Raw genomic sequence first — 55,397 nt, 5'->3', positions numbered from 1 at the left:
CGGGATGGCGCCGAGGTGCTGATCCAGGCCGAGGAGCTGCTGGTCGCCGTCGGCCGCCGCCCGAACTCCGACCTGCTGGACGTCGATGCCGCCGGCATCGACACCGCAGAGGACGGCCGGGTGGAGGTGGATGAGCACCAGCGCGTGCTCGCCGGTGGGACGCCGGTGCCGGGCCTGTGGTCGTTCGGCGACCTCTCCAGCCCGTACCAGCTCAAGCACGTCGCCAACCATGAGCAGCGCATCGTGCGGCACAACATCCTGCATCCCGAGCAGCTGCGCCGCAGCGACACCATGCCGATCCCCAGCGGCGTGTTCACCCATCCCCAGGTCGCCTGGGTCGGGATGGACGAGGAACAGGCCCGGAGCAGCGGCCGGGCGGTGAAGGTCGCGGTCCAGGAGTACGCCTCGATCGCCTACGGTTGGGCGCTCGAGGACACCACCGGATTCGTGAAGATCATCGCCGATGCGGAGACGACGGAGATCCTCGGCGCGCACCTGATCGGTCCCGAAGCGACCACCCTGGTCCAGCTGCTGATCCAGGCGATGAGCACCGGGCAGACCGCCCGCGACATCGCCTCGACCCAGTACTGGATCCACCCGGCGATGCCGGAGCTGATCGAGAACGCGCTGCTGCAGCTCGTGGACTGAGTCAGCCCTGCGCGCAGCGGTGCATAGGACGCGGCCCCGCTCGCCGTGGGGTGAGCAGGGCCGCTGCCGGGTCCCGGCTCGTCACTCCTCGTAACCGGGCAGGCAGGACTTCAGCGGATCCTTCTCGATCTCGGGAGCCGGGGAGCTCTCCTCCCCGGCACCGGGGCTGGCGGACTCCTCCGAGGTCGGGGTCTCGGCGTCGCTGCTCGGCTCGTCGCTCGGAGTTTCCTCCGCGCTCGCGGAGCCCTCATCGACGCCGGGCTCCTGCTCCTCGTCCGCCGGCGCGGTGCCGGTCTCCGCAGGTGCGGTGGAGCCGGGCTCGGTCTCGCCGAGCACGGACTCCGGTGCCTCCCGGGTCATCGAATCCTCGATCGACGCGTCGACCCATTCCTCGAGGTACTCGAAGTCCGGGTTCCCGGAGAAGGTGACGTCCTGCGTGATCGGGTACGAGGTGAAGCCGCCGTCCTTGACCCGCAGGGCGAGGTCGACGAAGGCATCGAGGTTGCCCACCGGGATATCCGTGACGATGTTCTCCTCGGTGGCGTTGACCAGCCGGGGGATCGACAGGGCGAGTGTGGTCGGATCCGCCTCCTCCGTGACCGCCCGCACGATGCGCTGCTGGCGGCACATGCGGTTGAAGTCGTTGGATCCCTCGCGGGAGCGGGCGTACCACAGCGCATGGAAGCCGTCGAGCTTCTGCTGCCCGGGCTCGATGTAGCCGTCGATCTTGGCGGCGCCGCCACCGATCGGGATCCGGCGCTCGACGACCATATCCACGCCGCCCAGAGCATCCACGAGGTCTTCGAAACCTTGCAGGTTGACCATCGCGTAGTAGTCCATCTCGAGACCGAGGGTCTCCTCAACGGCCCAGCGAGTCGCGGTCAGGCCCGGCTCCGGATCATTCGGGAACAGATCGGGGCGATCCTCTGCCCAGGTCCACACGGCATTGATGAGGTTCTGGTTCTTGCCGAAGTAGTCGAAGCCGTCGGGGAACGTCTCGGCGGCCACCGTGCCTTCGGGGAACTCGACGTTCTCGAGGTTGCGGGGGATCGAGAACAGCGCCGTCTGCCCGGTCGCGGTGTCGATCGAGGCCACCATGATGGTGTCGGGGCGGGTGCCGGTGCGGTCCGCGCCCGCGTCCTGGCCCAGCAGCATGACGTTGAGCCGCCCGGTGTTGGCCCACGGGTCCTTGCCGGAGGTGAAGGGGTGATCGCCGCCGCCACCGCCGCCGAACACGGACTCGGAGCCGATCAAGCCTTGCAGCGCCCACAGCGACTGCACCCCGCGCCCGAAGGGCAGTGCGACCGCCACAACCATCAGCGCGGCCAGTGCCAGGGCGAGATATCGCTTCGCCCCCTGGAGCCGCTCCCGGGTCGAGTGCGCGAGATTCGCGAGCACGATCTGAAGCGCCCAGACCAGGCCCACGACGCCCGCCGCGAGCATGGCCCCGATCAGCACGCTGCGATTGGTCACCAGCATCATCGCGTTGCGCAGAGGATCTCCGAGCAACAGGAAGGCCGCGACCGAGACCAGCGCGAGCAGCAACACCGCCAGCAGCACCCAGCCGAGCCGGCGCAGGCGGGTGGTCACCAGGCCCGCACCGGGCAGCACCGAGGTGAGCACGGTCCAGAACGCGACTCGCGGCAGTGAGCCGGAGACGGCGCCCTCCGCATGGTCCTTGTCCTGGTCGGCGCCGTCGGCAGCGTCGGCTGACCCGCCGGTGTGCTCGGCCGAGGTGCCGGAGAGCGGTGCGGCCCGTCCGGGAACGATCCTCGGACCGCTCGCCGCGGGAGAACCGGACGCAGATCCGGAGGGGGCTGCGGGCTCGGCGTCCATCGTCGCCGGCTCGACACCGACGGGCGGAGCCAGCGGGGAGGAGGAGGCCGGCTCCCGTGCGGAGTCATCCTCCGGTGCGGAGGCCTCGTCCGTGGTGGTCGACCAGAGGTCCTGCTCGGTGACGGGCCCTGCCGTGGCATGGCGGCCATGCGCTGACTCCCCGGGGCCTGCGGCGTCAGCGCCGACTGCCCCGGCCTCGACTGCGCCGGTCCCGACTGCGCCGGTCCCGACTGCGCCGGTCCCGACTGCGCCGGTGTCCACTGAGTCGGCGGCGGCCCCGGGGGATCCGGTGCCGTCGAGCTGGTGGAGCGGGAAAGCGGCCCGACGGCCCCGTGGCCGAGCAGGTGTCTGCGCTGCCGGTTGCTCTGCCGGCTGATCTGCGGGCCGAGCCGCGGACTGCTCTTCGGACTGCTCTGCGGATCGGGATGCGGACCGAGCGGAATCGTCGGGGCGTGCCGGGGATGCTGCTGCAGATCCGGCAGCGGCGGCGGGGGAGACCGATCCTCCGGGGAACGAGGTGCGTCGCGCCGAGGGCGGGTTCTGCTCAGCCGTCGGCGTGGGCGCCGAAGGCGGGACCGGCGCGCTGGATGCCGAGGACCTCGGGTTCGCCGAACTCGCCGAGGACGCCGAGGACGCCGAGTTCGCGGAGCTCGCTGATTCCGCCGAGCTCGCGGATCCGCCGAGCCAGGTGCGTTTGGGGTTCGGGGAACCGAAGGCGGCGTCGCGATTCCTCCGCGCCTCGTCTGCGGGGAGCGGGGTCGAAGGGGCGCGTCGGGTTGGTTGCTGGTGTCTGCCGGACCGACGACGTCTGCGCCGTGAGGCCGAGGATGGGTCCGTCATGCGCTACATCCTAGGAGCTTGACGCTGGTTGGTCATGCAACAGCCTGTGAGAACTTCGTGGAGGTGGGGCACATGGGGCCACCCGTATCCTGGCCGCATGCGCCTGATCCACACTCCGTCGACCGACCTCACGTACGACGACTGCTTCTTCCTGCCGGGTCGTTCCGCGATCACCTCGCGCTTCGACGTCGACCTCAGCAGCGATGACGGGACCGGCACCACGATCCCGCTGATCGCCGCGAACATGACCGCCGTGACCGGGCGGCGCATGGCCGAGGTGATGGCCCGACGTGGAGGTCTCGCGGTGCTGCCCCAGGACCTCTCCCCGGAGCGGATCGACTCGATCGTACGCTCGGTGAAGTCACGTGACCTGCTGGTGGACCACCCGCTCACCCTCACCGCCACCGGCACCCTCGGCCAGGCGGCGGACCTGCTGCCCAAGCGGCCCCACGGCATCGTCGTGGTGGTCGATGAGGAGCGCCGCCCACTGGGCACCATCTCCGCGGAGGAGATCGCCGGCCGGGACTCCTTCTCCGAGGTGGGGGAGGTGCTCAGCGAAGATGTGCCGGTGCTGCGCCCGAGCGATCTCGAGGTGAGCCCGGCGCAGCTGCACGGCAGGATCGCCGCGACTCACCATGACGCCGCGGTCGTGGTCGACGAGGACGGGATGCTGCGCGGTGTCCTCACCGCCAACGGCGTGCTGCGCTCGACCATCTATCGCCCGGCGGCCGACGCCGAGGGCAGGCTGCGGATCGCGGTCGCCGTCGGGGTCAACGCCGATGTCGCCACGCGGGTGCGTGAGCTGGTCGCTGTCGGCGTGGACGTCATCGTGCTGGACACCGCTCACGGGCACCAGGACAAGATGATCGACGCGCTCCGTCTCGCTCGCGAGGCGCTCGGCCCCCGGGAGGGGACAGCGGTGCGCCTGGCCGCGGGCAACATCGTCACCGCCGAGGGCACCCGGGAGCTGACCGAAGCCGGCGCCGACATCGTCAAGGTCGGAGTCGGGCCGGGAGCGATGTGCACCACCCGGATGATGACGGGCGTGGGCAGGCCCCAGTTCTCCGCTGTCCTGGAGTGCGCCGCAGAGGCCCGCCGGCTCGGCGGGAGCGTCTGGGCCGACGGCGGGGTGCGTCACCCGCGCGACGTCGCGCTCGCGCTGGCCGCCGGGGCGTCCAACGTGATGATCGGCTCCTGGTTCGCGGGGACCTATGAGTCTCCCGGCCAGATGCGCACCGACGAGGCCGGCGGACGCTACAAGGAGTCCTTCGGCATGGCTTCCAAGCGTGCGGTCTCCCACCGGACCGCGCATGAAGATGCCTTCGCTCGTGCCCGCAAGGGACTGTTCGAGGAGGGCATCTCCACCTCGCGCATGTATCTCACCGAGGGGAAGGGCGGCGTCGAGGACCTGCTCGACGAGATCACTGCCGGGGTGCGCTCTTCGTTCACCTATGCGGGAGCAGCGGGCACCGAGGAGTTCCGTGAGCGGGCGGTGATCGGGCTGCAGGGCGCCGCCGGCTACAACGAGGGCCGTCCGATCTCCAGCTCCTGGAGCTGACCGCGGCACCGGCCCTGGCGTCGGCCGGCCATTCCTGGATGACCGTTCCTGGGCGGCCGACGCCGGCGGGCCGGTAGGCTGGGCCCATGACGACTCTCGTGATCGGTGGCGCCGGATATATCGGATCGCATGTGGTGCGACTCCTGCTCGAACAGGGGCAGAAGGTGGTCGTGGTCGACAACCTCTCCACAGGTCTGCGACAGCGCACCGAGGGCGCTGAGCTGATTGAGCTCGACGTGACGCTCCCGGACGCGCGCGAGAAGCTCGCCTTCCAGATGCGGGCCAGCGGTGCGGACTCCGTGATCCACTTCGCCGCCCACAAGCAAGTCGGCGAATCCGTCGCCAATCCCGAGATGTACTGGCATGACAACATCGGCGGGCTCGCCAACGTGCTCTCCGCCTGTGCGAGCGCCGAGGTGCGCGACGTCGTGTTCTCCTCCTCCGCCGCGGTGTACGGGATGCCGGACGTGGACCTGGTCACCGAGGAGCTCGCCCCGCAGCCCATCAACCCCTACGGCGCGACCAAGTACGTGGGGGAGTGGATGCTCGCCGACGCCGAGCGGGCCCACGACATGCGCACCGTCGCCCTGCGGTACTTCAACGTGGCCGGCGCGGGCTGGCCCGAGCTGGCCGACACCGCGGTGATGAACCTGGTGCCGATCGTGCTGGACCGGCTCGAACAGGGGAAGACCCCGATCGTGTTCGGCGACGACTACGACACCCCCGACGGCACCTGCGTCCGCGACTACGTGCATGTGCTCGACCTGGCCCATGCACATATCGCCGCCCTGGACTACCTGCGCGGCGAAGAGCGCCCCCACCGCACCTTCAACGTCGGCACCGGCGAGGGATCGAGCGTGCTCGAGGTGATCGACGCGATCGCCCGGGCCAAGGGCATCGAGATCATCCCCGAGATCGGCGCACCACGAGCCGGGGACCCGGCTCGCCTGATCTGCTCCGGGGACCGCATCGCCCAGACCCTGGGCTGGAAGTCCGAGCACGGTCTGGATGACATCGTGCGCTCGGCCGTCGAGGCCCGTTCGGCGGCGATCACCCCGGATGTCGAGGCGTACTCCGAAGGCTGAGAGGCCTGCACCGAGGGCTGACCCTCACCGCAGCATGTGAAGAGCCGAGGCCAGGGGCGTTTCCAGGACTCGGCTCTTCGCGTATGTGCGGGGCGTCTGCCCCGCCGCCGACGCCTCTCAGGTGAGGTAGCGGTAGATCGGGTTCTCCGGATCGACCCGCTCGATCTCCATGTTCGAGGCGGCCATGCGCGCCATCAGCGGCTCGAGGTCCGAGCGGTTCCCGATCTCGAGGCCCACCAGGGCCGGCCCCGACTCGCGGTTGTTGCGCTTGATGTAGTCGAACAGCACGATGTCGTCGTTCGGCCCCAGCACGCGGTCCAGGAAGCGACGCAGAGCGCCCGGTTCCTGAGGGAAGGTCACCAGGAAGTAATGCTTGAGGCCCTCGTGCACGAGGGAGCGCTCGACGACCTCGTTGTACCGCGAGACGTCGTTGTTGCCGCCGGAGACGACGACCACGATGTCACCGGTCTCCTCCTCCGGATCATTCGCGCCAGCCCCCGCCCGGCCCAGGTGCGCGATCGCGCCAGAGGCCACCGCCGTCGCGGCGAGAGCCCCGGCGGGCTCGGCGATGATCCCCTCGACCTGGTAGAGCTCGAGCATCTCCGTGCATACGGCGCCCTCCTCGACCGCGACCAGCTCGGGGGTGATGGCCTGCACCATCTGCAGCGGGCCCGCACCGACCCGGCGCACCGCGGCGCCATCGACGAAGCGGTCCATCTCGTGCAGGGTGACCGGACGGCCGGCGCGGACCGCAGCGGCCATGGAGACCGCACCGGCTGGCTCCACACCGATGATCCGGGTGGAGGGGCTCCGCTCCCGCAGCCAGGCGCCGCAGCCGCCGAGCAGCCCGCCCCCGCCCACGGGAAGGACCATGGTGCCGAGCTCGCGACCGTGCTCTGAGCGCAGCTGATCGGCGGCTTCGAGCGCCACGGTCCCCTGCGCGGCCATGATCACCGGATGGTCGAAAGGGGGCACCTGGGTGGCACCGGTGCGCTCCGCGTCATCCGCGGCGGCCTCGGCAGCATCGTCGAAGGTGTCCCCGATCAGCACCAGCTCCACCAGTTCCCCGCCGATCGCAGTGATCCGCTCGCGCTTCTGACGGGGGGTGGTACCGGGCACGTAGATGCGGCCGTGGATGCCCAGGGCCTGGCAGGCGTATGCGACTCCCTGGGCATGGTTGCCTGCGCTCGCGGCCACCACCCCGGCGGCCCGGAGCTCCGGGCTCAACGAGTCCAGGAAGAGATAGGCGCCGCGCAGCTTGTAGGAGCGCACGGACTGGAGGTCCTCACGTTTGAGCCAGACCGGCACTCCGGTCAGCCTGCTCAGCCGTTCGCTGAGCTCGAGCGGCGTGCGCCGCAGGACCGGGGCCAGGCGTGCTGCGGCGCTCTCGACCTCCGGGGCGCGCACCGGTAATGGCGTCGTCTCGCTCATGCTGTTCTCTCCTCGTCGGAGGTTCTCTCGTCGTCGGAGGTACTCTTCCCGACGGCGACGACCAGCGCCGTCGCCATCGCTGCCACACCCTCGCCGCGGCCGGTCAGCCCGAGACCGTCCGTGGTGCTGCCGGAGACGGATACCGGTGCACCGGCCGCCTCGCTCATCACCGAGACCGCTTCGTCGCGGCGCCCGGAGAGGCGTGGACGATTGCCGATGATCTGCACGGAGATGTTGCCGATCGTGAAGCCGGCCGCACGCACCAGTCGCGCCGCCTCTTCCAGCAGACGGACTCCTGAGGCGCCTTCCCATTCGGGCCGGTCGACACCGAAGTGCGTGCCCAGGTCACCGATCCCCGCGGCTGAGAACAGCGCATCGCAGGCTGCATGGCAGGCGACGTCCGCGTCGGAGTGGCCGGCCAGGCCTCTTTCCCCGTCCCAGCGCAGTCCCGCGACCCACAGCTCGCGCCCGGACTCGGCCGAGGCGAAGGCATGGACATCCACTCCGGTCCCGACACGGGGCAGGGGGGAGGGGTGCGAGGTCATCGGGAGCCGTCCTCCCCGCCCGCGCTGCGGGGAGCGATGCGCTCGAGCAGGCGATCGATGTCGTCGTAGGTCACCTGAGGGTTGGTCCCCAGCAGCAGCGGCATCCCGGACACCCGGGGAATGCCCAGGGCGTCCGGCAGATCCACCGTGCTGACCACGAGGTCCGCCCGGAAGTCGGGGGAGAGCAGGTCCATGACGGTGGCCTGGACGACCTGGATCTGTCGGCCGCCGGAGGTGAGATGCTCCCGCACCTGCTCCGCGATCAGTGCGGAGGTAGCGATTCCTGCGCCGCACACGATGGCGATGGTGAGCATACGAACTCCTGAGCTGTGGGTCGGGTGACGACCAGCGTCCCGACGATCTGAGGAGGCTGTCGGGTGAGGACCGGAAGACACCGGCGAGGGTCGATTCTGTCACGTCCTCGCTGGGTGATCCACGAGAGGTCCGCGGCCGTCTACGATGCCAGCGTGACTCAGCCCCGACGCCTCCGCACTCCCCGTCCGCCCGGGCGGGCGGCCGGAGTCGTGCTCGCCGGCGGCTCGGGCACCCGCGTGGGCGCCGGCATCAACAAGGCGTTCCTGCCCCTGGCTGGTCGCAGCATCGCAGGCTGGGGCCTGAACACGCTCGCCGCGGTCGAGGGGATAGGCATCTTGGTCTTCGTAGTGCGACCGGACGATCTCGAACACGCCCGCTTCGTGGATTCGCGCGAGACCGAGCATCCGCTGGAGATCATCACCGGCGGCGAGACCCGCCAGGAGTCCGAGCTGCTGGCACTGCGCCATCTGGCGGACCGCATCGACTCCGGCGCGGTGGACACTGTGCTGATCCACGACGCCGCCCGCCCGCTGGTCTCCCACGGCCTGGTCTCAGCAGTGCTGCATGCGGCCAGGGAGAGCGGCGGGGCGGTTCCGGGCATCCCCGCCCTGGACATCGCCTCAGCGGGGCCGGGGCACACCTTGGCTCCCGGCGCCGATCTGCGAGAGGACGCCCTGGTGAGGGTGCAGACCCCGCAGGGATTCCACGCCGCCACGATCCTGGACGCCTATGAGGCCGCGGCCCGGGACGGATTCGTCGGCACTGACACCGCCTCCTGCGCCGAGGAGTACACCGACATCCCGGTGACCTGGGTGCGCGGCGAGGAGACGAACTTCAAGATCACCTACGCCCAGGATCTGCTGCTGGCCCAGGACGTGGTCAGCGCGCTAGGTTTGAGGACAGGGTGAGGAGGAGCCGATGAACGTCGAGGAGAGCTACCTGCGCTGCACCGCCTGCGATCAGGAGGCGGAGCACGTGGTCGTCTACGCCGGCAGGTTCGTGTCCCAGATCCAGTGCACCGGCTGCGGAGCCGTGACCAGACTGGATGTGTCCGACGACTATCTGCCGGATCTCCGCCAGCGGATCTCCAGCAAGCCACGGCGCCTGATGCGACGGCTGCGCCGTGACCCCGGGGAGCTCGCCACGAGCCTGCCGGTGCGCACGCTGTCCAAACCGGGCCGGATGGCCGCGGAGTTCCGGACCGTCTGGCGCAGCCGCAGCGGCCGCTGAGCTGCGGGGTGCTGCGCGACCTATCTGCGCGACTTTGCCGGGCGATTTGGCCGCCGGGCGGACTGTCTGCGCGACCTGCCCGGGCGACGGCCCTGATTTCCCGGGGAACCTCCCTGCGCGGCCTCTCAGCCGCGTCGTGAGATGCCGTACCGGTGCGAGGTGTCCCGGGCCAGGCCCAGGGAGATCTGCGCCTGCCACAGGGTGAGTCGGTCCAGTACCGCGAAACCGGAATGAGAGCCCTGCACGGTGCGTACCTCGGCCCCGCCTTCGAGGGCCACGAGGATCTCGTCGAAGCGTCCGCGATCGATCCCTGCGCGGGGCATGCTCTCCGGAGCAGCAGGCTCCAGCACCCTCTCCAGCAGCTCGCGCCGCAGCAGCCGGGGGCTCTGCAGGCCGGCCAGGGTGGTGCGGTCGATGTTCCGCAGGCCGTCGGGCCGGACCTCCTTGACCGAATCGGTCAGGGCGATCACGGGCACCACGGCATCGATGCTGGCTTCGAGAGCGGAGAGCACCTCGGTGATGACAGAGGCCGGGGTGAGCGCGCGCTCCGCATCATGCAGCAGCAGCAGCTCCTCGTCGGTGCGCTCGAGGACCGTCTGCAAAGCGTTGCGGCGATCGCCGGCGACAGAGACGACGGGGATGCGGGGATCGAGGGCCGCACGCAGCTGCGATGCGGCGACGTCGGCGGTGACCACCAGCGGCATCGGGAGCCCGAGGCCGTGGAGGGTGCCGAGCAGCCGGTTGATCAGTCGCGAACCGCCGAGCAGCTCGAGACATGGTGTCGCCGCACCGCGGGAGAGACCTGGCGCGGGGGGAGCCAGGGCGAGGACGACGGGCCGCACTGTCGCGGCGGTCGGGAGGGGTGACACGGGGGGCAGGGGGCTCAGGAGGCGAGGACCTCGTCGAGGATCGACTCGGCGCTGGCCTCGTCGGTCTTCTCCGCGAGTGCGAGCTCGGAGACCAGGATCTGACGGGCCTTGGACAGCATCCGCTTCTCACCGGCGGAGAGCCCGCGATCCTGATCGCGGCGCCACAGATCACGAACGACCTCGGCCACCTTCTTGACGTCTCCGGAGGCCAGCTTCTCGACATTCGCCTTGTAGCGGCGCGACCAGTTGGTGGGCTCCTCCGTATAGGGCTGACGCAGCACCTCGAAGACCTCCTCGAGGCCCTCCTTGTCCACCACGTCGCGCACTCCCACGAGATCGACGTTGTCGGCGGGGACCTCGATGGTCAGATCTCCCTGGGCAACCTTCAGCTTGAGGTAGGTGCGATCCTCCCCCTTGATGGTGCGGGTCTTGACCTCTTCGATGAGCGCGGCACCGTGGTGCGGGTAGACGACGGTCTCGCCGACAGCAAAATTCATGTGGTGGGTCCCCTTTCCGCCGACCAGTCTAGCACCGGGGGGTCATGCTAAAATGCGCACCGACCTGCCCGCTGACCTGCCGGAGCGCTCGCCCAACAGCTCGGGCTGATCGCCGTTGGGGCACAGTGCGGCGCTCCTGCCTCACCAGCCGTACGCCCTCGGGAACGGCGGTCGCGAACCTCAGGAGAGCCCCTCCGGCTTCTCCTGCATCGACCCGGTCACGCCGTGCCGCCCCGGGGCCGCGCGGGGCTTGTGGTGGGGTAACCTGTCAGAGCTGTCCCTAGAACGTCTGTGCCGCGATCCGGCATCGAAGAGGAGTCCTCCGTGCGCCGTCCCCGCCGTCTCGTGCTCTCCGCCGCCGCCATGGGCCTGGCGCTCGCGGCCACCGGCTGCACGTACTTCAGCCCGGTGCAGACCCATGAGTTCTATCAGGCCGCCGACGGCACCAACGCCAATCTCGAGCAGAACGGCACCCTCTTCGCCGGCGTGCGCAATGCCGTGCTGGTCCTTGGTGAAGATGGCACCCCGGTGTTCTCCTCGACGGTTGTGAACTACTCCGATGAGGAGATCACGGTAGAGGTCGAGGGCAGCGCCGAGGGCAGTGCCATCTTCTCCGCCCAGGTGCAGGTCCCCGCGCACGGTGTCGTCGAGCTCGGCCCCAGCGAGGGCCAGCAGCTGGTCCCGGTCGGTGCGCTCGACGTGGAGACCGGCACGATCCTCAACCTCGATGTGACCGCTGGCGACGAGACCACCACGATCTCCCTGCCCACGCTCGACACCAGCCTGGGCTACTACGACTTCGAACAGCCGGCCGGGGGCTGAGACCCGCCGCTGTCACCATCCAGCATGCAGAACGCCCCGCAGCCTCGGCTGCGGGGCGTTCTGCATGCTGTCGTCCCGGTGAGGGTCAGCTGCCGGACTCGAACTTGTAGCCCAGTCCTCGCACGGTCACCAGGTGCACGGGGTTCTTGGGGTCATCCTCGATCTTGGCCCGCAGCCGCTTGACATGCACATCGAGGGTCTTCGTGTCGCCGACGTATTTGGCACCCCACACCCGGTCGATGAGCTGCCCGCGGGTGAGCACCCGGTCCACATTCCGCAGCAGCATCTCCAGCAGCTCGAACTCCTTGAGCGGCAGTGCGACCTCGGTGCCGTGCACCTCCACCACGTGACGCTCGACGTCCATCATGATGCCGCCGGCGTTCAGGGTGGTGTACTCCTCCGTCTCGGCTGAGTCCTGGCCGCGGCGCAGCACCGCCTTGATCCGGGCCAGCAGCTCTCGCGAGGAGTACGGCTTGGTGACGTAGTCGTCGGCGCCCAGCTCGAGGCCGAGGACCTTGTCGAACTCGTCGTCCTTGGCGGTGAGCATGATGACCGGCACCGTCGAGGTGCGGCGGATCTCCCGGCACACCTCGGTGCCGCTCATCCCCGGGAGCATCAGGTCCAGGAGAACCAGGTCGGCACCGTGGGCGGTGAAGATCCGCAGCCCGTCGGTGCCGGTGTCTGCGACGGCGACCTCGTAGCCCTCCTTCCGCAGCGAGTACGAGAGGGGATCGGAGAAGGACTCCTCGTCCTCCACGATCAGGATGCGCGTCATATCAATGTCCCTTTCCCGACCCATGACGGGTCATCGAGGCGGATGGGCTGCTGTGGGGGTCATCGACCGCGCGGGCGCCGACGGTGATGGTCTCGGTCCGACCCATCTCCGGCAGTCGGAGCGTGAACGTCGATCCCTGGCCCGGCATCGACCAGGCGGTGACTTCACCTCCGTGGTCGCTCGCGATGTGCTTGACGATCGCGAGGCCCAGCCCGGAGCCGCCGGTGGCCCGCGACCGGGCGCGGTCGACGCGGAAGAAGCGTTCGAAGACCCGCTCGAGGTTCTCTTTGGAGATGCCGATGCCCTGATCCTTGACGGAGATCTCGACCATGCCGTGATCACGGCGCACGGACACCCCGACCCGGGTGTGCGGATCGGAGTAGGAGATCGCGTTGGAGATCAGGTTCGACAGCGCGGTGGTGAGCATGGCGGGGGAGCCGAAGACGGTCAGCCCCTGTGTCCCGCCCACACTGACCTCGATCTTCGAGCCCAGTCCGAAGTTCCGGTTCAGCGCCACCGCCTCCTCGATCACCTCGTCGATCTCGACAGGCTCGGCGTCGGGCAGTGCGGAGCCGCCCTGGACCCGGGAGAGCTCGATGATCTCTTTGACCAGGTGCGACAGCCTGCGGGACTCCGTCTGCATCCGTTCGGCGAAGCGGCGCACCGCGTCCGGGTCCTCGGCGGCGTCCTCCATCGTCTCGGCCAGCAGGGTGATGGCGCCGACGGGGGTCTTCAGCTCGTGGGACACATTGGCCACGAAGTCGCGACGGGTCTCCTCGACCCGCACCGCACGGGTGAGATCGTCGGCCAGCAGCAGCGCCCCATGCTCGCCGAGGGCCCCGATGCGCACATCGATCACGGCATCGGAATCGCCCTGGGACGAGCGGCGCAGGCTGAGGCGCTCATCGCGGAACCCGCCGTTGCGGCCCACATCGGCCGCGAGCGCCATCAGCTCGGCGCTGGCCAGGCGCGGGTAGTCCCCCTCGGAGGCGCGCACGATGCCGTAGGAGTAGGCCAGGGGAGAGGCGCGCAGCACGTCACCGCTGGAGTCGAGCACGACGTAGGCGGAGGAGAGGATCGCGAGGACCTCGGCCGCGGCCTCGGGGACGTTCTGGCCGGGGGCTGTCGACGGCTCTGCACGGCGCCGCGGCGGCGGGGCGAGCGCAAGCATCGCGGCGACGCCGATCACCAGACCGATCGCGCCGGCGAGCACGAGGAGCGCAGACAGGGGCACCCGTACAGCCTAGGCCCCCGGCCGCGCTCTCCCGGACTGCCCAGCCAGCATGAAGGACAATGAGGTCAGGAGTTCATGGGGACTACGCTTCACGTTCACCGGCCGCCGCAGTCCGTTCACCCGAGATTGCGATCATCGGTGGCGAAGGTCCCTTCAGACAGAGGAGTAGTAACCATGCGCGAGGCGTACCAGAGCGACCTGCGGCATATCGTCGATGACCTGGTCGACATGGCCGAGCTGGTCGGGACGGCCCTCGAGGACGCGACCACCGCCCTGCTCGAGGGCGATCTCGCCCTCGCGGAGCGGGTCGTCACGGCCGACCCCCATATCGATGCCCGCCAGCTGGAGCTGGATGCGAAGGCGGTCGAGCTGCTGGCTCGGCAGTCCCCGGTGGCCACCGACCTGCGACTGCTGGTCGCGTCCCTGCGCATGAGCTCATCGCTCGAGCGCATGGGCGACCTGGCCGCGCATGTCGCGCTGGTCGCGCGCCGCACGCATCCGGACCCGGCCGTCCCGGAGCAGCATCGCGAGCAGATCGCGAAGATGTCCCAGCTCGGGCTGACTGCTCTCAAGGGGGCGACCGAGGTCATCCAGAGCCGTGATCTGGCGCTCGGGGCGCAGGTGGAGAAGCAGGACGATCAGCTCGACGATCTGATGATCGAGATCTCGCGCCAGATCTCCAGCAGCGGCGAGGACATCTACACCAACGCCGAGGTCATCGACCTCACGCTGCTCATCCGGTTCTACGAGCGCATCGGCGACCACGCGGTCTCCCTGGTGCGACGCATCGGCTTCCTGGTGACCGGAGACGCGCTCGACACGCTCAGCGAAGGTGTCGACGTCCCGGAGTTCTGAGCCGGCAGTCACGACGACGAAGGGCGCCCCGCAGGTTTCTGCGGGGCGCCCTTCGTCGTCGAGGTCGCGGTGGGTTGAACCCGGTGGGCTGACCCGGTGGGCTGGGCCTGGCGGGCGAGCAGGTGTTGTCGGGCTCGCGCTGGGGCTCAGCCGCGGTTGGGGCGGGGACGGCGGGAGGTCAGGCGCTCCGTGCCGCTCTTGGCTCCGCGCTTGGCAGCCACGCGCAGTCCCTGCAGGATGACCCCGGAGACGGTCGCCCAGAGCAGGATCTTCCAGAGCGGCTGGTCGTCCTCGGGATCCTTGATCGCCGCGATCTCAGCTTTCGAGAGGCCGTCCTTCTTCGCCTGCTTGCGACGCTTCGCGACGTCCTTCTTCGCAGACTTCTGTGCCTTGACGGTGGGGGCGTCCTCCCCGAAGACGGCGCCCCAGCCAGCGGCTGCGGCCTTGTTGCCGACGGTGGCCGCGACGATTCCTGCCACGGGGACGACGATGCTCACGAGCGGATTGGCCACTGTTTCCTCCAGGCGTCGAATGGTCTGTGTACGGGACGCTGCTCCCGGCGGATCAGTACGTCCCTGCGTGCTGAGCGTAATAGGTTCCCATGTCATCCGTGCGCAGGGCCTCGCGCAGCACCTCCATCGCCTCGTCATCCGTGCCGACGACGCTGGCTCCGCCGCTGGTGGTGATCGGCCCGGCGTGGGGGACGGAGAGGAAGTACATGTCCCCGCTGCGGACCGATCGCAAGGAGAGTCCGAGCTCGACCATCGCGCCGGCGCTCAGGCCGTCGTCGGTGGTGAGATACGGGGAGATGCTCTCGATGGTGTCGGCGAGCTTGCCGGGATCGCTCAGCGTGTCAGCGCTGATCAGCTTGTCGGCGATGCCCTTGAGGACCGCCTGCTGATTGCGGTTGCGCTGGAAGTCGCCTTCGGCGAACTGCTTGCGCTCGCGGACGAAGGCCAGGGCCTCCTCGCCGTTGAGGGTCTGGGTGCCCTCGGTGAACTGGTGGCCCTGCGCCTCGAAGGTCTGGGGAATCTTCACGTCGACTCCGCCGAGGGTGTCGACCAGGCCCTCGATGCCGTCGAAGTCGATCAGTGCGACATGGTCGATCGGGACCCCGGTGTAGTTCTCGACCGTGGTCACCGCCAGGCCCACGCCGCCGAAGGCGAGTGCCGCGTTGATGCGGTCCTTGCCATGGCCGGGGATGTCGACATAGAGGTCGCGCGGGAAGGAGGTGATGTACACGCTCTGGTTGTCATCGCTGATGTGCACCAGCATCATCACGTCCGAGCGCTGCCCGCTCACGCCCTCGGAGGCGGCGTCCTCGGGGGATCGCTTGTCCGAGCCCAGCAGCAGGAAGTTACGACCGCTGCCCTCGATCGCCTCCGGGCGGTCTCCGTCGGAGGCGCCGCGCGTGATCTGCACCACGGTGCGCTTCTCGTAGGAGTCCTTGAGCCCGTTGAGGTAGTTGCCGATCACCAGGCCCACGCCGAGCACGAGCACGGCGACCAGCCCGAGGGCGATCAGCGCCGCCCGTCGGCTGCGGCGCCGATCGGTGCGCGGATTCTCGTCATCATCCCAGTCAGCGGGAAGATCGACGTCGGCGGGGTCATTCATTCGGTGTCCCTCTCAGACGGTGCCGCCGAGGCGGACACGCTGCCGACGACGCCCCGATGCCCGGGGCGCCGTACTATCCCGGGTACCGAGGCACCCGGGTATACGCGAGATCCCATATTAGGCGTCCCGCGGTCCGGCCCTTGCTCTCGAAGCCGGTCTTCACACGACCCTCGAAACGTGGCGCCCATCCGGTGGTCGGGATGTTCGCCGGGATCGCGTCCGAGGAGCTCCCTTCGGGGCGGAGCCCCTCGGGATGCAGCAGGGCGAGCTCGGGACGCGGATCCAGCTGGGTCCTCATGTGGTGGGCGTACTGCGCCCAGTCGGTGGCCAGGCGGAATGTCGCACCGTCGGCCAGCAGCGGCAGCACCGCGTCCAGGAACGGCGGGTTGATCAGCCTGCGCTTGTGGTGACGCTGTTTGGGCCAGGGATCGGCGAAGTACACCCAGAGCTGGTCGATCGAGCCCTCGGGCAGCATCGCGGGCAGCGCCCGCTGCGCATCCAGCGGCAGCATCCGCAGGTTCTGGGGACTTCCCGAACGCTCCACCCGGCTCAGCGTCTGGGCGAGCCCGGGCAGGTACACCTCGGCTCCGAGGTGATCACGTTCGGGATGGGCGAGGGCGGCGGCGACGATGTTCTCGCCGGTGCCGCTGCCGACCTCGACCACGAGCTCGGCCTTCCGGCCGAAGACCGCTGCGGGATCCAGGCGGGTCCCCTCGGCGGGCAGGGTGTCGCGATGTCCGCGCGGCGGGTCGATGACGTAGAAGGGGGAGAGGCGGTCCCAGGCGTTCTGGCGACCCTGGGTCAGTCGTTCCCCGCGCCGCACGAAGGAGACGACATCGCGATGCGTCTTCTCCTGGCTCGCTGTCATCGACGGATCACTGCTCACGTCACTGCTCACGGCGGATCTGACCGTCCTCGACCACCACGGCGACCTCGGGGAGGTGGCGGGTGGCGGGGCCCACCAGCACGTCACCGGTCGTGGCATCGAAGCGGGAGCCGTGGCAGGGGCAGTCGAGCTCCTTCTCCTCCTGGCGCAGCGCGCAGCCGTTGTGGGTGCAGTAGCCGGAGTAGCCAGCGATGTCCTCGCCGGCGCCGCGCACCAGCAGCACGAACGGCTCCTTGCCACCGAAGTTCACCAGGGTGCTGGCGTTCTCGGGCACGTCCTCGAGCGAGATCGTGCCGTCCTCCGCGCGCAGCGGCGCGGCGGTGCCGAAGCCCTCATCCTCGGGCCCGCAGGCCGCGAGCCCTCCCAGCCCGGCCGCAGTGGCAGGGAGCAGCAGGGCATGACGACGGGAGAGGCACGGGCGTTCCATGGCGCCAGGATAGCGAGCCGAGCTGGGCGACGGCACTGCACGGAGGGTCGGTGTGACCGCGGTGACGGTGCTGCGCCGTGCGAGATCAGACGTCAGCGGCCTCGAGCTCACGCGGGTCCCAGGTGAGGATGCCGTGGGTGCGCCAGCCTCGCTCCCGCACCGCGTCCAGCGCCTCCCGCTTGCGGGCAGGAGAGAGGCGGTCCAGGTACAGCGATCCTTCGAGGTGGTCGACCTCGTGCTGGAGGGCGCGGGCGAGCACCCCGCCCTCGTCCTCCACCACGACCTCGGCACCCTCCAGATCGATGCCGGTCACGCGTGCCCCGCGGTGGCGGGCGGTGGGGAAGCCCTCGCCGGGGACTGAGAGGCAGCCCTCGAGGGTCTCCTCGTCGAGCTCGATCCCGCCGAAGCGTTCCAGCACGGGATTGATGACCACCCCGCGCCGCAGGGTTCCGCCGGCATCCGGGCACGAGTACACGAACAGGCGCCAGCGCGAGCCGACCTGCGGCGCGGCGAGCCCGGCACCGCTGGCTGCATCGTTGGTCTCGAACATGTCAGCGACCAGGGCGCGAAGCTCGGAGGTGACCTCGCGGACCCGCCGGGTGCGCTGCGAGAGGGCGCGGTGGCCGACGATGGTGATCGGGCGGACGGTCATGCGGAGAGTTCTCCTGTGTGCGGGGGATCAGTGGGCCCGCCCTGTGCGGGAGGGAGGGGGGTGCTGGTGATGCGGTGGCGCGCGGGCGGGTTGACGGCCAGCGGATTGCGGGCGTCGACGATCCACGGTCCTCGCTCCCGGCGCAGCGGCTCTCCGTCACGGGCCGCCTCGGCGACCACGCGGCCGAGCTCCTCCGCCCGCACCGCGTCCGCGGCGAGGAAGTCGAGGGTGTGCGTGGCGTGGGGGTCGAGCACGATGCGGTGCCAGGCATCCAGGCCGCTGGCGATCTGGCGTGCTCGCAGGAATTCGGCGTCCAGCGCCGCTCCGGAGATCACCACGATGTTCGAGATCCACATCAGCAGCAGGATCGCGATCAGCCCGTTCAGGGCGGTGAGGATCTCCGCGAAGCGGGTGGCGTAGACCATCAGCTGGCCGGCGATCAGCGCGGTGCCGAACAGCACCAGCACGCTCACGGTCGAACCGAGCGTCATCAGCCGGTAGCGGGGAAGGCGCACGTTGGGGAACAGGTAGTACGCCATGGACACCCCGATGATGAGGATGACCAGCAAGATCGGCCACTTCACGAGGTTCCAGGCTGCGAAGGCGATCCGCGGGATGCCCACGAACTCGCCGATGCGCTGCGAGGCCTCGCCGCCCACGATGATCATGCCGATGGCCAGCAGCACCACGGACACGATCAGCATGGTCTCGCCGAACACGATGGTGCGGAACAGGAGGAAGGGACGCCCTTCGCGGGTGTCATACACGCGATGCAGGGCGCGGTGGAAGGCCGCGACCCCGTTCGAGGCGGAGACCAGCGAGCCGGCCGTGCCCAGCAGCAGGCCCAGCAGACCGCCGCTGGTGGAGGACACCGCCTGGATCGCGCTCAGGAAGGGGCGGGGGTCCAGGGTCGGGAAGATCTCGGTGATCATTCCGGACAGCGCAGTGAGCGTCTCCGCCTCGATCCCGATCAGCGACATCATCGAGACCACTGCGACCGCGCCCGGGAACAGCGAGAGCACCAGATAGAACGTCATCGTGCCCGCGACGTCCCAGACCTGGATGTCGAGCATCCGCATCCGCACCCGGTTCAGGACGTGCAGGACGCTCAGCCGGGGTCGGGACAGCTCGACCACCGGCTTGATGCGTCGCGGTCGTGAAGAGGTCACCGTGCTGCTCCGGGCTCAGGGTCTGTGCGCCGAGGATGGGCGCTGATCGAGCCTATTCCACCAGGTTCTCCGCGGCCCGGCCGGTCAGCTCGCCGATCAGCTCTCGTCGATGATGTCGTCAGGGTCACTGGCGACCGGGTACTCCCAGGGATCGTCGGGATCGCCGGGGACGTGAGAGGTCATGATCGAGCCGTCGGCGCGCTCATCGCCCAGCCCGACGGGCCTGGCCAGCACGGAATCGTCGAGCAACGGCCCCTGATCCACGAGCGGCACCGTGACGCCCCCCGCATCGACCGTGACCCGTTCGCCGCGCACCGTGACCTCGACCTCATCGCCGCTCTCGAGCGTGAAGGAGATCTCCTCGCGCACCAGGCGGACCCGGAACCGGGAGCCCCGCACCGTGAGCGGGTACGACAGCTCCGGCCAGTCGGTGGGCAGCCGCGGGTCGAAGGACACCTGGCCGTCGTCGTGCCGCATCCCGCCGAAGCCGTGCACGAGCGCGTTCCAGACCCCGCCCGCGGAGGCGATGTGCACCCCGTCGGCCGTGTTGTGGTGGAGGTTGGCGAGATCCACGAAGAGTCCGGCACGGAAGTAGTCCAGTGCGGCCTTCTGATGGCCGACCTCTGCCGCCATGATCGATTGCACCACCGCCGAGAGCGAGGAGTCCCCGGTGGTGATCGGATCGTAGTACTCGAAGTCCGCGCGCTTCTCCTCGGCGGTGAACTCGCTCCCGCGCAGGAACAGCGCCAGCACGACATCTGCCTGCTTGAGCACCTGGAAGCGGTAGATCACCAGCGGGTGGTAGTTCAGCAGCAGCGGGAAGGCCTCGTCCGAGGTGCTCGAGAGGTCCCAGATCTCCCGCTCGAGGAAGCGGTCCTCCTGCAGATGGATCCCCAGCGACTCGTCCTTGGCGACATGCATGCCGTCCGCGCAGGCCTCCCACTGCTCGAGCTCCATCTCGTCCAGCTCGAGCTCGACGCGCATGCTCTCGTAGGCGCTGTCGTCCGCAGCGCGCAGCTCGCGCACCGCCCGCGCGGCACGCCGGAGGTTGAAGCGGGCCATGACGTTGGTGAACATGTTGTTGTTCACCACAGTGGTGTACTCGTCGGGGCCGGTCACGCCGTTGATGTGGAAGCTCGCTGCGCCATCGGCGGTCATCCGCCAGAACCCGAGATCAGCCCACATCCGCGCGGTCTCCACCAGCACCGGGACCCCGTCGCGATGCTGGAAGTCGAGATCGCCGGTCACATCGGCGTACTGGGCGAAGGCATACGCGACGTCGGCATCGATGTGGTACTGCGCGGTGCCGGCGGCGTAATAGGCCGAGGCCTCATCGCCGTTGATCGTGCGCCAGGGATACAGCGCTCCGCGCTGGTTCAGCTCCCGAGCACGTTCGCGGGCCTTGGGCAGCAGGTTGGTGCGGAAGCGCAGGGCATTGCGCGCCCACCGGGGCTGGGTGAAGGTCAGGAACGGGACCACATAGATCTCGCTGTCCCAGAAGTAATGCCCCTCGTACCCCGAGCCGGTGACGCCCTTGGCCGGGATGCCCCACTGATCGGAGCGGGCGGCGGCCTGGGCCAGCTGGAACAGGCACCAGCGGGTCGCCTGCTGCGCCGCGGGCTGCCCGGGCAGCTGCACGTCAGAGCGCAGCCAGAAGTCGTCGAGGTATGCCTGCTGCTCAGCGAACTGCACCTCGAAGCCGCTCTCGCGGACCCGATCCAGAGTGCGCCGGCAGCGGTCGAACAGCTCGCGGTGGGGGACGGAGCGCGAGGAATGGTAGGTGACTGCTTTGCGGACGGTCAGCGACTGTCCCTCCTCCAGATGGGCGCGCACGACCTGGCGGCCGAGATCCGCGGAGGTGTCCACGAGCTGGGTCACCTCCGCATCGGACTCCACCTGGTGGTCCGCGCCGACGGCCATCGTCATCCCCGAGTTGGCGACCCGGTACCCCATCAGCATCCGGCGCTCGCTGTGCCAGTCCTGCAGCGGCTCGAGCACCCGATGGGTGAAGTCGGTGGTGCGCCGTGGGTCGGCCTTGTCCGTGACCGCTCCGCCCACGAGACCCTTGCCGAAGTCGTCCCGGAAGTCCTCGCGGTTGATGATCTGTGACGAGATCGCGATCGGGGCCGAGCCCTCGAGCATCTCCACCTTCAACGTCATCACCGCCAGGTGCCGCTGCGCGAAGGAGACCATCCGGGCGCTGCTGACCCGGACCCGCTTCCCGGCCGGGGTTCGCCAGATCAGCTCCCGGCGCAGCACCCCCTCGCAGAAATCGATCCAGCGCTCGTACTCCTCGAGATCGGCGATCGACAGCAGCAGCGGCTCATCGTCGACGTAGAGCTTGAGCACTGACGAATCGGGCACCGAGATCATGGTCTGACCGGTGCGCGCGAAGCCGAAGGCGGATTCGGCGTGGTTGATCTGCCAGGTCTCGTGGAATCCGTTGAGGAAGGTGCCGTGGGTCTTTGCGTCCCGGCCCTCCTCCGGGGTCCCGCGCATCCCCATGTACCCGTTGGCGGTCGCGAAGAGGGTCTCGGCGAGGCCCAGGTCCTGAGGGGGCCTGGACTCGACCAGGCGCCATTCATCGAGTGGGAGCTGGGTGCGGTCGACGGGGTCGGCGGGCAGCGAGCGCAGGCGGGTCATGCGAGCTCCTCCAGGTCTGCGACGGCGAAGGTGGCACCGGCTGCGGCGAGCTCGGCAGCGCCGGCGCCGCGATCGACACCGATCACTGCGCCGAAGTCACCCGAGGCACCTGCCTGCACGCCGGAGACGGCGTCCTCGTAGACGACGGAGTCCGCGGGCTCGACTCCGAGCAGCCGGGCGGCGTAGAGGAAGGTGTCCGGTGCCGGCTTGCCGGGCAGTCCCTCGCGGGTCGCGACGTTGCCATCGACGATGTGCTCGAAGCGGTCCAGCAGTCCCGCTCCGCTCAGCACCTCCTCCGCGTTGCGGGAGGAGGAGACGATCGCCAGCCGCGCGGTCGGGGGCAGGGCATCGAGGTAGGTGACGGTCCCGGGATAGGGCGCCACGCCGTCGGCCCGCAGCAGCGAGAGCACCAGGTCGTTCTTGCGGTTGCCGAGCCCGCGCACGGTCTCCGCACCGGGATCCTGGACGCCGGGATCATCGTCGATGCCCTCTTCCAGGGTGATCCCCCGGGAGCTGAGGAAGGTGCGCACGCCGTCGTAGCGGGGGCGCCCGTCGACATGGGCGAAGTAGTCGGCGTCGGTGTACGGCTCGTCGATGCCGCGAGAGGTGAGGAATCGACTGAACATGTCTGCCCAGGCGCGCATGTGCACCTCGGCCGTCGGGGTGATGACCCCGTCGAGATCGAAGAGATGTGCCGTGTAGTCGGCCGGTCGGAAGGTACGCGCAGCAGTCACGCCGAACATGCTACGGCGGTCCCTGTGGACCTGGGTGCGGACCGGGCTCGGTATGAGGCTATCGCCAGGGCGTGGCATGGGAGCCGGGGCGTGGGCTACCCTGCGAGAGTCCGCTCCCGCGCTTCGGCGCCGGTGCGGAGCGGCTTGAGACCCTTCGAGGAGAAGATGACTGTCACGGAGTCGCTGTCCGTGGTCGGCGCAGTGCGCCGCGCGCTCGAGATCGATGAGCGGACCAGCCACCAGGGCCACCCTCTGGTCCGCGCTGTGCTCACCCTGACCACGAATCTCGACCGTGCCCCCGCCCAGCTGTGGCCGCTGCTCACCAGACCCGGAGAGCTCGCGCGATGGTTCGGGCCGGTCGCCGGCGAGCTGCATGAGGGTGGGAGCTTCACTGCGCCGGGCGGAGTGCATGGACGGATCCTCGAGGTCGAGGCGCCCCACCGGCTCACCTTGTCCTGGACATCGTCCAGCGGCGAGGACCCGCTGCTGATCAGGCTCGATCCGGAAGACGACGGCACCACGCTGCTGCATCTGCGCCACACCGCGCTGGTCGACGTCGAGGAGTTCGAACGGACCGGCCCCGGCGCCCTCGCCATCGGCTGGGAGCTCGCGCTGCTCGCGCTCGCCGCCGAGACCGACGGCTGGCGCTCCAGCTGCCTGGGCTCGGTGCCCACCCCCACCCCGGAGTGGCGGCGAGGTCCTCAGGCAGCTGCGTATCTGCGGGCCTGGTCGGTGCGCTGGGCTGCCGAAGCCGTCGCGGCCGGAGTCGACGAGGGCGTCGCACGTCGCGGCGAGGCGGCGACCACCGGCACTTCTTTGGGCACCTGAGCTCCCTGCTGGAAGTCTGAGCCCCTCCTGGAACTCTGAGCCCTTGCTGGGTTCCTGAGGCCCTGCGGCTGCCCACTCCCGGGGTGCTCGCGCTGTCCGTGACGTCCGCACCCCGGAGCTCTTTGCCCAGGCTCACTATCGGGTGACAGACTCGGCCGGTGACCACACCTGCGCCGAGCTCCCGCCCTCGGGACCCGCGCACCCCGGCGCAGGTGCTCCGCTCGCTCACCCCGTCGGTGTACGCGCCGAGCCTGCTGGAGTTCACGGGTCTCGCGGCGCTGATGCCCGTGGTGCCGCTGATCGCCCGCGACCTCGGGTTCAGCATCCCGCAGGCGGCCGCGCTGTCGATGATCTTCGGGCTCACCTCCTTCTTCGGCCCCATCCCGGCAGGTCGACTGATCTCGCGGATCGGGGCTCGTCGCGCACTGGTGATCACCGGTGTCGTGCTGGTGGCCGCGAACCTGGCCGCGTATCTGATGCTCGACCCCGCACTGGGCGGGGGCGGCGACCTCACGCATCGCCTGCTGCTGATCGGGGTCCTGCTGGTGATGGCGGCGAGCACGCAGGTCTGGCAGTTCGGGCGCCAGTTCTATCTCGGCACCGCGCTGCCGCCGGCGATGCGTGCTCGCGGGATGACCCTGTTCGGCGGGGTGATCCGCCTGGGAGAGGTGATCGGCCCTCTGCTCGGTGCGGTGGTGATGGCAGTGGGCTCGATGGCCTGGGTCTTCCTGCTGTTCGCCGTCACCGCCGCAGCCGGCACCGTGATGATCGCGCTCTTCCTCCCTCCGGGGGAGGCGGGACCGGCCCCCGCGCGCGGCCGCCGCAGCGAGCGACGGCCGCGCAGCCAGGCACGCGGCCGGCTGGATCGTGCCGTGCTGCGCCGCATGATCGCCGTGGGTCTCGGCATCTCCCCGGTGATGATGGCGCGCGTGAACCGGCCGGTGATCGTGCCGCTGCTCGGCGATTCGCTCGGGCTGGACCCGGTGTGGATCTCGATCGTCTTCGGGGTCAGCGCGGCGCTCGAGATCCTGCTGGTGATCCCCGCAGGCAGCCTCATGGATCGTTTCGGCCGCGCTGCGGTCGCCGTCCCCTGCGCGCTGCTGATGGGTGCCGGCTTCCTGCTGCTGGCCGTGCTCGGCATCGTCCTGCAGGGGCAGGGTCCAGGGCTCGCACTGGTGGCGCTCCTCGTGCCCAGCCTGCTGATCGGTCTGGGAAACGGCCTGGGCTCGGGGCTCGTGATGACCCTCGGCATCGACGTCTCCCCGGTGTATGACCGTGCGACCTACCTCGCCTGGTGGAACACGATGCTGGGGGCGGGACGCCTGGCGGCGCCGCTGATCGTCACCGGCGTCACGCTGGTCGCCCCGGTGGCCATCGCCGGAGCGGCGACCGGAGCGATCTGCGTCGCAGGGGGAATCTGGCTGACACGAATACTGCCCCGCGTCACACCCTCCGGGGGGACCCGGAGGAGGTGAGGCGGGGCAGCGTGGACACCGACGAAGCCGGAGCCAGGAGATCAGCTGGAGCCAGGAGCTCAGGCGGCGGCGGGCACCAGGGCGTTCTCGGCCGTGCTGTGCAGCAGCACCTGGGCATCCTCACGAGGGATCGAGCGGGCGATCGCGATCTCGGAGGCCAGCGGGTCGATGGCCTGCTTGAGCAGGTTGCGCTCCGCGAGGCTCGAGGGGACGCCGCCCGAGTCACGGACGATGTTGCGGATGACCTCGATGCGGTCGGTGAGACGACCGGTCTGGAGCTGCATCTGGAGCGACTTGATGCGGTGAGCCCAGGACGCCTTCTTCTCCGGCGGCTCGATGGGCTCGCCGAGCTGCTTGATCATCGTGACGATCTCCTTCTCGACCAGGAGCGCACGCAGTCCGATGACGTCCTTGCCGCCGGAGGGCACGGAGATGCGCATCTCGTCACCGATGACCACGAGATCGACATATTCACGCTCGACGCCGCGGACGGCGCGGGTGGAGGTGGAGACGACGCGCACCGGTCCGTGGACGGGATGTGTGAGCACTTCTCCGGCGTTCGGGGCGGCGGTGACGTCAGACGCTTCGGCAACGGACAAGGGGTTCCTCCTCTGTGGACCTGCGCACCGGCGGTACCGCGGCCCTGGTGGGGTCGAGGCGGCCACGTCCGGCATCGTGCGGTCCCGGACAGGGCCCGGGACACGGGGGTGACGAAGTGGCTCGAGTGCCGCTCGACCTGCAGGAACAGGGTGACGGCACCTACGACGGAGCAGTTCATTCTCTCACGGATCTGACAAAATATCCAGAGCGTGACGTCTCCACCTACATCACATCGGCAGATCATCGGTAGACCATCGGCATCGCGTCGACAGCGTGTCGGAGCCGCATCAGCGTCACGTCGGAGCTGGGTCATCGCGACGGTCTGTTCGAGACGGAAGTCGGAGGCTCCTGCGGGTCGTGATGCGGTTCGATAGGGATATGGTCCCCGGCTCCGCAGCATCCTCCACCGAGCGCGAGCTCGTCCGCTTCGAGGACATCGGGGTGGTGCTCGACGGCAACGTGCTCCTGCTCGAGGCCACCGGGAGCGTGCAGGCCGGAGAGGTGCTGGCACTGACCGGTGCCAACGGCTCCGGCAAGACCACGCTGCTGCGGGTGCTCGCCGGCCTGCTCGAGCCCACTGCGGGCACGGTGCAGATCGCCGGGCGGACACCGGATGATCGCGACCGCACCTTCCGCACCGCTCTCGGCGCACTGATCGGCCCGCCGCAGACGGCCCGGGACCTCACCGTCGCCGAACACCTCCAGTTCATCGCCGCCACCTGGGGGACGCCCGCGGCCGCCGGGGCCGAGCAGGCCCAGGCGCTGCTCGAGGAGCTGGCGATCACGCCGCTGGGACGCCGATTCCCGCATGAGCTCTCCAGCGGGCAGACGCAGCTGGTGTCCCTCGCGCTGACCTTCGCGCGGCCGGCCCAGGTGCTGCTGCTGGATGAGCCCGAGCAGCGACTGGATGCCGACCGGCTGGAGCTGGTGATCGATGCGATCCGTGCCCGCGTCGACGCGGGAACGGCCGTGGTGATGGCCACTCACCATCCCCGGATGCTCGAGGCGCTCGCCGATCACCGCCTCCACCTGGAGGACGCTCCGTGACCGGGGATCTCAGCGCCGTCCGCGAGGTCTGGGCGCAGCGCAGCCAGGCCCGGACCCGCGCCGATCTGCTGTACCTGCTCTACGTGGTGGCACTGAGCGTGCTGGTGTTCGCCGCACCCGTCCTGCAGATGTCGGGAACGTTCCTGGCCCGGCCCGATGTGCTCCCCGCGCTGCTGCACCCCCTCGCCCCGCAGGTCACCACGACCGTGTCGCTCGCCGCGGCGAGCGTGATGGTGATGCTCGGCGCCGTGCGCGGTCCGGCGCTGATCGCGCCCTTCTTCACCGCGACCCTCGCCGCCAGTGGGATCCGCCGACGAGACGTCCTCTGGCGGCCGCTCGCTCGGGCGCTGCTGGTGCCAGCTCTCGGCATCGTCATCGTGACCTCCCTGATCGCGGCGACCCTGGTGACCGACGGCGCCGCCACGGGAGCAGGTGGCGCATGGTTCGTGGTCGCTGGAGTCGGCACCGGCCTGCTGCTCGGTGCGGCCTGGCTCGGCGGCGAGCTGCTCGGGACAATGCATCGACGGCTCCTGGCAGGCGTGCTGCTGGTAGCGGCCGCGCTCTGCACGGCGCTGCCCCACGCGCCGGGGCTCGGCGGCGCCTACCCGGTGACGGAGACCCGGCCGAAGATCTGGGCGCTGCTCCTGCTGGGAGCGGGGGTCATCGCCACCGCGGCGGGCTTCTCGCAGCTGGACAGGCTGCGGGGAAGCGTGCTGCGAGAGCAGAGCCAGCGGTGGGCATCGACCACCACGATCGTCACCACCGGGGACGTGGCTGGTGCCGCCGGGATGCTCCAGCTCCCGCCGTCGGCCGGACGGCGCCTGCCTGCGATCGGATCGCGGCCGCTGGTGCTGCTGTACGCCAGACGAGATGTGGTGACGTGGCTGCGCAGCCCGGAACGGCTTGTCGCGGGAGTGGTGGTGGCGTTGCTGGCGGCCGCAGCGCTCGCCGGCTCCACCCTGCTCACCGGCCCGCTCGCCTGGGGTGCGGTGGTGCTGGGAAGTGCGGCGCTCTGGGGCGCCGGTGGCACCCTGGTCGACGGGATCCGTCACGGTGTCCATACCCTCGGGGCGCCCACGCTGTTCGGCCAGTCGGCCGCCGTCCAGGTGCTCCTGCATTCCGTCGCGCCGGCACTGCTGCTGAGCGTGCTCGCGACACTCGGCGGAGCCACCACGATGCTGGCGGCCGGCGAGGGGCTCACAGCAGTCGAGATGGTCATCCTGCCCGCGGCCCTGGCGCCGGTGATGATCGTCGGCCGGGCGCGGGACGCTGCGAAGGGCCCGATGCCGCTGGGCCTGATCACCCCGATGCCCACGCCGCAGGGGGACATGGCGGTGATCCCGATGCTGGCCTGGCAGTCCGATGCGATACTGCTCGCCGTGCTCTCCGGTGCGGTGCTCGCCGGTCTCGGACTGCTCGGCCCGCCCTGGCTGCTGGGCGGCGCGGCGATCCTCACCGCCGCGATGGCGCTCATGGCCTGGACTCGCATGCGGGCACTGCGACGCTGAGATGCTGAGGCGCTGAGGCGCTGAGGCGCTGAGACGCTTGTGAACTTGAGACTCTGAGGAGCTGCGGCGATGACGAGCACCCCGTGGAATGTGCGGACCACCGAGAATCCGCTGATCCGCTGGCTGGGTCGGCGGCTGACGGTGCTGAACGCACGCCACCCCTGGAACCACAACGCGCACTTCCACCGCTGGATCCTGCGTTCCGTGCCTGCCGCCGCCACCACGGCGCTGGACGTCGGCTGCGGGCGCGGGGATCTGATCACGGCGCTCGCCGGCGTGATCGGGCCCGGTGGTCGGGTGGACGGGATCGACCCCGATCCGGAGATGGCGCGCCTCGCCGCGTCCGAGGTCGCGCCGATCCCGCAGGCGCGGATCCATCGTCGCACCCTCGCCGAGCATGCCGCCTGGTCTGAGCACGCGGGGTGCTACGACGCGATCACGATGGTCGCGTCGCTGCATCACATGGATCTCGACCAGGCGCTGAACCAGGCGAAGATCCTGCTGCGCCCCGGGGGCAGGCTGCTCGTGGTCACCCTGACGATGCCGGTGACCACGCTCGACCAGCTGTGGGACCTCGGGAGCGCCGTCACCAATCCACTGATCGGCCTGGTGAAGCACCCGCGCCCGGCGCGCGGTCCGGATCCCGCGGCCGCGGTCCCGGTGGCCGATCCGGCCTGGTCGCTCGACGAGCTGAGGGAGCGCGCCGGCCGGGTGCTCCCCGGAGTCCGGATCCGCAGGCGTGAGGGCTTCCGGGTGACGCTGCTCTGGCAGAAGCCTGCAGTCCCGATCAGCCGCGGGTGTGCTTCGCGATGACCTCGCCGAGGCGGCCGATGGCCTCCTCGATGACTGCGGGGGAGTGGGTGACGAAGCTCAGCCGCATCGTGGAGCGGTCGGCGTTGTCGGCGAAGAAGGACCAGCCGGGCAGATAGGCGACGCCTGCCGCGACCGCCTCGGCGAGCATGCGCTGGGCGTCGTATCCCTCGCCGAGCGCGGCCCACAGGAACATCCCGCCCTCGGGTCGGGTCAGGTGCGCGCCGTCCGGGAGCACCGGGGTGATCGCCGCCGTCATCGCGTCGCGACGCTCGCGGTAGACCGCGCTGACCGTCGCGACATGGGCGTCGAGATCGGCGGTCTCGAGATATCGCGCCACCGTCAGCTGGTCCACCACGGAGGACTGCATGGAGATCGCGGCCTTGGCGACCGCGAGGGTGTCCAGGATCGGGCCCTCCGCACGCATCCACCCGATCCGCACGCCGGGGCTCATCAGCTTGCTCATCGAGTTCAGCAGGATCGTGCGCTCGCTCATCCCGGGCAGGGACGCGATCGGCGCCCAGGTGCTGCCGGTGAAGCTCAGCGCGCCGTAGGGGTCGTCCTCGATCAGCGGCACGTCGGTGCGCAGCAGCACGTCGGCCACCGCCTGCCGACGCGCCACCGGCATGGTGCGCCCGGTGGGGTTCTGGAAGGACGGGATCAGGTAGACCATCCGCGGATGGTGGGTGCGGATGGCCTCCTCGAGCGCTTCCGGGATCACCCCGTCATCGTCGGTGTCGACCCCGATCATGCGTGCGTCATGAACAGCGAAGGCCTGCACCGCCGCGAGATAGGTGGGGGACTCGACCAGCACCACGTCACCGGGCTCGAGCAGGGCCTGGGCGATGACGAACAATCCCTCCTGGGAGCCCGAGGTGACCCGGATCTGGGAGGCGTCGGTCGGGAGATCACGGGAGAGACGGCGTGCGGCCTGCTCGCGCAGCTCGACCTCTCCCTCGCTCACCCCGTACTGCAGCGCCCGGTGGCCCTGGTGGGAGAGCACCCAGTCGTAGCAGGCGGTGACGTCCTCGAGCGCGAACAGCGCCGGATCCGGGATCCCGCCGGCGAAGGAGACGATGTCCTTGCGGGCGCCGAGGGCGAAGATGTCCTTCAGCGGAGAGGACTCCATGCCCGCGTAGCGCGCGGCGACGGGGAAGCGGAACGGCTGTCGGGTGGGCTCGAACGGAGCAGACGCGGTCATCGGCCCATGGTGTCACGCGAGCAGTGCGCCCTCGAGGAGCAGCAGTGCCTGTTTGGTCTCTATCCCGCCTGCGTATCCGGTCATCGCCCCGGTGCTGCCCACCACCCGATGGCACGGCACCACGATCGACAGCGGATTGGAGCCGACGGCGGCACCGACGGCCTGGGCCGCACGCGGCCGTTCCAGGGCGCGGGCGATCTGCCCATAGGTCGCGGTGGTGCCACGGGGGATCGAGGCCAGGTGCGCCCAGACGGCCCGTTGGAACTCGGTGCCCTCGGGGGCCAGCGGCAGCGTGAACTCCTCCCGGTCCCCGGCGAGGTAGGCGAGGAGCTGGGCCTCCGCCTCGTCGAGCACGGGGTGGGGGGCCTCGGCGACCGCGCCGAGCCGAGCCGCTGCAGGGAAGTGCTTCTGGTCCTGACGCCAGACGCCGACGAGTCCGTCGGCGTCTGCCGCCAGCAGGTAGGTGCCGAGTCGGGTCCCGACGAGGCGATGGGAGCGGCCGGGGCGGAGCGGGGTGGTGGTCATGAGCGGTCCTTCCGAAGGGTTCGGAGTTCTGCAGGGAGGTCGTCACGGTGATGCCACAGGTGCATCACCGCATAGCTGCGCCAGGGGGAGGCGGCGAGCAGAGCGGCATCGAGCGCGGGGAAGTCCTCGGCCAGCTCGAGGGCACGGGCGACGGCGAGCAGGGCGACGTCCCGCTGCGGTGCCACATCGATCGCGCGGGTTCCGCGCAGCAGGGCATAGTCGGCGGTCCAGGGACCGATCCCGGGCATGGCCAGCAGCCTGTTGCGCAGCTCGGGCAGGGGGAGGTGCGGATCCGGTGGGTCGGTGAGCGCGCCGGCCAGGGTGCGGCGGCGTGCGCCGGGCCCCCGGAACCATTCCTCGGCGCGGGCACCGGCCTCGCCCGGTGACACCGAGAGCCGGTGGACGTGCCCGGTGTGCAGCGACGCGGGCAGCTCGGCTCCGGCGAGATCGGTGGCGCTCTCGATCAGAGCCCGGGCGCGGGCAGTGCTGATCTGCTGACCGACGATCGCCCACATCAGCGCCTCGGAGAGGCTCGGCGTGCCGGGGATCCGCACTCCCGGGCGCGCGTCGAGGAGAGGGGCCAGAGCAGGCATCGCGGCCCGCAGGCCGGCATCGATGCCATGCGGGTCCGCATCCAGGTCGAGCATCCGCCGAGCCAGGGCGACGGCGGCGGCATAGTCGCGCAGGTCCGTCAGCCGTGCAGTCAGCGGCAGTAGTCCCTCTTCCGCTCCGAGGTCGACCTGCAGGACTGCGGGCCCATGGGGGAGGGCCACGGCACGCGTCCAGACGAGGTCCTCGACGTGCTCGACCCCGGGGATCACCCGGGTTGCGAACCAGCTCGCCAGTCCGGCTCCATGGAAGGGGCGGCGCACGGCCAGGTCGGCGTGGACCACGGCGATGCTGTCCGCGCGACCCTCGTCTCCGACGCCGTCTGCGCGAGCGGCGCCCATCGCGCCCCCGGTTCCGCGCCGAGGTGCGGCGAGCTCACGGATCGCCGACGGGGCCCGGCCGAAGATCCGGCGGACGGTCTCGTGCAGCTGGCGCTCGCTGCCGAAACCGGCCGCTGTCGCGATATCGCCCATCGGCCAGCTGGTCGAGCGCAGCAGCGCATGGGCGCGGCGGGCCCGGGCCATGCGGGCATGCGCGACCGCCCCGGTGCCGGTGCGGGCCACCAACGCCCGGTGCAGGGTCCGCTCGGTGACGTGCAGCTGGTCGGCGAGCTCGCTCACGGTCGTGCTCCCGTCCAGTCCGGCGTCCAGCGCGCCGGCGTGGATGAGCGCGAGCGCCCGGTGCGCGAGCTCACCCGCAGGATCGTCGGAGTCGGCGCCCGGAGGGGTGAGCGGCCCACAGCGCTTGCACGCCCGGTAGCCACGCTCGACCGCCGCGGCGGCGCTGGGGGTGAACTCCACCCGGTCCCGGCGCGGTGTGCGCGAGGGGCACGAGGGACGGCAGAAGACCCCGGTGGAGCGCACGCAGGTGAAGAACACGCCGTCGAACCGCGCATCGCGCGCGGCGATCGCCGCATAGCGCTGGTCGTCCGTGAGCATCTCCATACCTCCAGTGAACCCCTCTGCAGCCTGCCGCGCCAGCGGGATCCGGACAGAGTGATGGACCCCGATCCTTTTCCAGCAACCCCTGCGCCCGGCCGCACGGCGCTCGCAGGTTCGCAGTTCGTCGATCACTCCCTGCGTGATCGGTCGCTCTCCTTCCCTCGCAGGCTCGCAGTTCGTCGATCACTCCCAGCGGAAGAGCAGTGCGGAGACCACCACCCCAGCCACCACTGCGGCGAGCAGGGATGACAGCGAAGCCATCTCCATCGGCGCTCCCACCCATGCCCGCTGGAGCGCCTGCACCCCGGCGCCGAACGGCAGATGGTCCCCGACCACGGCGAGCCGCTCGGGAAGCGCCTCGCGCCCACCGAACATCCCTCCCAGGGCGCCCAGCCCCAGGAAGCCGACCAGACCGATCGCCACCGCGGAGTTGGGAGTGGGGGAGACCGCCGCGACGATCATCCCCAGCGCGTACATCGCGGCCGCAGACAGCGCCAGGATCCCCAGGGCGAGGTTCGAGGGCAGATTGAGGCCGAACACGACGGCGGTGAACCCCAGCGCCAGCCCGATGCCGAGCGCGGACTGCAGGACGGAGACGAGCACCTGGGCGGCCAGCACCATCACGGGACTCACCGGGGTGACCGACATGCGCTTCAGGATGCCGGAGTGTCGGTAGTGAGCCAGGAAGCTGGGCATGTTGACCACCCCGATCATCGACAGCACCATCATCAGCACGATGGGCAGGACGCCCACGTCCAGAGCAGTGAAACCGCCGCCGACCTCGACGTCGGCCGTGCCACCGGCGGTGGTCAGCAGGATCAGCAGGGGCATCCCGATCGGCACGATCATCCCGGCCGTGTCGCGCAGCACCATCTTCGATTCGGAGATCACCATGACGACGAAGGATCGAGGCCCGGGATGGTGACCACGCAGCTCGGACGGGGCGGGGGCAGCGGGGGTTCCAGCAGTCATTCGGCAGTCTCCATCTCGTGTCCGGTGAGCTGGACGAAGGCCTCGTCCAGAGTGGTGGTTCCGGCACCCTCGATGAACTCGACCGGGGTGCCGGCGGCGAGCACCCGGCCCGCATCCAACAGCACGATGCGGTCGCAGAGTCGCTCGACCTCCTCCATCGTGTGACTGACCAGGAGGATCGTGACTCCGTCGGCCTTCAGATGCTCGATGGTGCGCCACATGCGACGTCGCGCCGCCGGATCCAGCCCAGTGGTCAGCTCGTCGAGGATCACCACTCGGGGCCTGCCCACGAGCGCGAGCGCCACGGACAGGCGCTGCTGCTGGCCGCCCGAGAGCTTCGCGAAGCGGGTGGTGCGCTGGGCATCGAGTTCCACCAGATCCAGCAGCTCCCGGGTCGGTCTGGGAGCCGGGTAGAAGCTGCGGTAGAGCGCGAGCAGCTCGTTCACGGTCAGCGCATCGTGCAGCTCCGCGTCCTGCAGCTGGACCCCCAGCACCTGCCGCAGCACCCCGCGGTCGCGGAACGGGTCCAGGCCCATCACCGTGATGCGACCTCCGTCGGGCCGTCGCAGCCCGGCGATCATCTCGACCGTCGTGGTCTTGCCGGCCCCGTTGATGCCCAGCACCCCGAGGGTCTCACCCTGAGCGATGGTCAGACTGATGCCGTCGACGACGGTGCGGCGTCCATAGTTCTTGGTGAGCTGCTGGACCTGGACAGCGGGGTTCTTCGTGCTCAGAGGTGTCATGGTCTCGACGCTACGGAGGCAGAGCCCGGAGCACCTGTGCCCACCGTCATCGGTCCCTACCCGGCGCACCATGGCCATCGGCACGGGTGCGCGCAGAGGGAGCGGCCTAGCATGGTGCCATGCGCAGACTGCGCACCGAGAGCTGGGCCGGCATCGCGAGCGGCTTCTACCTGATGATCCAGCTGGCGACCGTCTTCGCACCCTCACCCTGCTGCGGGAGAAGCGGATGCGCACCGAACTGACCCAGGCACACGTGGACCTCAAAGCCGCCGGGATCCTGCTGGCCGAATCCACGCGCACCGCGGAGCGGCTGCGGATCTCCCGCGAGCTGCATGACCTGATCGGCCACCAGCTCACGGTGCTGACTCTGAACCTGGAGGCCGCCCGGCACGTCGGCCCCGACCGGGCGCGCGAGCACGTGGCTCGTGCCGATGCCATCGCCCGAGGGCTGCTGCGCGACGTCCGCTCGACGGTGGGGGAGCTGCGGACGCAGCCCGTGGACCTGCAGGAGGCGCTGCGCAGCATGGTCGAGGGAATTCCCGGGCTCCAGGTCGACATCGCCGTGGACCCGGATCTGAACCTGGGGGAGGAGCAGCAGGTCGCCTTCATCCGCCTCGCCCAGGAGGCGGTGACCAACACGATCCGCCACTCCGAGGCCTCGCGGCTGCAGATCGACCTCGCCCAGGACGGCAGTCAGGTGTCGCTGGTGGCGCGAGACGACGGGATCGGCGCCCGGGCTCCCGAGCTCGGCAACGGTCTGTGCGGTCTGCGCGAACGGTTCGAGTCCCTGGGGGGCGAGCTCACGGTCGACGGCACCGCGGGCTTCGCGGTGACGGGGCGGGTGGCGGCGTGACCCGAGTGATCGTGGTCGATGACCAGGCGCTGGTGCGTGAGGGGATTCGTGCTCTCCTGCAGGTGGCGGGGATCGATGTGGTGGCCGAGGCGGACGACGGGAAGACGGCGCTGGCCGCAATCGCCGAGCATCCCGTGGACGTGGTCCTGATGGACCTGCGGATGCCGCGCTTCGACGGCCTCTGGGCGCTCGAGCAGCTGCATGCGCAGGGCTCACAGGTGCCGGTCCTCGTGCTCACCACCTTCGATGACGATGAGCTGGTGCTCCAGGCTCTGCGCAGCGGTGCCCGCGGATACCTGCTCAAGGACGTCACCGTCGACCAGCTCGCCCGGGCCGTGCGTGCCCTCGAAGCCGGGGGCACCCTGATCTCGCCGTCCATCACGGAGGGCCTGCTGCGCGCGATTCGCTCGGACCGGGTGCCGGCTCGGGAACGGGCCGCCCCGATCCAGGCGCTGACCGACCGGGAGACCGACGTGCTCCGCATGCTCGCCGAGGGCTACAGCACCCGCGAGATCGCTGAGCTCCTGCACCTGGCTGAGGGCACCGTGAAGAACCACATCTCGATGATTCTGCAGAAGCTGGGGGCGAGGGATCGCACCAGCGCGGTGCTGCGAGCCCTGCGCGAAGGCGTTCTCGGATAGAGCGAAGGCATTCTCGGAGAGAAGGGCATCCGAGCGGTGACCAGCGTAGAAGCGACGAGGCCGCGACATCCGGTGGATGCCGCGGCCTCGTGCCATGGAGCGGGCGACGGGAATCGAACCCGCGTAATCAGTTTGGAAGACTGAGGCTCTACCATTGAGCTACGCCCGCGCTGCGGCTCTATTGAACCAGATCAGCGATGCAAGAGCACATCCGCAGTGGCCTAGGCGACATGCATCTGCTCACAGCGCCCGGGCCAGACCGAGGCACTCCGCAGTGGGAACGGGTAATATCTCCAAGGTTGCCCCCCGGGGTGTAGCTCAGCTTGGTAGAGCACCCGCTTTGGGAGCGGGAAGTCGCAGGTTCAAATCCTGTCACCCCGACTCCGCGTCGGGTCGCCCGCGTGCGGGCCCGGGGCGCCATCAGAAACGTCCACCTACTGTCCATCTACAGGGAGACCTGACCAGTGAAGACCGAGTCCGAGAAGCTCAGCCCCACCCGGGTGAAGCTCACCGTCGAGGTGCCCTTCGACGAGCTCAAGCCCGCCGTCGAGACCGCCACCAAGAAGATCGCCGATCAGGTGCAGATCCCCGGCTTCCGCAAGGGCAAGGTCCCCTCCAAGCTCGTCGAGCAGCGCTTCGGTCGCCCCGCGATCATGCAGGAGGCCGTCAACGACGCCCTGCCCGACTTCTACCAGCAGGCTGCTGCTGAGGCGGAGATCAAGCCCGTCGGCCGCCCCGAGGTGGAGATCACCGAGGTGCCCGGCCTGGACGGCTCCGAGGACGGCAACCTGCTCTTCACCGTCGAGCAGGACGTGCGCCCCGAGATCGAGCTGCCCGACTTCTCGACCTACGAGGTCGAGATCGACGAGCCGACCGTCGACGAGGACGCCGTCGAGGTGCGCCTGGACGAGCTGCGCGAGCGCTTCGGCACCCTCGTGGGCGTGGACCGCCCCGCCGAGGATGGCGACTTCGTCTCCCTCGACATGGTCGCGACCATCGACGACGAGGAGATCGAGTCCGTCGAGGGCGTGTCCTACCAGATCGGTGAGGGCAACATGCTCGAGGGCCTCGACGAGGCGCTCATCGGCCTCTCCGCCGAGGAGACCACCACCTTCGTGTCCAAGCTGGCCGGTGGCGACCGTGCCGGTGAGGACGCGCAGGTGAAGGTCACCGCACAGTCCGTCAAGGTGCGCGAGCTGCCCGAGGCCGACGACGAGTTCGCCGAGATGGCCTCCGAGTTCGACACCATCGACGAGCTCAAGGATGACCTGAAGAAGCAGGCCGCCGCCGACGCCGAGGGCAACCGTGTGGGCCTGGCCCGCAACGCCCTGCTCGAGAAGCTCCTCGAGGAGCTCGAGATCCCGGTCCCCGAGCAGCTGGTGGAGGACGAGATCCTCTCCCACCTCGAGAACGAGGGCAAGGAAGCCGGCGACCCGCACGGCGAGGAGATCCGCGAGGACACCGAGAAGGCCGTTCGCGCCCAGTTCCTGCTCGACGAGATCAACGGCACCCGCGAGGTGAACGTCGATCAGAGCGACCTCATGAACTACATGACCCAGCTCTCGACCCAGTACGGCATCGAGTCCAACCAGCTGCTGCAGATGCTCGCCCAGTCGGGTCAGCTCGAGCAGATCTTCTCCGAGGTCCAGCGCTCCAAGGCGCTCGAGGTCGTCCTCGCCGAGGTCACCGTGAAGAACACCGCTGGCGACGTCATCGACCTGGGCCTGAAGGCCGAGGGCGCCGACGCCGACGCGGCGGAGGCCGACGAGAAGCCCGCCAAGAAGGCCCCGGCCAAGAAGGCCCCGGCCAAGAAGGCCGCTGCCAAGAAGGCGCCGGCCAAGAAGGCTGCTGCGGCGGATGACACCGACGCAGCGGAGGCCGACGAGAAGCCCGCCAAGAAGGCTCCGGCCAAGAAGGCGCCGACGAAGAAGGCTGCTGCGGCGGATGACGCTGACGCCGCTGAGGCGAAGCCGGCCAAGAAGGCTCCCGCCAAGAAGGCACCGGCGAAGAAGGCCGCTGCGAAGAAGGACGAGGCCGCCGAGGCGACCGACTCCGAGTGACTCGCCGCCCCCGCTGCGGGGCATGAGACGACGCCGGGCCGTCACCCATCGGGGTGGCGGCCCGGCGTCGTCGATGGAAGACTCGGCGACCCGGCCCGCAACGGTCCGAGACTGCCGTCCCCGGAGGTACCTGATGGGATCGTCGACCGCATCCGGCACGAGCAAGGTCACCTGAAGCTTCACTGCGTCCCTGGACGGGTTCATCACCGGCCCCGAGCACGACATGGCGTGGCTCGAGGCCTGCCCGAGGATCGACGAGTCGGTGCTCGCACGACTCGCCGCTGCCGTCGGCGTGATCCTCTCCGGGCGCCGCGGCTACGACGCCGCCCGCGCACAGGCCGACCATCGCGATGAGCTCACCGCCGAAGCCTACGGCGGGGCATGGACGGGCACCGAGATAGTTCTGACCCACCGCCCGGCGGAACTCGCTGACGATCCCGCGGTGACCGCATGGGATGTGGACGTCGTGGAGGCGGTGCGCCGGGCTCAGCAGCTCGCAGCGGGCAAGGACGTGCAGATCATCAGCGCGGATATCGCCCGCCAAGCGCTCGAGCATTGCCTGGTCGACGAGCTGCAGGTGTTCTCGGCCCCCGTCATGCTCGGCGATGGCACCCGCGCCTTCGACGTGCCCGGTGGTCGCTTGGTGGAATGGGAGCTGGTCGGGCCCATCCCCGGCGCCGAGGCGGCGTTCGGCAGGATCTACCGGGCACGCTGAGGTGAGCGGCCATGCGAACGGCCCGGCTCCCCAGAGGGGGGCCGGGCCGTTCTGCGTGCGCGCTGTGGATCAGCGGTAGGTCACGAAGCCGATCGGGTTGCCCCAGATGGAACGCTCGACGACGCGCTGCTTGGAGCCGGAGGCGTCGATGATCTGGCCGTTGCCGGCGTAGATCGCGACATGGCCGGACCAGGCGACGATGTCTCCGGGCTGAGCCTGCGACTGCGAGATCCAGCGGCCGCCGTTGGCGATCTGGCCCGAGGTGCGCGGGAGGTCGATGCCGGCAGCCTGGTAGGCGTAGTTCACCAGGCCGGAGCAGTCCATGCCGCCGAGCGAGGAGCCGCCCCAGCTGTAGGGGGTGCCGACGGCCGAACGGGCGGCGCTGACGATCGAGCTGGTGTTCGAGGAGGAGCTCGAGGACGAGGCGGCGGGAGCCGAGGCGCCGCCGGTGGAGACCGCACCGCCGTTGAGCGCGCTGCGGGTCTGGGGACCGACGACGCCATCGACCTGGAGGCCCTGGGAGGACTGGTAGTCCTTCACTGCGGAGTGCGTGCGCTTGCCGAACACGCCGTCGACGGACAAGTTCGCGCCGTGGTCGTTGAGCGCGGACTGCAGATCCTGCACGGCACCGCTGCGCGAGCCCCAGCGGAGCTTCTGCGAGCTGTCCAGGACAGCGGTGGGAGCGGTGGCCGTGGGGGCCGCGGGGGCGGCGTTGACAGCAGGTGCTGCCGGGGCGCTGGCGATCGGGGCGGCGGGCGCCGCCGGAGCGGCCTGGGCGGCGCCGCCGACGAAGGCGGTGCCGAGGACCACGGTGCCGAGGACGGCAGCTCCACCGAGGCCACGAGCCGCGCGCTGGGCGTGGTGGGTCGGGAGCTGGGCGCGGCCGGGGATGCGATGCGAGTTGTGCTGGGCCATGATGTGCGGTTCGTTCCTTCCGGTCCCGGCGTGGGCCGGGGTGTACTGCAGGCTGTTGTGACCACCGTCTTCGAGGCGATGTAGCCACCGTAGGAGGGCGACGGGGCATCGGTAAGGGTGCTTGGCAGAGCTGAACCGTGGTCTTGACACGGTTTTTGCACGCGCATCGCCGGACGTGACCCGATCTCGCCACGACTTGACGATCTCGCGAGAGGCGGGACACAGCGGAGGGATCTGGCCGGAGGGATCTGGCGAGGGCGGGGACGCAGTGGAACGAGCCCCGTCCGGCTGCGCGTGACGTCCGCTCTGCTGGCAGGGCCCGCTGTCCCGCTCGTGCAGTGCGCCTGCGGCGAACAGGGCCCGCGAGGGTCCCGCCGAGCGCCTAGAATCGTGTCATCGACGATTTCCGCTATCAAGGAGACACCGTGACCCGCGTGACCCCGCAGAGCACTCAGACCTCCCCGCCCCGCAATGCGGCCGGCGACACCCCCATGGGGCTGGACGACAACGTCTACCAGCGCCTGCTGCGCGAGCGCATCGTCTGGCTCGGCTCCGAGGTGCGCGACGAGAACGCCAACGCGATCTGCGCCAAGATGCTCCTCCTCGCCGCCGAGGACCCGGACAAGGACATCTACCTCTACATCAACAGCCCCGGTGGTTCGATCACCGCCGGGATGGCCATCTACGACACCATGAAGTACATCCAGCCGGACGTGGTCACGGTGGCGATGGGCATGGCCGCCTCGATGGGACAGTTCCTGCTCTCCTCCGGCACCAAGGGCAAGCGTTTCGCCACGCCCCACACCCGCGTGCTCATGCACCAGCCGCTCGGTGGCCTCGGTGGCACCGCGACCGATATCAGGATCCAGGCCGAGCTCATCCTGTCGATGAAGCGCACCCTCGCCGAGTTGATCGCCGAGCAGACCGACAAAAGCGTCGAGCAGATCACCGCCGACTCCGACCGCGACAAGTGGTTCACCGCGGAGGAGGCGCTCGAGTACGGCTTCATCGACAAGATCGTCACCGGTGCGCGTGACGTCACCGGTGGCGGCGGCACCGCCGACTGACCGGCCCCGGCACCCACCGACACCCTTGACTCAAGGAGACCCAGTGACCTTCGACCCCCGCACCATCGGCGCATTCCCCACCGCCCAGGCCGGCCGGATGGCCCCGACGGCCCCGCTTCCCACGTCGCGCTATGTCCTGCCTCAGTACGAGGAGCGCACCGCCTACGGCATGAAGCGTCAGGACCCGTACACCAAGCTGTTCGAGGACCGCATCATCTTCCTGGGCGTCCAGGTCGACGACGCCTCCGCGGACGACGTGATGGCCCAGCTGCTGGTCCTGGAATCCCAGGACCCGGATCGTGACATCACGCTGTACATCAACAGCCCCGGCGGCTCGTTCACCGCGCTGACCGCGATCTACGACACGATGCAGTACATCAAGCCCGAGGTCACCACGGTGTGCCTGGGCCAGGCGGCCTCCGCCGCCGCCGTGCTGCTGGCGGCCGGCGCTCCGGGCAAGCGCCTCGCGCTCCCGAACGCGCGCATCATGATCCACCAGCCCGCCATGGGTGGAGAGGGCGGCGGCGGCCAGGCCTCCGACCTGGAGATCCAGGCCAACGAGATCATGCGCATGCGCGAATGGCTCGAGGAGACCCTGGCCTTCCACTCCGGTCGCACCAAGGAGCAGGTCAGCGTCGACATCGAGCGCGACAAGATCCTCACCGCGGCCGGAGCGCTCGACTACGGCCTGGTGGACCAGGTGCTGGAGTCCCGCAAGGTGCCTCGCGCGCAGCTCTCGAAGTGATCGCCCGCCGCTTCCGGCGCCTCGGCTGAGGCCCCGCGGCGGCACCGGCGTCACGATCCATCGGCCCCTGCCCGCTCCCGAGCGCTGGCAGGGGCTGATGTCGTTCCCGCGGGGCGGCGACGGTTCCCTCGGAGGCCGGCCGTCGATCCGGCGGGGCGCGGCCTCAATCCCTCGGGGGCCGAGCATCGCTCCTGCGGGGCGCGGCGTCCCGGAGCGCGTCGCCTACCGCGTCCGGGGTCGTCTGCGCGGTACCGTGGTGAGGGTCCGCGGGGCTCGAGCCGTGACCCGAGGATTCTGCAAGAGCACTGCTGACGGCCCGATGAAAGGACACGGACATGGCGCGTACGAGCGATGGGTCCGACGTGTTCAAATGCTCCTTCTGCGGAAAGTCGCAGAAGCAGGTCGAACGACTGATCTCCGGCCCCGGGGTGTACATCTGCGAAGAGTGCATCGAGCTGTGCAACGAGATCATCGCCGAAGAGATCCAGGCCGCTCAGCCGGTCGCCCAGGACCAGGCCCCCCTCCCGGCCCCCCGCGAGATCTTCGACTTTCTCGAGGAGTACGTCGTCGGCCAGGAGCCCGCCAAGCGTGCGCTCGCGGTCGCCGTCTACAACCATTACAAGCGCGTGCGTGCGCAGGACGCCGCCGAATCTGCCTCGCCGGCCAAGAGCGCCGCGGTGAGCCTCGCGGAGGAGGCCGACTCCGAGCGCGACGAGATCGAGGTCGCCAAGTCCAACGTGATGCTGGTGGGTCCCACCGGCTGCGGCAAGACCTATCTCGCGCAGACCCTCGCCCGGATGCTCGACGTCCCCTTCGCGATGGCGGACGCGACCGCGCTCACGGAAGCGGGATATGTCGGGGAGGACGTCGAGAACATCCTGCTCAAACTCCTGCAGGCCGCAGATTACGACGTCAAGAAGGCCGAACGCGGCATCATCTACATCGATGAGGTCGACAAGATCGGTCGGAAGTCCGAGAACCCGTCGATCACCCGCGACGTCTCCGGGGAGGGTGTGCAGCAGGCCCTGCTGAAGATCCTCGAGGGCACCGTCGCCGCGGTGCCGCCGCAGGGCGGGCGCAAGCATCCCCACCAGGAATTCATCCAGATCGACACCACGAACGTGCTGTTCATCGTGGCGGGTGCCTTCTCAGGCATCGAGGACATCATCGGTTCACGGCTCGGCAAGCGCGGCATCGGATTCGGCGCCGAGCTGCATACCCCCCTCGAGCAGGAGCAGATCTACTCCAAGCTGCTGCCGGAGGATCTGCTGAAGTTCGGACTGATCCCCGAGTTCATCGGCCGTCTGCCCGTGATCACGAGCGTCTCGAACCTCGATCGCGACGCCCTGATCACCATCCTCACGGAGCCGCGCAACGCACTGGTCAAGCAGTTCCAGAAGATGTTCGCCCTGGACGGGGTGGAGCTCGACTTCGAGCGCAGCGCCCTGGAGGCCATCGCCGACAAGGCGATCCAGCGGGAGACCGGAGCACGTGGACTGCGAGCGATCCTGGAGGACTCCCTGCAGCCGGTGATGTTCGAGGTGCCCTCTCGCGACGACGTGGTCAAGGTCGTGATCACCGAGGGCGTCATCACCCAGGGACGCGCCCCGCTGATGCTCACCGGCAAGGACGCGGACCGTGAGAGCTCCCGGACCCGCCAGGAGCGCACGGCATGACCGGTGCGAAGCCGGGACCTGCAGGAGGCAGCCACCCCGAGACCCGTGCCCGCGAGCTGCTTCTGGAGGAGCGGCGCAGCATCGACAACATCGATGCCGCGCTCGTGCATCTGCTCGCCGAGCGCTTCGCCCACACTCAGCGTGTGGGGGTGCTCAAGGCCGAGCATGGACTGCCGCCTGCGGATCCTTCGCGGGAGCGCGAGCAGGTCGATCGGCTTCGTGCCCTGGCTGATCAGGCAGGTCTGGACCCCACTTTCGCCGAAGCCTTCATGCGCTTCATCGTCACCGAGGTGATCCGCCACCATGAGCGGATCCGGGACGAGAGCTCCGGCGCGAGCCCCGCGGAGAGCTCTGCGCAGAACTGACCCGGTCGCACCTGCCGGGCCATCCCCGTCGGGCCACCCCCGTCGGGTCGTCTCTGCCTGATCACCCCTGCTGGGCCGCTCCGCTGAGGCCCGTGGTCCTGCCGCAGCAGGCGGGTGCATGGATAGTCCTCCCCATCGACGGATGGAAGCGGGCCCCGTAGTTTCTCGTCCTAGACGGATGGCGATGAGCAGGGGAGCGGACGATGAGCGGGTTCTGGGGAGCCGAGGTCGAGGTGCTGCGTCAGCATGGCACGGCCTGCGGTGCAGCGGCAGGGGCGGTGGAGTCGCTGCTGGGGAGCTGCGCGAGTCTGATCGACGGGATCGAATGGATCGGGCCTGATGCCGACTCGTTCCACGAGCGCTGGGGCGGGGAGGTCCGGCCGCTCATCGAGCAGATGATCCACATGCTCCGAGCAGATGGACGCGAGCTGAGCCGTCACGCCGATGCCCAGGACGAGGCCTCCGGCGGCGGTGACGGACGCCGAGCGCCCACCTCGCCGGGAATGCCGATCCCGAGCCAGCCCCTGCCGTTTCCCCTGCCCAAGGGGCTCCCCCCGATCCTTCCCCCGATCTTCCCTCCGCTCCCGATACCGGGAGATGACTTCACGTGGCCGATCACTCCGCCGTGGGGGAAGCCGCCGGTCTCTCCGCTCCCGACACCGGGGGATGACTTCACCTGGCCGATCCCCCCGCCGTGGGGCAAGCCGCCGGTCCCGACCGTTCCGGACGGACCGTTCGACGTCGGCCCCTTCCCGTTCCCCATCCTGCCGCTGCCGAGGCTGGAGATCCCGCGCTGCCCGGTGCCGCGCATCGATCCGGACGACCTGATCATCGGGATCCCGCCGATCCTCACTGACTGCTTCCCGACTCCGCCACCGCTGCCGCCGCTGTTCCCACCGCCCATGACGGACTGCTGGCCGATCGGGGAGCGCGCGCCGCTGCCCATGCCGGAGAATTGGCCGCTGCCTCAGCCGCGCTCGCTGCCCAGCCTGCTTCCGGAACCGATGCCGTTGCCGGAGAACTGGCCGCTTCCTCAGCCGCTGCCGCGTCCGCTGCCGATCCCGGACCAGTGGCCTTTGCCGATGCCCCTGCCGCGGCCCGACATCTATCGGCTCTGAGGAATAGCGGGCCGTCGCCCCCTGGTCCAGGGCCATCTGCCCAGGTGAGAAGGTATGAACTTGGCAGCGGGCAACTGTGGTGAGGCGGCCCGCCGCGGGCAGGCGGTAGGTAGGATGCCGATATGGCTCGCACAACGTTCCTCGACTGGCCGGTGATCCGGCAGCTTCGCGGGGCAGATCCGACAGGCCGCGGCAAGGCGGTCACCTCGGCGAAGACCCGCACCACCGCCCCGCGCACCGCTGACGTCGACGGGGTGGCGGACAGCGTCTGCCCGTACTGCGCAGTCGGCTGTGGCCAGCGTGTCTTCCACAAGGACGGCAAGGTCATCCAGATCGAGGGCAACCCGGATTCCCCGGTGTCCCGCGGTCGCCTGTGCCCCAAGGGCGCCGCCAGCGAGCAGCTCGCGAACTCCTACCTCCGCCAGACGAAGGTCCGCTATCGCCGGCCCTACGCGACCGCGTGGGAGGATCTCGAGCTCGAGACGGCGATGGACATGATCGCCGACCGCTTCATCGCCTCCCGCCGCAAGCACTGGGAGGACGAGGACGAGCACGGCCGGCCTCTGAAGCGCACGATGGGGATCGCCAGCCTCGGCGGGGCGACCATCGACAACGAAGAGAACTATCTGATCAAGAAGTTCTTCACCGCGGCGGGCGCCATCCAGATGGAGAACCAGGCCCGCATATGACACTCCGCCACGGTTCCCAGTCTGGGAACCTCGTTCGGACGTGGCGGTGCCACGCAGTCGGTCCAGGACTTCGCCAATGCGGACCTCATCGTCATCGAGGGCTCGAACATGGCCGAGGCCCATCCGGTCGCCTTCCAATGGGTGATCGAGGCGAAGAAGCGCGGTGCGCGGGTGATCCATGTCGATCCTCGCTTCACGCGCACCTCGGCGAACGCTGATCGGCACATCCCGATCCGCTCCGGCACCGACATCGTGCTGCTGGGCGGGGTGATCCGGCATGTGCTCGAGAACGATCTGTACTTCAAGGAGTACGTCCAGGCATTCACCAACGCCTCGACGCTCATCTCCGAGGAGTACGGGGACCCCGAGGACCTCGACGGCCTGTTCTCCGGCTACGACCCGGAGACCTCGACCTATGACAACAGCAAGTGGGCGTACGCCGGTGATGAGGACAGCATCACCCGCGGGATGCCCGAGCGTGACGAGACGATGCAGCATCCGCGCAGCGTGCTCCAGATCCTGAAGCGCCACTACGCCCGGTACACCCCGCAGATGGTCCAGGACACCTGCGGCATCGCCCCGGAGGACTTCGAGTACCTGGCCACCGCGATCGCGGAGAACTCCGGGCGCGAGAAGACCACGATGTTCGCCTACGCGCTGGGCTGGACCCAGCACCAGGGCGGGGCGCAGATGATCCGCACCTCCGGCATCCTGCAGCTGCTCATGGGCAACATGGGCCGCCCGGGCGGCGGCATCATGGCACTGCGCGGCCATGCCACGATCCAGGGCTCCACGGACATCCCGACGCTCTATCACATCCTCCCCGGCTACCTGCCGATGCCGAAGGTGGGACAGGACGACTTCGCCGAGTTCACCCGCGGGATCGGCAAGAAGGAGCAGAAGGGCTTCTGGGCGAACGCGGACATCTACACCATCAACCTGCTCAAGGCATGGTGGGGCGAGAACGCGACGGTGGAGAACGACTGGGGATTCCATCACCTGCCCCGGCTGACCGGTGCCCACGGCACCTACCAGACCACCATGCGGATGCTCGAGGATGGCGTCGACGGGTACTTCCTCTTCGGCCAGAACCCGGCCGTCGGCTCCGCGAACGGGCGGCTCCAGCGCCTGGGCATGTCGCATCTGGAATGGATGGTGGTGCGGGACTTCTACATGATCGAATCCGCCACCTGGTGGCGCGACGGTCCGGAGATCGAGTCCGGGGAGCTCACCCCGGAGCAGATCGCCACCGAGATGTTCTTCCTGCCGGCGGCGAACCACACGGAGAAGGCGGGCTCCTTCACCCAGACTCAGCGCATGGTGCAATGGCGCGACCAGGCTGTCGAGCCCCCGGGTGACGCGCGCAGCGACCTGCAGTTCATGTACGACCTCGGCTGCCGCATCCGGGAGAAGCTCAAGGACTCCACGGACCCTCGTGACCGTGCGATCCTCGACCTCACCTGGGACTACCCGGTCAACGACCATGGTGAGCCCGACGCCGAGTCGGTGCTGGCCGAGATCAACGGCCGCCACCTCACCGGGGAGAAGGCCGGGCAGCCGCTCGCCGCGTTCAGCGAGATGAAGGGCGACGGCTCCACGATCGGCGGCTGCTGGATCTACACCGGTGTCTACGCCGAGGGCATCAACCAGGCCCGCCGCCGCACGCCCGGCCAGGAGCAGGATGAGACGGCCGCCGAATGGGGCTGGGCGTGGCCGGCGAACCGCCGAATCCTCTACAACCGTGCCTCGGCCGATCCCCAGGGCAGGCCCTGGAGCGAGCGGAAGAAGCTGGTGTGGTGGGACGAGGAGGCCGGCCGGTGGACCGGGAACGACGTCCCCGACTTCCCGCTGACCAAGCGTCCGGACGATCCGGGGGATCCCAGCCAGGGTGGTGCCGCGGCGCTCTCCGGCACCGACGCCTTCATCATGCAGTCCGACGGCCGCGGCTGGCTGTTCGCCCCCACCGGGATGGTGGACGGCCCGATGCCGACGCACTACGAGTCCCCGGAGTCGAACATCCGCAACCCGCTGTATGCGCAGCAGTCCAACCCCACCCGGGTCACCTTCCGCGATGAGGACAACCTCAGCTCGCCCGGGGCGATGGGGCCCGGCGGCGAGGTGTACCCCTACGTGTTCACCACCTACCGGATCACCGAGCACCACACCGCCGGCGGCATGAGCCGCTTCCTGCCCTACCTCTCGGAGCTGCAGCCGGAGATGTACTGCGAGGTCTCCCCGGAGCTGGCCGAGGAGGTCGGGCTGGAACCCTACGGCTGGGCGACCATCATCTCGGCGCGCAGCGCGATCGAGGCGAAGGTGCTGATCACCGAGCGGATGACCCCCCTGCAGGTGGGGGAGCGGACGGTCCACCAGATCGGGCTCCCGTTCCACTGGGGCCAGGGCACCGAGGCGATCATCAGCGGTGACGGCGCCAACGACCTCATCGGGATGAACCTCGACGCCAACACGCAGATCCAGAACAGCAAGAACAACTCGTGCACCCTCCTCCCGGGACGCCGCCCGCGGGGTCCGGAGCGTGGGAAGCTGGTCGAGGAATATCGTCGCCGCGCCGGCCTGGTCGTCTCCGAGCACCCGGCCGTCGACGGCGCCGAGGGTGCCCCGGGTGCCGGGCCCGCCGACGGCTCCGTCCCGCATGAGGTGCGAGGGCCGGAGGAGGCCAGCGCGGTCCCCAGCGGAGAACGCTCGATGAAGGAGATGAAGAACCGATGAGCCTGCTCTCCGGACCTGAAGGGCCCGCCGCGGATGCCGGCTGGGCGCACGAGCACGTGCGCAAGGGCTTCTTCACCGACACCTCGATCTGCATCGGCTGCAAGGCCTGCGAGGTGGCGTGCAAGGAGTGGAACCGCAATCCCATCGACGGCAACCTGGAGATCCTCGGCTCGAGCTACGACAACACCGGTGAGCTCGGCGCCAACACCTGGCGCCATGTCGCCTTCATCGAGCAGGGGCAGGAGCGGATCGAGGAAGCCCGGGAATCGGGCCGCAAGCTCGTCAGCCTCGGCATGCCCGGGATCGGCCCGAAGCCCTCGGGCCGCCGCGGCGCGACTCCGGCCGGGGATCTGTCGAGCACGGACCGCACCCCGCCGGACACCCCTGAGTTCCGCTGGCTGATGTCCTCGGATGTGTGCAAGCACTGCACCAACGCCGGCTGCCTGGACGTCTGCCCGACCGGCGCGATCTTCCGCTCCGAGTTCGGCTCCGTGGTGGTCCAGGAGGACGTCTGCAACGGCTGCGGCACCTGCGTGAGCGCCTGCCCCTTCGGGGTCATCGAGCGCCGCGACGACGGCACCATCTCACCCTTCGCGCATCGCGGGGACAAGGTGGATCGGATGGGCACCGCCAGCAAGTGCACCCTCTGCTACGACAAGATGGTCGACGGGCAGGAACCCGCCTGCTCCGCGACCTGCCCCACCCAGTCGATCAAGTTCGGCGATCATCCGGACCTGACCACGGAGGCGCAGCAGCGCGTCACCGACCTCCACGAGCGCGGCATGACCGAGGCCCGCCTGTACGGCGCGAACCCCAAGGACGGAGTCGGCGGCACCGGCTCGGTGTTCCTGCTGCTGGACGAGCCCGAGGTCTACGGGCTCCCACCGGACCCGCAGGTCCCCACCAAGTCCCTGCCCGCCACCTACGCCCGGGTGGGCATCGCCGCTGCGGGCATGGTCGCCGTGGCCGCGCTCTCGTTCCTGGGAGGGCGCCGATGAGCATCACCGAGTTCGATGCCGACCGCCCGCCCGAGCTCCCGCGGAAGCGTCGCCGGGGCGGGGGACGGCGCCGCCGCAGCCTCACCGAGGTCGGGATGGGGGACGGCTCCCGCGAGGGCGCCGTCGTCGAGGACGTCGAGTTCGAGCGGTCCGATGAGTTCGACTCCTATTACGGCCGACAGGTCGTCAAGGCTCCGCCGTGGAAGGAGCCGATCGCGATCTACCTGTTCCTCGGCGGGGTCGCCGGCGGCTCCGGTCTGCTCGCCCTCGGCGCGCAGTGCACCGGCCGCCCGCTGCTGCGCCGCAACTCCCGCCTCATCGCCCTCGGCGCGGTGGGTGCGGGCACCGTCGCACTGATCGAGGACCTCGGCCGCCCCGAGCGATTCCTGAACATGATGCGCACCGTCAAGGTGACCTCCCCGATGAGCCTGGGGACCTGGATCCTCGGCGGGTTCGCGACCTTCTCCGGAGTGCTCGGCGCGATCGAGGTGGATCGGATGACGGGGGAGAGGCTCCCGTTGGGAGTGCTGCGTGACCTGCTCAGCGGGCTCGAGGGTCCCTCCTCGCTGGGTCAGGGCGTGCTCGCGCCGCTGCTGGCCTCCTACACCGGCGCGCTGCTGGGCAACACCGTCGTGCCGACCTGGGAGGCGGGCCGCGAGCACCTCTCCTACCTCTTCACCTCCTCCGCGAGCCTCGCCGCCGGCGGAGCCGCAATGCTCACCAGCCCCGTGGCAGAGGCCGGTCCCGCCCGGCTCCTCGCCAGCGCCGGGGTGGTGGGAGACGTGATCTCCATGCACCTCATGAAGGAGTCGATGCATCCGCTGGAGGCCGAGCCGCTGGAGACCGGGCGGGCCGGGACGCTGCTGAAGTGGTCCGAGCGCCTCGCGATCGCCGGCGGCATCGGCACCCTCCTCGGCGGCCGCAACCGGTACCTCGCCGCCGCGAGCGGCGTCGCGCTGCTGACCTCCTCCGCGCTGACCCGCTTCGGGGTGCTGTACGCGGGGCTGGAGTCCGTGAAGGACCCGCGCCGCGTCATCGAGCCGCAGAAGGCACGGCTCGCCGCGCGCCGCGCCACGGGCAACACCGACGACTCGATCACCACCGCCGGCTGAGCTCCGGCGCGGGAGTTCCCGGCGCAGGAAATGTCAGCGCAGGAATCCTCAGTGCAGGAGTTCTCAGCGCACGTCGATGCCCGAGCCCTCCACGGTCTCGCCGATGATCGGATAGCCGGGGACCTCACCGATCACCAGCAGCCCGCCGGAGGTCTGCGCGTCGGCCAGCAGCAGAAGATCCTCCTCGGTGATGCCGGCCCCGGCGCGCAGCCCCCTGCTGGCCTGCACCCACTCGAGGTTCCGTCGCGTCCCACCGGAGACGTAGCCGTCGCGCAGCGCCTCGGCGGCCCCGTCGATCAGCGGCACCGCGGCACGGTCGATCACCATGCCCACCCCGGAGGCGCGACCCATCTTGAACAGGTGTCCCAGCAGACCGAATCCGGTCACATCGGTCGCCGCCTTCGCGCCGGCGGCGAGTGCCGCCTTCGAGGCATCGCGGTTCAGGGTCGTCATGGTCTCGATCGCCGCGGAGGAGACCTCACCGGTGCTCTTCATCCGGTTGTTCAGCAGGCCCACGCCGAGCGGCTTGGTGAGCGTGATCGGCAGTCCTGCCTCGGCGGCGTCGTTGCGCAGCAGACGGTCCGGGTGCGCGGTGCCGGTGACCGCCATGCCGTACTTCGGTTCCGGATCGTCGACCGAGTGCCCGCCGATGACCGGCACCCCTGCCTCCTGCGCGATCGCAAGACCGCCCGCGAGCACCTCCTGCAGCAACTCGTAGGGGAGCACCCCGCGGGGCCAGCCCACCAGGTTGATCGCCACCACCGGGTCGCCGCCCATCGCGTAGATATCCGAGAGGGCGTTCGCGGCGGCGATGCGACCCCAGTCGAAGGCGTCATCGACCACCGGGGTGAAGAAATCCGCGGTCGAGAGCACAGCGGTGGTGCCATCGGGCCCGCCGATCCGCACCGCGGCGGCGTCGTCACCGTCCTCGAGGCCCACGATCACCTGCTCGTACTGCTGCCCGGAGAGTGCGGAGACGACCTCCTCCAGCTCACCCGGCGGGATCTTCGAAGCGCAGCCGCCGCCGTGCGCCATGGTGGTCAGACGGATCGCGGGCTGGGACACGGGACGGATCAGGTTCTCGTTCATGCATCGAGCCTATGTCGCCGCAGACGCCCGTGCGGGGCGAGTCGTCCCTGGTCCGGCGGTGATAGCTTGGTGCGCGGAGGCGTACGTGTCCTGGTGGGCGCCCCGGTCTTCAAAACCGGTGAGACCGAGCATCTCGGTCTGGCGGGTTCGATTCCCGTCCGCCTCCGCCATGCATTCGCCGCCCCCGCAGGTGGCACCGCCCCGTCGGCACCAGGAGGTCCCGTGCCCATGCCCGTGCCCCCGCAGCCCGGCGAGGAGAGCCCGGACCCGCGTCGTCGGATACCGCGCACCGACCAGCTGCTGGCCCATCCCGACGTCGTCGCCGCGACAGCGACCTTGAGCGAGCTCGTGGTGGTCGGCATCGTGCGCGCGGTCCAGGACCGCGCCCGGACGGGTGAGATCACCCCCGAACAGGTGCAGGAGGAGATCCTCGCGGCCCTTGGAGGTCGTCCCGCCGGGTCCTCGCGCCCGGTTCTGAACGCGACCGGGGTCATCGTCCACACCAACCTCGGCCGAGCGCCGCTCTCCGGGGCTGCACGCACCGCGCTGCAGGATGCCGCCGGATACACCGACGTCGAGTTCGACCTCGGCACCGGTGCCCGCTCCCGCCGCGGCGCCGGGGCCCGGGCGGCGCTGCTGGTCGCCTGTCCCGAGGCCGAGGACGCGCTCGTCGTCAACAACGGCGCGGCCGCACTGCTGCTGGCCGTCACGGCACTGGCCGGGAACGGCGAAGTGGTGCTCAGCCGCGGGGAGATGATCGAGATCGGTGCCGGCTTCCGCCTGCCGGACCTCATCACCTCGACCGGCGCGAAACTCCGCGAGGTCGGCACCACGAACCGCACCCACCTCGCCGACTACACAGGAGCGATCGGCCCCGGGACCGGCTGCGTGCTGCGCATCCACACCAGCAACTACCGAGTCATCGGCTTCACCTCCGAGGTGGGCCTGCGCGAGCTCGCCGGCCCCTGTCACGAGGCGGGCGTCCCGCTGATCGCGGACCTCGGCAGCGGACTGCTCGCCCCCGAACCGTTGCTGCCGGAGGAGCCCGATGCCGCCACCGCCCTGCGCGGGGGAGCGGACCTGGTGATCGCCAGCGGGGACAAGCTGCTCGGCGGCCCCCAGGCCGGGATCCTGCTGGGCAGCGCCGAGATCATCGCGCGCCTCGCCCGGCACCCCCTGGCCCGGGCCGTGCGCGCGGACAAGCTCACCCTCGCCGCGCTCGAGGCGACCCTCGGAGGGCCCGTCCCCCCGGTGCTCGAGGCGCTGCGCCAGGACCCGGCCGCCCTGCGCGAGCGCACCGAGCGCCTCGCCGTGCAGCTCGGCGGGCGCGTGCTCGCCCACGAGGGCCGGGTCGGCGGCGGGGGAGGAGCCGAGGTCCCGCTGCCCGGCTGGGCGCTCGCCCTCGAGCCCGAGCTCGCCGCCCCGCTGCGCACCGGTGAGCCGGCGGTCGTCGCCACCGTGCGGGACGGCGACTGCCTGCTGGACCTGCGCTGCGTGCCCGCCGCTGAGGATGCGCATCTCGTCCTGGCCGTGGCCGCGGCCCGCGGGCGCCTGCAGCAGACTTCTCGATGATGCAGGTCATCGCCACCGCAGGTCATGTCGACCACGGCAAGTCCACCCTCATCCGAGCTCTCACCGGGATCGAGCCGGACCGGCTGGCCGAGGAGAAGCGGCGCGGGCTGACCATCGACCTCGGCTTCGCCTGGACCGCGCTGCCCTCGGGCCGAGAGGTGTCCTTCGTCGACGTCCCCGGTCATGAGCGCTTCCTCGGCAACATGCTCGCCGGCCTCGGCCCCGCCCCGATCGTGTGCTTCGTGATCGCCGCGGATGAGGGCTGGCAGGCTCAGTCCGGCGACCACCGGGATGCGATCGCGGCGCTCGGCATCGACCAGGGCCTGATCGTCATCACCCGCATGGACCTCGCCCCCGACCGGGTCGAGCAGGTCATCGCCGAGGCCCGCAGCGAACTCGCCGGAACCGGCCTCGCAGGCGCGCCCGCCGTCGGCATCTCCGCAGTCGCCGGGCAGGGCCTCGACGAGCTGCGCACGCTGCTGGATGCCGCGGTCGGCTCCGCCCGCGAACCCTCCACCGCGCAGCGGGTGCGGCTGTGGGTGGACCGTGCCTTCTCGATCTCCGGAGCTGGCACCGTGGTCACCGGCACCCTCGCCGCCGGCACCCTGCGGCGCGAGGACCGCCTCACCCTGTGCGGCGCTGATCGCAGCGGAGAGGTCGTGGTGCGCGGCCTGCAGAGCCGCGGCGGCCAGGTCCCTCAGCTGGGACCGGTCAGCCGTGCCGCGGTGAACCTGCGTGGGGTGAGCACCGAGGAGATCGGTCGCGGCGACGTGCTGCTCACGCCGGACACCTGGGAGCTCACGCATCTCCTGGACGTGCGCCGCAGCACCGGGACATCCCTCGAGGACGCCCCGCAGCAGCTGGTGGCCCACATCGGCACTGCCGCAGTCGGGGCGCGGGTGCGCCCGCTGGGGCCCGACCACGCGCGTCTCACCCTGGACCGCCCGCTCCCGCTCCAGCTCGGGGACCACCTGGTGCTGCGCAGCAGCGGCAGCCACTCGGTGCGCAACGGCGTGCAGGCGCTCGACCTCGACCCTCCCTCCCTCGAGCGGCGCGGCGACGGCGCCCGGCAGCGCGCAGTGCTCGAACAGATGCCGCTCGGCGGCGACCTCGCCCTCGAAGTGCGACGCCGCGGCGCGGTGCGTGCCTCCCTCCTCCTCCGCTACGGGATGACGCTGCCGGTCCCGCTGCCGGAGACGGTGCACCGCCACGGGGACTGGCTGGTGGATGCGGAGGCGAGGACGGGCTGGGCGGAGCAGCTGGGCGAGCGCGTCGCTCAGCAGCGTCGCACCGATCCGCTCACCGCTGGGCTGCCGCGCAGGGCCGCGATCGATGCGCTTGCGCTGCCTGACGAGGCGCTGCTCGACCTGGTGGTGGCTGCTGCCGGACTCGTCCAGCACGAGGGTCGGGTGCGCGATGCGGAGTCGGGCCAGGATCTCGGCGCTGCCGAGGCTGGCGTCCGCACCCTCGAGGAGCGGCTCGCGCGATCACCCTTCGCCGCGCCGGAGGCCGACGATCTCGCCGCGCTGGGACTCGGGCCGAGAGAGCTCGCGGCCGCAGCCGCGCAGGGACGGCTGCTGCGCCTGCCGGACGAGGTGATCCTGCTGCCCGCGGCGCCCGCGCTGGCGATGCGCGCCCTCGCCGCGCTGCCGCAGCCCTTCACCACGAGCGAGGCCCGGCAGGCGCTCGCGACCACTCGCCGAGTCGCGATACCGCTGCTCGAGCATCTCGACAGCCGCGGCTGGACTCGCCGCCCGGATCCCGGCCACCGCGAGGTCGTGCGCTGAGCTGTGCGCTGAACCGGGCAGCGCAGCATGTGCCGGGCCGTCTCCGCAGGTTCGAGGACGGAAACGGTCGTCTGCGGGGGCCCGCCTTGCCTCAACGCCGTGCGGCGAGCCACTCCTGATGAGCGTTGAGCAGAGCGTTCTGGGCCCTGCTGTGGTCGGCCGGGGTCAGCAGCGCGGCAGGTGAGGTCGGAGACTCCCAGATCGCCCTGACCTCGACCTGCCGGCCGTCGTGCAGCTGGGCGATCACGACGGTCCGGGGGCTGCCGGGCGGGGGAGGCAGCAGCTGATGGACCTGCTCCCAGCGCAACGACTGCGCAGCCTTGAACGCCCCGCACCAGCTGAAACCCTGCCCGTCGATCCGCAGCCCAGAGCGCTGCACCGCCCAGAGGATGAACACGCCCGCGCCGATCGCCAGCAGCGAGGGGAGGAACAGCATGAGGAAGCCGGCACTCTCCAGGGCCCACGTCAGGATGATCGCCGTGATGCCGGCTGCGATCCCGATCAGGATGACGAAGGGTCCGACGGCGTAGTTCACCTTGGCGGCGACGCTGCGGATAGTGATGCTCAAGAGGGTTCTCCGACGTGAAAGGGGACGGACCCGGCCACACTACTGTCCCGGTGCTGAACCATCGATCGTCGGCACATGGGGAGTTGTCCCCATGGGCACGGCGATGACCACTGGGTAGCCTCGTGATGTTCGGGGACCAGAAGTGAGGACGGGCGGCATGGCGGGTTTCTACGGCAGCGACACGGATCAGCTGCGACAGCACGGGGATGCATCCCGGCAGGGTGCGCAGGCCCTCATCGAGCTGACCGAGCGGGTCACCGCTGCGATCGATGCGGCAGCCTGGATCGGCGCCGACGCAGACGCCTTCCGTGCCGAGTGGCACGGGACGGTCAAGCCCGGACTCCATACGCAGGCGGACACCCTCCGCGGCAAGGGCGACCAGCTCGATCAGCACGCCGAAGAGCAGGACCAGGCGTCGGCAGTGGACGGCGGCGGCGGTGGCCTGCTCGACCTGATCGGTGATCTCCACGTCCAGCTGCCCCTCCTCGGAGGCCCGCTCATCGGCCTCCCGCTGACCCCTGACGTCATCCGTGACCTGGCCGACGGACTGGACGACTGGTTCACCGGTGGGGACGCCGAGGGTGATCACCACATGTACGGCTCCGGGGAGGACTTCGGCGAGGGGCAGGTGGCCGCCGACGGACGCCCGGTCGGCCAGTCTGACGCAGGAGGCTCCCACTGGGACGGCAGGGAGATCGACAACGAGCGAGGGTACTTCGACGGCTACGCCGAGACCCGTGCGAGTGCGGGCGCTCACGCCACCCAGGACGAAT

The 55,397-nt window shown here is 70.0% G+C and carries 54 protein-coding genes and 3 tRNA genes (2 of these 57 running past the window's edge); 31 read left to right on the top strand and 26 right to left on the bottom strand.

All coding sequences use genetic code 11. The annotated features are described in order from the left end of the window. Positions 1-648, top strand: the 3' portion of a protein-coding gene (locus ACT3T9_RS00545; RefSeq protein WP_441444749.1) for a mycothione reductase. It extends 789 nt beyond the left edge of the window; 648 of the gene's 1,437 nt are visible here — the last part of the coding sequence; its start codon lies off the left edge, out of view; its stop codon occupies positions 646-648. Positions 649-729: 81 nt separating this feature from the next. Here ACT3T9_RS00545 and ACT3T9_RS00540 read toward each other — a convergent pair whose 3' ends face one another. Next, positions 730-2,745, bottom strand: a complete 2,016-nt coding sequence (locus tag ACT3T9_RS00540) for an LCP family glycopolymer transferase (RefSeq protein WP_444501702.1) — start codon at positions 2,743-2,745, stop codon at positions 730-732. Positions 2,746-3,001: 256 nt separating this feature from the next. On the opposite strand from ACT3T9_RS00540, the gene ACT3T9_RS00535 reads away from it, so the two are divergent. From ACT3T9_RS00535 to galE, 3 genes are all read left to right on the top strand, one after another. Beyond that, positions 3,002-3,346: a hypothetical protein gene (locus ACT3T9_RS00535; RefSeq protein WP_444501703.1), complete on the top strand. Its 345-nt coding sequence runs from the start codon at positions 3,002-3,004 to the stop codon at positions 3,344-3,346. Between the two features lie 75 nt (positions 3,347-3,421). Further along, a complete protein-coding gene (locus tag ACT3T9_RS00530) occupies positions 3,422-4,882 on the top strand; it encodes a GuaB1 family IMP dehydrogenase-related protein (protein WP_441444747.1) in 1,461 nt (486 codons plus the stop codon). Positions 4,883-4,968: 86 nt separating this feature from the next. Continuing rightward, entirely contained in the window at positions 4,969-5,967 is a 999-nt protein-coding gene (galE, locus tag ACT3T9_RS00525) for a UDP-glucose 4-epimerase GalE (protein ID WP_441444746.1), read from the top strand. A 117-nt stretch (positions 5,968-6,084) separates the two neighbouring features. On the opposite strand, the gene ilvA is transcribed toward galE, so the two are convergent. From ilvA to ACT3T9_RS00510, 3 genes are read right to left on the bottom strand one after another with little or no spacing between them, the layout of a single operon-like run. Then, positions 6,085-7,398, bottom strand: a complete 1,314-nt coding sequence (gene ilvA, locus ACT3T9_RS00520) for a threonine ammonia-lyase IlvA (RefSeq protein ID WP_441444745.1) — start codon at positions 7,396-7,398, stop codon at positions 6,085-6,087. Continuing rightward, complete coding sequence (ispF, locus tag ACT3T9_RS00515; protein WP_441444744.1) at positions 7,395-7,943, bottom strand: 2-C-methyl-D-erythritol 2,4-cyclodiphosphate synthase; 549 nt, start codon at positions 7,941-7,943, stop codon at positions 7,395-7,397. The genes ilvA and ispF overlap by 4 nt, the downstream gene beginning before the upstream one ends. Continuing rightward, positions 7,940-8,257 carry a PTS sugar transporter subunit IIB gene (locus ACT3T9_RS00510; RefSeq protein WP_441444743.1) on the bottom strand — a complete coding sequence of 106 codons (318 nt, stop codon included), beginning with the start codon at positions 8,255-8,257 and terminating at the stop codon, positions 7,940-7,942. The genes ispF and ACT3T9_RS00510 overlap by 4 nt, the downstream gene beginning before the upstream one ends. A gap of 153 nt (positions 8,258-8,410) precedes the next feature. Between ACT3T9_RS00510 and ACT3T9_RS00505 the strand changes: the two genes are divergently transcribed. Next, entirely contained in the window at positions 8,411-9,166 is a 756-nt protein-coding gene (locus tag ACT3T9_RS00505; RefSeq protein WP_442332151.1) for an IspD/TarI family cytidylyltransferase, read from the top strand. Between the two features lie 10 nt (positions 9,167-9,176). Continuing rightward, positions 9,177-9,488, top strand: a complete 312-nt coding sequence (locus ACT3T9_RS00500; RefSeq protein WP_441444741.1) for a hypothetical protein — start codon at positions 9,177-9,179, stop codon at positions 9,486-9,488. Positions 9,489-9,613: 125 nt separating this feature from the next. Here the strand turns inward: ACT3T9_RS00500 and ACT3T9_RS00495 are convergent, their stop codons facing one another. Together ACT3T9_RS00495 and ACT3T9_RS00490 are read right to left on the bottom strand one after the other, a co-directional pair. Continuing rightward, positions 9,614-10,357, bottom strand: a complete 744-nt coding sequence (locus tag ACT3T9_RS00495; RefSeq protein ID WP_441444740.1) for a 2-C-methyl-D-erythritol 4-phosphate cytidylyltransferase — start codon at positions 10,355-10,357, stop codon at positions 9,614-9,616. Between the two features lie 14 nt (positions 10,358-10,371). Next, positions 10,372-10,854, bottom strand: a complete 483-nt coding sequence (locus ACT3T9_RS00490; RefSeq protein WP_441444739.1) for a CarD family transcriptional regulator — start codon at positions 10,852-10,854, stop codon at positions 10,372-10,374. Positions 10,855-11,178: 324 nt separating this feature from the next. Between ACT3T9_RS00490 and ACT3T9_RS00485 the strand changes: the two genes are divergently transcribed. Further along, positions 11,179-11,676: a hypothetical protein gene (locus ACT3T9_RS00485; RefSeq protein ID WP_442332150.1), complete on the top strand. Its 498-nt coding sequence runs from the start codon at positions 11,179-11,181 to the stop codon at positions 11,674-11,676. A gap of 85 nt (positions 11,677-11,761) precedes the next feature. Here ACT3T9_RS00485 and ACT3T9_RS00480 read toward each other — a convergent pair whose 3' ends face one another. Together ACT3T9_RS00480 and ACT3T9_RS00475 are read right to left on the bottom strand one after the other, a co-directional pair. After that, positions 11,762-12,451: a response regulator gene (locus ACT3T9_RS00480; protein ID WP_444605750.1), complete on the bottom strand. Its 690-nt coding sequence runs from the start codon at positions 12,449-12,451 to the stop codon at positions 11,762-11,764. Between the two features lies 1 nt (position 12,452). Next, the gene (locus tag ACT3T9_RS00475) at positions 12,453-13,685 is read right to left on the bottom strand and encodes a sensor histidine kinase (protein WP_442332149.1); all 1,233 of its coding nucleotides are present in this window, start codon (positions 13,683-13,685) and stop codon (positions 12,453-12,455) included. 174 nt (positions 13,686-13,859) lie between these two features. Here ACT3T9_RS00475 and phoU point away from each other — a divergent pair, with 174 nt between their 5' ends. Next, on the top strand, positions 13,860-14,540 hold the full coding sequence (phoU, locus tag ACT3T9_RS00470; protein ID WP_441444735.1) for a phosphate signaling complex protein PhoU: 681 nt from the start codon (positions 13,860-13,862) through the stop codon (positions 14,538-14,540). A 146-nt stretch (positions 14,541-14,686) separates the two neighbouring features. Here the strand turns inward: phoU and ACT3T9_RS00465 are convergent, their stop codons facing one another. From ACT3T9_RS00465 to ACT3T9_RS00430, 8 genes are all read right to left on the bottom strand, one after another. Continuing rightward, complete coding sequence (locus tag ACT3T9_RS00465) at positions 14,687-15,037, bottom strand: DUF4235 domain-containing protein (protein ID WP_441444734.1); 351 nt, start codon at positions 15,035-15,037, stop codon at positions 14,687-14,689. Between the two features lie 67 nt (positions 15,038-15,104). Further along, positions 15,105-16,154: an LCP family protein gene (locus ACT3T9_RS00460; RefSeq protein ID WP_441444733.1), complete on the bottom strand. Its 1,050-nt coding sequence runs from the start codon at positions 16,152-16,154 to the stop codon at positions 15,105-15,107. Positions 16,155-16,227: 73 nt separating this feature from the next. After that, positions 16,228-17,022, bottom strand: a complete 795-nt coding sequence (gene trmB / locus ACT3T9_RS00455; RefSeq protein ID WP_442332147.1) for a tRNA (guanosine(46)-N7)-methyltransferase TrmB — start codon at positions 17,020-17,022, stop codon at positions 16,228-16,230. Between the two features lie 19 nt (positions 17,023-17,041). Then, a complete protein-coding gene (locus ACT3T9_RS00450) occupies positions 17,042-17,467 on the bottom strand; it encodes a ubiquinol-cytochrome c reductase iron-sulfur subunit (RefSeq protein WP_441444731.1) in 426 nt (141 codons plus the stop codon). Between the two features lie 85 nt (positions 17,468-17,552). After that, a complete protein-coding gene (gene def / locus ACT3T9_RS00445; RefSeq protein ID WP_441444730.1) occupies positions 17,553-18,119 on the bottom strand; it encodes a peptide deformylase in 567 nt (188 codons plus the stop codon). Continuing rightward, on the bottom strand, positions 18,116-19,288 hold the full coding sequence (locus ACT3T9_RS00440; protein ID WP_441444729.1) for a YihY/virulence factor BrkB family protein: 1,173 nt from the start codon (positions 19,286-19,288) through the stop codon (positions 18,116-18,118). The genes def and ACT3T9_RS00440 overlap by 4 nt, the downstream gene beginning before the upstream one ends. 96 nt (positions 19,289-19,384) lie before the next feature. Then, on the bottom strand, positions 19,385-21,931 hold the full coding sequence (locus ACT3T9_RS00435; protein ID WP_441444728.1) for a glycoside hydrolase family 65 protein: 2,547 nt from the start codon (positions 21,929-21,931) through the stop codon (positions 19,385-19,387). Beyond that, a complete protein-coding gene (locus ACT3T9_RS00430; protein ID WP_441444727.1) occupies positions 21,928-22,674 on the bottom strand; it encodes an HAD family hydrolase in 747 nt (248 codons plus the stop codon). Before ACT3T9_RS00430 ends, ACT3T9_RS00435 begins: the two co-directional genes overlap by 4 nt. Before the next feature lie 156 nt (positions 22,675-22,830). Here ACT3T9_RS00430 and ACT3T9_RS00425 point away from each other — a divergent pair, with 156 nt between their 5' ends. Both ACT3T9_RS00425 and ACT3T9_RS00420 read left to right on the top strand, forming a co-directional pair. Further along, positions 22,831-23,493 (top strand): SRPBCC domain-containing protein, encoded by a 663-nt coding sequence (locus tag ACT3T9_RS00425; protein WP_441444726.1) that lies wholly within the window; start codon positions 22,831-22,833, stop codon positions 23,491-23,493. A gap of 158 nt (positions 23,494-23,651) precedes the next feature. Next, entirely contained in the window at positions 23,652-24,968 is a 1,317-nt protein-coding gene (locus ACT3T9_RS00420) for an MFS transporter (protein WP_441444725.1), read from the top strand. A gap of 59 nt (positions 24,969-25,027) precedes the next feature. Here ACT3T9_RS00420 and ACT3T9_RS00415 read toward each other — a convergent pair whose 3' ends face one another. Further along, positions 25,028-25,567 carry a CarD family transcriptional regulator gene (locus ACT3T9_RS00415; RefSeq protein ID WP_441444724.1) on the bottom strand — a complete coding sequence of 180 codons (540 nt, stop codon included), beginning with the start codon at positions 25,565-25,567 and terminating at the stop codon, positions 25,028-25,030. Positions 25,568-25,946: 379 nt separating this feature from the next. Between ACT3T9_RS00415 and ACT3T9_RS00410 the strand changes: the two genes are divergently transcribed. The 3 genes from ACT3T9_RS00410 (at position 25,947) to ACT3T9_RS00400 (ending at position 28,936) form a co-directional block, all read left to right on the top strand. Further along, positions 25,947-26,615: an ABC transporter ATP-binding protein gene (locus ACT3T9_RS00410; RefSeq protein WP_441444723.1), complete on the top strand. Its 669-nt coding sequence runs from the start codon at positions 25,947-25,949 to the stop codon at positions 26,613-26,615. Next, positions 26,612-28,123 (top strand): hypothetical protein, encoded by a 1,512-nt coding sequence (locus tag ACT3T9_RS00405; protein ID WP_441444722.1) that lies wholly within the window; start codon positions 26,612-26,614, stop codon positions 28,121-28,123. The genes ACT3T9_RS00410 and ACT3T9_RS00405 overlap by 4 nt, the downstream gene beginning before the upstream one ends. 69 nt (positions 28,124-28,192) lie before the next feature. Continuing rightward, entirely contained in the window at positions 28,193-28,936 is a 744-nt protein-coding gene (locus tag ACT3T9_RS00400; protein ID WP_444605749.1) for a class I SAM-dependent methyltransferase, read from the top strand. Here the strand turns inward: ACT3T9_RS00400 and ACT3T9_RS00395 are convergent. The 5 genes from ACT3T9_RS00395 to ACT3T9_RS00375 form a co-directional block, all read right to left on the bottom strand. Continuing rightward, positions 28,911-30,134, bottom strand: coding sequence for an aminotransferase-like domain-containing protein (locus ACT3T9_RS00395; RefSeq protein ID WP_444605748.1), 1,224 nt, complete (start codon positions 30,132-30,134; stop codon positions 28,911-28,913). The two genes, ACT3T9_RS00400 and ACT3T9_RS00395, sit on opposite strands and share 26 nt — an antisense overlap. Before the next feature lie 12 nt (positions 30,135-30,146). After that, positions 30,147-30,659, bottom strand: a complete 513-nt coding sequence (locus tag ACT3T9_RS00390) for a methylated-DNA--[protein]-cysteine S-methyltransferase (RefSeq protein WP_441444719.1) — start codon at positions 30,657-30,659, stop codon at positions 30,147-30,149. Next, the gene (locus tag ACT3T9_RS00385; protein WP_444605747.1) at positions 30,656-32,212 is read right to left on the bottom strand and encodes an Ada metal-binding domain-containing protein; all 1,557 of its coding nucleotides are present in this window, start codon (positions 32,210-32,212) and stop codon (positions 30,656-30,658) included. The genes ACT3T9_RS00390 and ACT3T9_RS00385 overlap by 4 nt, the downstream gene beginning before the upstream one ends. 180 nt (positions 32,213-32,392) lie before the next feature. Beyond that, positions 32,393-33,181 carry an ABC transporter permease gene (locus tag ACT3T9_RS00380; protein WP_444605746.1) on the bottom strand — a complete coding sequence of 263 codons (789 nt, stop codon included), beginning with the start codon at positions 33,179-33,181 and terminating at the stop codon, positions 32,393-32,395. Next, positions 33,178-33,924: an ABC transporter ATP-binding protein gene (locus tag ACT3T9_RS00375; RefSeq protein WP_444605745.1), complete on the bottom strand. Its 747-nt coding sequence runs from the start codon at positions 33,922-33,924 to the stop codon at positions 33,178-33,180. Before ACT3T9_RS00375 ends, ACT3T9_RS00380 begins: the two co-directional genes overlap by 4 nt. A 119-nt stretch (positions 33,925-34,043) precedes the next feature. On the opposite strand from ACT3T9_RS00375, the gene ACT3T9_RS00370 reads away from it, so the two are divergent. From ACT3T9_RS00370 to ACT3T9_RS00360, 3 genes are read left to right on the top strand one after another with little or no spacing between them, the layout of a single operon-like run. Beyond that, on the top strand, positions 34,044-34,166 hold the full coding sequence (locus ACT3T9_RS00370) for a hypothetical protein (protein WP_444605744.1): 123 nt from the start codon (positions 34,044-34,046) through the stop codon (positions 34,164-34,166). Further along, positions 34,151-34,777 (top strand): sensor histidine kinase, encoded by a 627-nt coding sequence (locus ACT3T9_RS00365; RefSeq protein ID WP_444605743.1) that lies wholly within the window; start codon positions 34,151-34,153, stop codon positions 34,775-34,777. The genes ACT3T9_RS00370 and ACT3T9_RS00365 overlap by 16 nt, the downstream gene beginning before the upstream one ends. Beyond that, a complete protein-coding gene (locus tag ACT3T9_RS00360) occupies positions 34,774-35,418 on the top strand; it encodes a response regulator (protein WP_444605742.1) in 645 nt (214 codons plus the stop codon). Before ACT3T9_RS00365 ends, ACT3T9_RS00360 begins: the two co-directional genes overlap by 4 nt. A 95-nt stretch (positions 35,419-35,513) precedes the next feature. Here the strand turns inward: ACT3T9_RS00360 and ACT3T9_RS00355 are convergent. Further along, positions 35,514-35,587, bottom strand: a tRNA-Gly gene (locus ACT3T9_RS00355). Between the two features lie 138 nt (positions 35,588-35,725). On the opposite strand from ACT3T9_RS00355, the gene ACT3T9_RS00350 reads away from it, so the two are divergent. The 3 genes from ACT3T9_RS00350 (at position 35,726) to ACT3T9_RS00340 (ending at position 38,193) form a co-directional block, all read left to right on the top strand. Then, a tRNA-Pro gene (locus ACT3T9_RS00350) sits at positions 35,726-35,799 on the top strand. 83 nt (positions 35,800-35,882) lie between these two features. Continuing rightward, entirely contained in the window at positions 35,883-37,478 is a 1,596-nt protein-coding gene (gene tig / locus ACT3T9_RS00345) for a trigger factor (RefSeq protein ID WP_441445075.1), read from the top strand. A gap of 190 nt (positions 37,479-37,668) precedes the next feature. Then, positions 37,669-38,193 carry a dihydrofolate reductase family protein gene (locus ACT3T9_RS00340; protein ID WP_444605872.1) on the top strand — a complete coding sequence of 175 codons (525 nt, stop codon included), beginning with the start codon at positions 37,669-37,671 and terminating at the stop codon, positions 38,191-38,193. A gap of 69 nt (positions 38,194-38,262) precedes the next feature. On the opposite strand, the gene ACT3T9_RS00335 is transcribed toward ACT3T9_RS00340, so the two are convergent. After that, positions 38,263-39,108, bottom strand: a complete 846-nt coding sequence (locus tag ACT3T9_RS00335; RefSeq protein WP_441445077.1) for a C40 family peptidase — start codon at positions 39,106-39,108, stop codon at positions 38,263-38,265. A gap of 491 nt (positions 39,109-39,599) precedes the next feature. On the opposite strand from ACT3T9_RS00335, the gene ACT3T9_RS00330 reads away from it, so the two are divergent. The 8 genes from ACT3T9_RS00330 to nrfD all read left to right on the top strand — a co-directional run bounded on the left by ACT3T9_RS00330 (position 39,600) and on the right by nrfD (position 49,608). After that, a complete protein-coding gene (locus tag ACT3T9_RS00330) occupies positions 39,600-40,175 on the top strand; it encodes an ATP-dependent Clp protease proteolytic subunit (protein ID WP_441445110.1) in 576 nt (191 codons plus the stop codon). Between the two features lie 97 nt (positions 40,176-40,272). After that, positions 40,273-40,920 (top strand): ATP-dependent Clp protease proteolytic subunit, encoded by a 648-nt coding sequence (locus ACT3T9_RS00325; RefSeq protein WP_441445111.1) that lies wholly within the window; start codon positions 40,273-40,275, stop codon positions 40,918-40,920. Positions 40,921-41,255: 335 nt separating this feature from the next. Beyond that, positions 41,256-42,596, top strand: coding sequence for an ATP-dependent Clp protease ATP-binding subunit ClpX (clpX, locus tag ACT3T9_RS00320; RefSeq protein WP_441445078.1), 1,341 nt, complete (start codon positions 41,256-41,258; stop codon positions 42,594-42,596). After that, entirely contained in the window at positions 42,593-42,961 is a 369-nt protein-coding gene (locus ACT3T9_RS00315) for a chorismate mutase (protein ID WP_441445079.1), read from the top strand. Before clpX ends, ACT3T9_RS00315 begins: the two co-directional genes overlap by 4 nt. Positions 42,962-43,164: 203 nt before the next feature. Further along, positions 43,165-44,079, top strand: coding sequence for a hypothetical protein (locus tag ACT3T9_RS00310; protein ID WP_441445080.1), 915 nt, complete (start codon positions 43,165-43,167; stop codon positions 44,077-44,079). A gap of 122 nt (positions 44,080-44,201) precedes the next feature. Beyond that, a complete protein-coding gene (gene fdnG / locus ACT3T9_RS00305) occupies positions 44,202-47,498 on the top strand; it encodes a formate dehydrogenase-N subunit alpha (protein ID WP_441445081.1) in 3,297 nt (1,098 codons plus the stop codon). Next, positions 47,495-48,496: a 4Fe-4S dicluster domain-containing protein gene (locus ACT3T9_RS00300; protein WP_441445082.1), complete on the top strand. Its 1,002-nt coding sequence runs from the start codon at positions 47,495-47,497 to the stop codon at positions 48,494-48,496. Before fdnG ends, ACT3T9_RS00300 begins: the two co-directional genes overlap by 4 nt. Beyond that, positions 48,493-49,608 (top strand): NrfD/PsrC family molybdoenzyme membrane anchor subunit, encoded by a 1,116-nt coding sequence (gene nrfD, locus ACT3T9_RS00295; RefSeq protein ID WP_441445083.1) that lies wholly within the window; start codon positions 48,493-48,495, stop codon positions 49,606-49,608. The genes ACT3T9_RS00300 and nrfD overlap by 4 nt, the downstream gene beginning before the upstream one ends. Positions 49,609-49,671: 63 nt before the next feature. Here nrfD and selD read toward each other — a convergent pair whose 3' ends face one another. Beyond that, a complete protein-coding gene (selD, locus tag ACT3T9_RS00290) occupies positions 49,672-50,697 on the bottom strand; it encodes a selenide, water dikinase SelD (RefSeq protein WP_441445084.1) in 1,026 nt (341 codons plus the stop codon). Between the two features lie 75 nt (positions 50,698-50,772). Here selD and ACT3T9_RS00285 point away from each other — a divergent pair. The 3 genes from ACT3T9_RS00285 (at position 50,773) to selB (ending at position 54,056) form a co-directional block, all read left to right on the top strand. After that, a tRNA-Sec gene (locus ACT3T9_RS00285) sits at positions 50,773-50,867 on the top strand. A 58-nt stretch (positions 50,868-50,925) separates the two neighbouring features. After that, positions 50,926-52,269: an L-seryl-tRNA(Sec) selenium transferase gene (gene selA / locus ACT3T9_RS00280; protein WP_441445112.1), complete on the top strand. Its 1,344-nt coding sequence runs from the start codon at positions 50,926-50,928 to the stop codon at positions 52,267-52,269. Continuing rightward, positions 52,269-54,056 carry a selenocysteine-specific translation elongation factor gene (selB, locus tag ACT3T9_RS00275; RefSeq protein ID WP_441445113.1) on the top strand — a complete coding sequence of 596 codons (1,788 nt, stop codon included), beginning with the start codon at positions 52,269-52,271 and terminating at the stop codon, positions 54,054-54,056. Before selA ends, selB begins: the two co-directional genes overlap by 1 nt. A gap of 91 nt (positions 54,057-54,147) precedes the next feature. Here the strand turns inward: selB and ACT3T9_RS00270 are convergent, their stop codons facing one another. Beyond that, entirely contained in the window at positions 54,148-54,624 is a 477-nt protein-coding gene (locus tag ACT3T9_RS00270) for a hypothetical protein (protein ID WP_441445085.1), read from the bottom strand. Between the two features lie 157 nt (positions 54,625-54,781). Here ACT3T9_RS00270 and ACT3T9_RS00265 point away from each other — a divergent pair, with 157 nt between their 5' ends. Further along, positions 54,782-55,397 carry the beginning of a WXG100 family type VII secretion target gene (locus ACT3T9_RS00265; protein WP_441445086.1) on the top strand. It continues 683 nt past the right edge of the window, so the window shows 616 of its 1,299 coding nt (coding positions 1-616); the start codon lies at positions 54,782-54,784; its stop codon lies off the right edge, out of view.

This window comes from Brachybacterium sp. AOP29-B2-41 (genome assembly GCF_052378395.1).
Taxonomy (GTDB): Bacteria; Actinomycetota; Actinomycetes; order Actinomycetales; family Dermabacteraceae; genus Brachybacterium.
Note: the sequence above shows the minus strand (reverse complement) of the source record. Positions and strands in the feature narration are given on the sequence as shown.

Excerpts from the sequence above, each read along its gene's own strand:
- selA (WP_441445112.1), top strand. The coding sequence starts at position 50,926 with ATGCCCGTGCCCCCGCAGCCCGGCGAGGAGAGCCCGGACCCGCGTCGT.
- ACT3T9_RS00375 (WP_444605745.1), bottom strand. The coding sequence starts at position 33,924 with ATGACACCTCTGAGCACGAAGAACCCCGCTGTCCAGGTCCAGCAGCTC.
- ACT3T9_RS00365 (WP_444605743.1), top strand. The coding sequence starts at position 34,151 with ATGCGCACCGAACTGACCCAGGCACACGTGGACCTCAAAGCCGCCGGG.
- ACT3T9_RS00390 (WP_441444719.1), bottom strand. The coding sequence starts at position 30,659 with ATGACCACCACCCCGCTCCGCCCCGGCCGCTCCCATCGCCTCGTCGGG.
- ACT3T9_RS00425 (WP_441444726.1), top strand. The coding sequence starts at position 22,831 with ATGACTGTCACGGAGTCGCTGTCCGTGGTCGGCGCAGTGCGCCGCGCG.
- ACT3T9_RS00480 (WP_444605750.1), bottom strand. The coding sequence starts at position 12,451 with ATGACGCGCATCCTGATCGTGGAGGACGAGGAGTCCTTCTCCGATCCC.
- ACT3T9_RS00310 (WP_441445080.1), top strand. The coding sequence starts at position 43,165 with ATGAGCGGGTTCTGGGGAGCCGAGGTCGAGGTGCTGCGTCAGCATGGC.
- ACT3T9_RS00370 (WP_444605744.1), top strand. The coding sequence starts at position 34,044 with ATGCGCAGACTGCGCACCGAGAGCTGGGCCGGCATCGCGAGCGGCTTC.
- ACT3T9_RS00385 (WP_444605747.1), bottom strand. The coding sequence starts at position 32,212 with ATGGAGATGCTCACGGACGACCAGCGCTATGCGGCGATCGCCGCGCGC.
- galE (WP_441444746.1), top strand. The coding sequence starts at position 4,969 with ATGACGACTCTCGTGATCGGTGGCGCCGGATATATCGGATCGCATGTG.
- ACT3T9_RS00400 (WP_444605749.1), top strand. The coding sequence starts at position 28,193 with ATGACGAGCACCCCGTGGAATGTGCGGACCACCGAGAATCCGCTGATC.
- def (WP_441444730.1), bottom strand. The coding sequence starts at position 18,119 with ATGACCGTCCGCCCGATCACCATCGTCGGCCACCGCGCCCTCTCGCAG.
- ACT3T9_RS00450 (WP_441444731.1), bottom strand. The coding sequence starts at position 17,467 with ATGGAACGCCCGTGCCTCTCCCGTCGTCATGCCCTGCTGCTCCCTGCC.
- ACT3T9_RS00430 (WP_441444727.1), bottom strand. The coding sequence starts at position 22,674 with ATGTTCGGCGTGACTGCTGCGCGTACCTTCCGACCGGCCGACTACACG.
- ACT3T9_RS00410 (WP_441444723.1), top strand. The coding sequence starts at position 25,947 with ATGGTCCCCGGCTCCGCAGCATCCTCCACCGAGCGCGAGCTCGTCCGC.
- ACT3T9_RS00500 (WP_441444741.1), top strand. The coding sequence starts at position 9,177 with ATGAACGTCGAGGAGAGCTACCTGCGCTGCACCGCCTGCGATCAGGAG.
- ACT3T9_RS00435 (WP_441444728.1), bottom strand. The coding sequence starts at position 21,931 with ATGACCCGCCTGCGCTCGCTGCCCGCCGACCCCGTCGACCGCACCCAG.
- ACT3T9_RS00460 (WP_441444733.1), bottom strand. The coding sequence starts at position 16,154 with ATGAATGACCCCGCCGACGTCGATCTTCCCGCTGACTGGGATGATGAC.
- selD (WP_441445084.1), bottom strand. The coding sequence starts at position 50,697 with ATGAACGAGAACCTGATCCGTCCCGTGTCCCAGCCCGCGATCCGTCTG.
- ACT3T9_RS00300 (WP_441445082.1), top strand. The coding sequence starts at position 47,495 with ATGAGCCTGCTCTCCGGACCTGAAGGGCCCGCCGCGGATGCCGGCTGG.
- ispF (WP_441444744.1), bottom strand. The coding sequence starts at position 7,943 with ATGACCTCGCACCCCTCCCCCCTGCCCCGTGTCGGGACCGGAGTGGAT.
- ACT3T9_RS00395 (WP_444605748.1), bottom strand. The coding sequence starts at position 30,134 with ATGACCGCGTCTGCTCCGTTCGAGCCCACCCGACAGCCGTTCCGCTTC.
- ACT3T9_RS00315 (WP_441445079.1), top strand. The coding sequence starts at position 42,593 with ATGACCGGTGCGAAGCCGGGACCTGCAGGAGGCAGCCACCCCGAGACC.
- ACT3T9_RS00335 (WP_441445077.1), bottom strand. The coding sequence starts at position 39,108 with ATGGCCCAGCACAACTCGCATCGCATCCCCGGCCGCGCCCAGCTCCCG.
- ACT3T9_RS00330 (WP_441445110.1), top strand. The coding sequence starts at position 39,600 with ATGGGGCTGGACGACAACGTCTACCAGCGCCTGCTGCGCGAGCGCATC.
- clpX (WP_441445078.1), top strand. The coding sequence starts at position 41,256 with ATGGCGCGTACGAGCGATGGGTCCGACGTGTTCAAATGCTCCTTCTGC.
- ACT3T9_RS00510 (WP_441444743.1), bottom strand. The coding sequence starts at position 8,257 with ATGCTCACCATCGCCATCGTGTGCGGCGCAGGAATCGCTACCTCCGCA.
- trmB (WP_442332147.1), bottom strand. The coding sequence starts at position 17,022 with ATGACAGCGAGCCAGGAGAAGACGCATCGCGATGTCGTCTCCTTCGTG.
- phoU (WP_441444735.1), top strand. The coding sequence starts at position 13,860 with ATGCGCGAGGCGTACCAGAGCGACCTGCGGCATATCGTCGATGACCTG.
- nrfD (WP_441445083.1), top strand. The coding sequence starts at position 48,493 with ATGAGCATCACCGAGTTCGATGCCGACCGCCCGCCCGAGCTCCCGCGG.
- ACT3T9_RS00325 (WP_441445111.1), top strand. The coding sequence starts at position 40,273 with ATGGCCCCGACGGCCCCGCTTCCCACGTCGCGCTATGTCCTGCCTCAG.
- ilvA (WP_441444745.1), bottom strand. The coding sequence starts at position 7,398 with ATGAGCGAGACGACGCCATTACCGGTGCGCGCCCCGGAGGTCGAGAGC.
- ACT3T9_RS00490 (WP_441444739.1), bottom strand. The coding sequence starts at position 10,854 with ATGAATTTTGCTGTCGGCGAGACCGTCGTCTACCCGCACCACGGTGCC.
- selB (WP_441445113.1), top strand. The coding sequence starts at position 52,269 with ATGCAGGTCATCGCCACCGCAGGTCATGTCGACCACGGCAAGTCCACC.
- ACT3T9_RS00380 (WP_444605746.1), bottom strand. The coding sequence starts at position 33,181 with ATGACTGCTGGAACCCCCGCTGCCCCCGCCCCGTCCGAGCTGCGTGGT.
- ACT3T9_RS00530 (WP_441444747.1), top strand. The coding sequence starts at position 3,422 with ATGCGCCTGATCCACACTCCGTCGACCGACCTCACGTACGACGACTGC.